The 54,516-nt window shown below is 72.5% G+C and carries 55 protein-coding genes and 1 pseudogene (2 of these 56 only partly in view); 30 read left to right on the forward strand and 26 right to left on the reverse strand.

The annotated features are described in order from the left end of the window. On the forward strand, window positions 1-699 hold the end of the coding sequence (locus ACZ4WQ_RS16710; protein WP_398370895.1) for a sensor histidine kinase. Its footprint begins 813 nt before the window's first position; 699 of the gene's 1,512 nt are visible here — the last part of the coding sequence; its start codon lies off the left edge, out of view; the stop codon is at window positions 697-699. Between the two features lie 113 nt (window positions 700-812). Here the strand turns inward: ACZ4WQ_RS16710 and ACZ4WQ_RS16715 are convergent, their stop codons facing one another. After that, window positions 813-1,292, reverse strand: coding sequence for an SUKH-3 domain-containing protein (locus ACZ4WQ_RS16715; protein ID WP_385351908.1), 480 nt, complete (start codon window positions 1,290-1,292; stop codon window positions 813-815). A gap of 29 nt (window positions 1,293-1,321) precedes the next feature. Further along, on the reverse strand, window positions 1,322-1,957 hold the full coding sequence (locus tag ACZ4WQ_RS16720; RefSeq protein WP_468022263.1) for a YwqJ-related putative deaminase: 636 nt from the start codon (window positions 1,955-1,957) through the stop codon (window positions 1,322-1,324). Window positions 1,958-2,340: 383 nt separating this feature from the next. On the opposite strand from ACZ4WQ_RS16720, the gene ACZ4WQ_RS16725 reads away from it, so the two are divergent. From ACZ4WQ_RS16725 to ACZ4WQ_RS16735, 3 genes are all read left to right on the forward strand, one after another. Beyond that, the gene (locus tag ACZ4WQ_RS16725) at window positions 2,341-3,318 is read left to right on the forward strand and encodes an SMI1/KNR4 family protein (RefSeq protein WP_385351902.1); all 978 of its coding nucleotides are present in this window, start codon (window positions 2,341-2,343) and stop codon (window positions 3,316-3,318) included. A gap of 5 nt (window positions 3,319-3,323) precedes the next feature. Further along, a complete protein-coding gene (locus ACZ4WQ_RS16730) occupies window positions 3,324-6,761 on the forward strand; it encodes an SUKH-4 family immunity protein (RefSeq protein WP_468022264.1) in 3,438 nt (1,145 codons plus the stop codon). A gap of 241 nt (window positions 6,762-7,002) precedes the next feature. Then, entirely contained in the window at window positions 7,003-7,920 is a 918-nt protein-coding gene (locus tag ACZ4WQ_RS16735) for a cellulose-binding protein (RefSeq protein ID WP_468022265.1), read from the forward strand. A 22-nt stretch (window positions 7,921-7,942) separates the two neighbouring features. Here the strand turns inward: ACZ4WQ_RS16735 and ACZ4WQ_RS16740 are convergent, their stop codons facing one another. Continuing rightward, window positions 7,943-9,589, reverse strand: coding sequence for an MFS transporter (locus tag ACZ4WQ_RS16740; RefSeq protein ID WP_468022266.1), 1,647 nt, complete (start codon window positions 9,587-9,589; stop codon window positions 7,943-7,945). Window positions 9,590-10,058: 469 nt separating this feature from the next. Between ACZ4WQ_RS16740 and ACZ4WQ_RS16745 the strand changes: the two genes are divergently transcribed. The 3 genes from ACZ4WQ_RS16745 to ACZ4WQ_RS16755 all read left to right on the forward strand — a co-directional run bounded on the left by ACZ4WQ_RS16745 (window position 10,059) and on the right by ACZ4WQ_RS16755 (window position 14,148). Then, window positions 10,059-10,847: an ABC transporter ATP-binding protein gene (locus ACZ4WQ_RS16745; protein ID WP_311726316.1), complete on the forward strand. Its 789-nt coding sequence runs from the start codon at window positions 10,059-10,061 to the stop codon at window positions 10,845-10,847. Continuing rightward, window positions 10,844-13,420, forward strand: coding sequence for an ABC transporter permease (locus tag ACZ4WQ_RS16750; protein WP_468022267.1), 2,577 nt, complete (start codon window positions 10,844-10,846; stop codon window positions 13,418-13,420). Before ACZ4WQ_RS16745 ends, ACZ4WQ_RS16750 begins: the two co-directional genes overlap by 4 nt. A 155-nt stretch (window positions 13,421-13,575) precedes the next feature. Next, window positions 13,576-14,148: a GNAT family N-acetyltransferase gene (locus ACZ4WQ_RS16755; protein ID WP_468022268.1), complete on the forward strand. Its 573-nt coding sequence runs from the start codon at window positions 13,576-13,578 to the stop codon at window positions 14,146-14,148. 12 nt (window positions 14,149-14,160) lie between these two features. Here the strand turns inward: ACZ4WQ_RS16755 and ACZ4WQ_RS16760 are convergent, their stop codons facing one another. Next, window positions 14,161-15,282 (reverse strand): DNA polymerase III subunit beta family protein, encoded by a 1,122-nt coding sequence (locus ACZ4WQ_RS16760; protein ID WP_468022269.1) that lies wholly within the window; start codon window positions 15,280-15,282, stop codon window positions 14,161-14,163. Between the two features lie 121 nt (window positions 15,283-15,403). On the opposite strand from ACZ4WQ_RS16760, the gene ACZ4WQ_RS16765 reads away from it, so the two are divergent. Beyond that, window positions 15,404-15,811 (forward strand): VOC family protein, encoded by a 408-nt coding sequence (locus tag ACZ4WQ_RS16765; RefSeq protein ID WP_385340637.1) that lies wholly within the window; start codon window positions 15,404-15,406, stop codon window positions 15,809-15,811. A gap of 1 nt (window position 15,812) precedes the next feature. Here ACZ4WQ_RS16765 and ACZ4WQ_RS16770 read toward each other — a convergent pair whose 3' ends face one another. The 9 genes from ACZ4WQ_RS16770 to ACZ4WQ_RS16810 form a co-directional block, all read right to left on the reverse strand. Next, on the reverse strand, window positions 15,813-16,094 hold the full coding sequence (locus ACZ4WQ_RS16770; RefSeq protein WP_468022270.1) for a gas vesicle protein K: 282 nt from the start codon (window positions 16,092-16,094) through the stop codon (window positions 15,813-15,815). Continuing rightward, the gene (locus ACZ4WQ_RS16775) at window positions 16,091-16,315 is read right to left on the reverse strand and encodes a gas vesicle protein (RefSeq protein WP_311726310.1); all 225 of its coding nucleotides are present in this window, start codon (window positions 16,313-16,315) and stop codon (window positions 16,091-16,093) included. The genes ACZ4WQ_RS16770 and ACZ4WQ_RS16775 overlap by 4 nt, the downstream gene beginning before the upstream one ends. Next, window positions 16,312-17,181: a GvpL/GvpF family gas vesicle protein gene (locus ACZ4WQ_RS16780; protein ID WP_398370909.1), complete on the reverse strand. Its 870-nt coding sequence runs from the start codon at window positions 17,179-17,181 to the stop codon at window positions 16,312-16,314. Before ACZ4WQ_RS16780 ends, ACZ4WQ_RS16775 begins: the two co-directional genes overlap by 4 nt. Further along, on the reverse strand, window positions 17,178-17,540 hold the full coding sequence (locus tag ACZ4WQ_RS16785; protein ID WP_311726308.1) for a gas vesicle protein: 363 nt from the start codon (window positions 17,538-17,540) through the stop codon (window positions 17,178-17,180). Before ACZ4WQ_RS16785 ends, ACZ4WQ_RS16780 begins: the two co-directional genes overlap by 4 nt. Before the next feature lie 7 nt (window positions 17,541-17,547). Further along, window positions 17,548-17,799, reverse strand: a complete 252-nt coding sequence (locus ACZ4WQ_RS16790; protein ID WP_311726307.1) for a gas vesicle protein GvpG — start codon at window positions 17,797-17,799, stop codon at window positions 17,548-17,550. A 1-nt stretch (window position 17,800) separates the two neighbouring features. After that, window positions 17,801-18,562 (reverse strand): GvpL/GvpF family gas vesicle protein, encoded by a 762-nt coding sequence (locus tag ACZ4WQ_RS16795; protein ID WP_385340631.1) that lies wholly within the window; start codon window positions 18,560-18,562, stop codon window positions 17,801-17,803. A 4-nt stretch (window positions 18,563-18,566) separates the two neighbouring features. Further along, window positions 18,567-19,070: a gas vesicle protein GvpJ gene (gvpJ, locus tag ACZ4WQ_RS16800; RefSeq protein ID WP_468022271.1), complete on the reverse strand. Its 504-nt coding sequence runs from the start codon at window positions 19,068-19,070 to the stop codon at window positions 18,567-18,569. Between the two features lie 67 nt (window positions 19,071-19,137). Then, window positions 19,138-19,449: a gas vesicle protein GvpO gene (locus ACZ4WQ_RS16805; RefSeq protein ID WP_311726304.1), complete on the reverse strand. Its 312-nt coding sequence runs from the start codon at window positions 19,447-19,449 to the stop codon at window positions 19,138-19,140. Window positions 19,450-19,534: 85 nt separating this feature from the next. Then, window positions 19,535-20,287: a FadR/GntR family transcriptional regulator gene (locus ACZ4WQ_RS16810; protein ID WP_398370916.1), complete on the reverse strand. Its 753-nt coding sequence runs from the start codon at window positions 20,285-20,287 to the stop codon at window positions 19,535-19,537. A gap of 227 nt (window positions 20,288-20,514) precedes the next feature. On the opposite strand from ACZ4WQ_RS16810, the gene ACZ4WQ_RS16815 reads away from it, so the two are divergent. The 6 genes from ACZ4WQ_RS16815 (at window position 20,515) to ACZ4WQ_RS16840 (ending at window position 26,670) form a co-directional block, all read left to right on the forward strand. Continuing rightward, window positions 20,515-21,897, forward strand: coding sequence for an MFS transporter (locus ACZ4WQ_RS16815; protein WP_385340626.1), 1,383 nt, complete (start codon window positions 20,515-20,517; stop codon window positions 21,895-21,897). 66 nt (window positions 21,898-21,963) lie between these two features. Continuing rightward, window positions 21,964-23,697 carry a dihydroxyacetone kinase family protein gene (locus ACZ4WQ_RS16820; protein WP_468022272.1) on the forward strand — a complete coding sequence of 578 codons (1,734 nt, stop codon included), beginning with the start codon at window positions 21,964-21,966 and terminating at the stop codon, window positions 23,695-23,697. A 22-nt stretch (window positions 23,698-23,719) separates the two neighbouring features. Beyond that, window positions 23,720-24,190: a ribose-5-phosphate isomerase gene (locus tag ACZ4WQ_RS16825; protein ID WP_361183216.1), complete on the forward strand. Its 471-nt coding sequence runs from the start codon at window positions 23,720-23,722 to the stop codon at window positions 24,188-24,190. Further along, complete coding sequence (locus ACZ4WQ_RS16830) at window positions 24,190-24,987, forward strand: triose-phosphate isomerase family protein (protein ID WP_358844954.1); 798 nt, start codon at window positions 24,190-24,192, stop codon at window positions 24,985-24,987. Before ACZ4WQ_RS16825 ends, ACZ4WQ_RS16830 begins: the two co-directional genes overlap by 1 nt. Window position 24,988: 1 nt before the next feature. After that, window positions 24,989-25,798 (forward strand): sugar phosphate isomerase/epimerase family protein, encoded by an 810-nt coding sequence (locus ACZ4WQ_RS16835; RefSeq protein WP_468022273.1) that lies wholly within the window; start codon window positions 24,989-24,991, stop codon window positions 25,796-25,798. Further along, window positions 25,795-26,670 carry a phosphogluconate dehydrogenase C-terminal domain-containing protein gene (locus ACZ4WQ_RS16840; RefSeq protein ID WP_385340620.1) on the forward strand — a complete coding sequence of 292 codons (876 nt, stop codon included), beginning with the start codon at window positions 25,795-25,797 and terminating at the stop codon, window positions 26,668-26,670. The genes ACZ4WQ_RS16835 and ACZ4WQ_RS16840 overlap by 4 nt, the downstream gene beginning before the upstream one ends. 60 nt (window positions 26,671-26,730) lie before the next feature. On the opposite strand, the gene ACZ4WQ_RS16845 is transcribed toward ACZ4WQ_RS16840, so the two are convergent. From ACZ4WQ_RS16845 to ACZ4WQ_RS16855, 3 genes are read right to left on the reverse strand one after another with little or no spacing between them, the layout of a single operon-like run. Continuing rightward, window positions 26,731-26,931: a DUF397 domain-containing protein gene (locus tag ACZ4WQ_RS16845; RefSeq protein ID WP_361182984.1), complete on the reverse strand. Its 201-nt coding sequence runs from the start codon at window positions 26,929-26,931 to the stop codon at window positions 26,731-26,733. 9 nt (window positions 26,932-26,940) lie between these two features. Beyond that, window positions 26,941-27,138 (reverse strand): DUF397 domain-containing protein, encoded by a 198-nt coding sequence (locus ACZ4WQ_RS16850; protein WP_311726296.1) that lies wholly within the window; start codon window positions 27,136-27,138, stop codon window positions 26,941-26,943. A gap of 13 nt (window positions 27,139-27,151) precedes the next feature. Beyond that, window positions 27,152-28,006 carry a helix-turn-helix domain-containing protein gene (locus ACZ4WQ_RS16855; RefSeq protein ID WP_311726295.1) on the reverse strand — a complete coding sequence of 285 codons (855 nt, stop codon included), beginning with the start codon at window positions 28,004-28,006 and terminating at the stop codon, window positions 27,152-27,154. A gap of 185 nt (window positions 28,007-28,191) precedes the next feature. Here ACZ4WQ_RS16855 and ACZ4WQ_RS16860 point away from each other — a divergent pair, with 185 nt between their 5' ends. Next, window positions 28,192-28,527, forward strand: coding sequence for a hypothetical protein (locus ACZ4WQ_RS16860; protein WP_398370925.1), 336 nt, complete (start codon window positions 28,192-28,194; stop codon window positions 28,525-28,527). Between the two features lie 58 nt (window positions 28,528-28,585). On the opposite strand, the gene ACZ4WQ_RS16865 is transcribed toward ACZ4WQ_RS16860, so the two are convergent. After that, a complete protein-coding gene (locus ACZ4WQ_RS16865) occupies window positions 28,586-28,771 on the reverse strand; it encodes a type II toxin-antitoxin system prevent-host-death family antitoxin (RefSeq protein WP_311726293.1) in 186 nt (61 codons plus the stop codon). Window positions 28,772-28,894: 123 nt separating this feature from the next. Here ACZ4WQ_RS16865 and ACZ4WQ_RS16870 point away from each other — a divergent pair, with 123 nt between their 5' ends. Next, window positions 28,895-29,254 carry a hypothetical protein gene (locus tag ACZ4WQ_RS16870; RefSeq protein ID WP_311726292.1) on the forward strand — a complete coding sequence of 120 codons (360 nt, stop codon included), beginning with the start codon at window positions 28,895-28,897 and terminating at the stop codon, window positions 29,252-29,254. Continuing rightward, a complete protein-coding gene (locus ACZ4WQ_RS16875) occupies window positions 29,247-29,510 on the forward strand; it encodes a hypothetical protein (protein ID WP_311726291.1) in 264 nt (87 codons plus the stop codon). The genes ACZ4WQ_RS16870 and ACZ4WQ_RS16875 overlap by 8 nt, the downstream gene beginning before the upstream one ends. A gap of 229 nt (window positions 29,511-29,739) precedes the next feature. On the opposite strand, the gene ACZ4WQ_RS16880 is transcribed toward ACZ4WQ_RS16875, so the two are convergent. Beyond that, window positions 29,740-30,162, reverse strand: coding sequence for a hypothetical protein (locus ACZ4WQ_RS16880; protein ID WP_398370928.1), 423 nt, complete (start codon window positions 30,160-30,162; stop codon window positions 29,740-29,742). Between the two features lie 197 nt (window positions 30,163-30,359). On the opposite strand from ACZ4WQ_RS16880, the gene mfd reads away from it, so the two are divergent. Beyond that, window positions 30,360-33,899: a transcription-repair coupling factor gene (gene mfd, locus ACZ4WQ_RS16885; protein ID WP_398370930.1), complete on the forward strand. Its 3,540-nt coding sequence runs from the start codon at window positions 30,360-30,362 to the stop codon at window positions 33,897-33,899. A gap of 83 nt (window positions 33,900-33,982) precedes the next feature. Here mfd and ACZ4WQ_RS16890 read toward each other — a convergent pair whose 3' ends face one another. The 4 genes from ACZ4WQ_RS16890 to ACZ4WQ_RS16905 form a co-directional block, all read right to left on the reverse strand. Next, on the reverse strand, window positions 33,983-35,326 hold the full coding sequence (locus ACZ4WQ_RS16890) for a nucleotidyl transferase AbiEii/AbiGii toxin family protein (RefSeq protein WP_398370932.1): 1,344 nt from the start codon (window positions 35,324-35,326) through the stop codon (window positions 33,983-33,985). Then, window positions 35,323-35,982, reverse strand: a complete 660-nt coding sequence (locus tag ACZ4WQ_RS16895) for a hypothetical protein (protein ID WP_385340606.1) — start codon at window positions 35,980-35,982, stop codon at window positions 35,323-35,325. The genes ACZ4WQ_RS16890 and ACZ4WQ_RS16895 overlap by 4 nt, the downstream gene beginning before the upstream one ends. Before the next feature lie 78 nt (window positions 35,983-36,060). Beyond that, complete coding sequence (locus ACZ4WQ_RS16900; RefSeq protein WP_398370934.1) at window positions 36,061-37,104, reverse strand: DUF4331 family protein; 1,044 nt, start codon at window positions 37,102-37,104, stop codon at window positions 36,061-36,063. A 127-nt stretch (window positions 37,105-37,231) separates the two neighbouring features. Further along, the gene (locus ACZ4WQ_RS16905) at window positions 37,232-38,788 is read right to left on the reverse strand and encodes a helix-turn-helix domain-containing protein (protein ID WP_398370936.1); all 1,557 of its coding nucleotides are present in this window, start codon (window positions 38,786-38,788) and stop codon (window positions 37,232-37,234) included. A 72-nt stretch (window positions 38,789-38,860) separates the two neighbouring features. Here ACZ4WQ_RS16905 and ACZ4WQ_RS16910 point away from each other — a divergent pair, with 72 nt between their 5' ends. Then, window positions 38,861-39,373, forward strand: a complete 513-nt coding sequence (locus ACZ4WQ_RS16910; protein ID WP_043486944.1) for a hypothetical protein — start codon at window positions 38,861-38,863, stop codon at window positions 39,371-39,373. Window positions 39,374-39,394: 21 nt separating this feature from the next. On the opposite strand, the gene ACZ4WQ_RS16915 is transcribed toward ACZ4WQ_RS16910, so the two are convergent. Continuing rightward, complete coding sequence (locus ACZ4WQ_RS16915; protein ID WP_398371804.1) at window positions 39,395-40,324, reverse strand: phosphorothioated DNA-binding restriction endonuclease; 930 nt, start codon at window positions 40,322-40,324, stop codon at window positions 39,395-39,397. Between the two features lie 301 nt (window positions 40,325-40,625). Here ACZ4WQ_RS16915 and ACZ4WQ_RS16920 point away from each other — a divergent pair. The 5 genes and pseudogenes from ACZ4WQ_RS16920 (at window position 40,626) to ACZ4WQ_RS16940 (ending at window position 46,076) form a co-directional block, all read left to right on the forward strand. Then, window positions 40,626-41,544, forward strand: a pseudogene (locus ACZ4WQ_RS16920) (RNA-guided endonuclease InsQ/TnpB family protein). Window positions 41,545-41,643: 99 nt separating this feature from the next. Continuing rightward, a complete protein-coding gene (locus ACZ4WQ_RS16925) occupies window positions 41,644-42,528 on the forward strand; it encodes an LLM class flavin-dependent oxidoreductase (RefSeq protein WP_398371806.1) in 885 nt (294 codons plus the stop codon). Window positions 42,529-42,657: 129 nt separating this feature from the next. Then, the gene (locus ACZ4WQ_RS16930; protein WP_398370940.1) at window positions 42,658-43,200 is read left to right on the forward strand and encodes a hypothetical protein; all 543 of its coding nucleotides are present in this window, start codon (window positions 42,658-42,660) and stop codon (window positions 43,198-43,200) included. A gap of 107 nt (window positions 43,201-43,307) precedes the next feature. Further along, entirely contained in the window at window positions 43,308-45,086 is a 1,779-nt protein-coding gene (locus ACZ4WQ_RS16935; RefSeq protein ID WP_398370942.1) for a S8 family serine peptidase, read from the forward strand. Between the two features lie 288 nt (window positions 45,087-45,374). Beyond that, on the forward strand, window positions 45,375-46,076 hold the full coding sequence (locus ACZ4WQ_RS16940) for an aldo/keto reductase (RefSeq protein ID WP_398370944.1): 702 nt from the start codon (window positions 45,375-45,377) through the stop codon (window positions 46,074-46,076). A 301-nt stretch (window positions 46,077-46,377) separates the two neighbouring features. On the opposite strand, the gene ACZ4WQ_RS16945 is transcribed toward ACZ4WQ_RS16940, so the two are convergent. Next, the gene (locus ACZ4WQ_RS16945; RefSeq protein WP_311726281.1) at window positions 46,378-47,517 is read right to left on the reverse strand and encodes a substrate-binding domain-containing protein; all 1,140 of its coding nucleotides are present in this window, start codon (window positions 47,515-47,517) and stop codon (window positions 46,378-46,380) included. Between the two features lie 395 nt (window positions 47,518-47,912). Between ACZ4WQ_RS16945 and ACZ4WQ_RS16950 the strand changes: the two genes are divergently transcribed. The 5 genes from ACZ4WQ_RS16950 to ACZ4WQ_RS16970 are packed head-to-tail and all read left to right on the forward strand — an operon-like array spanning window position 47,913 to window position 52,761. Further along, window positions 47,913-50,426 (forward strand): ATP-binding protein, encoded by a 2,514-nt coding sequence (locus tag ACZ4WQ_RS16950; protein ID WP_398371808.1) that lies wholly within the window; start codon window positions 47,913-47,915, stop codon window positions 50,424-50,426. Next, window positions 50,407-50,886, forward strand: coding sequence for a roadblock/LC7 domain-containing protein (locus ACZ4WQ_RS16955; RefSeq protein ID WP_311726279.1), 480 nt, complete (start codon window positions 50,407-50,409; stop codon window positions 50,884-50,886). The genes ACZ4WQ_RS16950 and ACZ4WQ_RS16955 overlap by 20 nt, the downstream gene beginning before the upstream one ends. Before the next feature lie 52 nt (window positions 50,887-50,938). After that, complete coding sequence (locus ACZ4WQ_RS16960) at window positions 50,939-51,382, forward strand: DUF742 domain-containing protein (protein WP_311726278.1); 444 nt, start codon at window positions 50,939-50,941, stop codon at window positions 51,380-51,382. Next, window positions 51,330-51,944, forward strand: coding sequence for a GTP-binding protein (locus tag ACZ4WQ_RS16965; RefSeq protein WP_311726277.1), 615 nt, complete (start codon window positions 51,330-51,332; stop codon window positions 51,942-51,944). The genes ACZ4WQ_RS16960 and ACZ4WQ_RS16965 overlap by 53 nt, the downstream gene beginning before the upstream one ends. 46 nt (window positions 51,945-51,990) lie before the next feature. After that, window positions 51,991-52,761 carry a class I SAM-dependent methyltransferase gene (locus ACZ4WQ_RS16970; RefSeq protein WP_311726276.1) on the forward strand — a complete coding sequence of 257 codons (771 nt, stop codon included), beginning with the start codon at window positions 51,991-51,993 and terminating at the stop codon, window positions 52,759-52,761. A gap of 1 nt (window position 52,762) precedes the next feature. On the opposite strand, the gene ACZ4WQ_RS16975 is transcribed toward ACZ4WQ_RS16970, so the two are convergent. After that, window positions 52,763-53,215, reverse strand: a complete 453-nt coding sequence (locus ACZ4WQ_RS16975) for a DNA-binding protein (RefSeq protein WP_311726275.1) — start codon at window positions 53,213-53,215, stop codon at window positions 52,763-52,765. A 79-nt stretch (window positions 53,216-53,294) separates the two neighbouring features. Between ACZ4WQ_RS16975 and ACZ4WQ_RS16980 the strand changes: the two genes are divergently transcribed. Next, the gene (locus tag ACZ4WQ_RS16980; protein ID WP_398370948.1) at window positions 53,295-54,413 is read left to right on the forward strand and encodes a hypothetical protein; all 1,119 of its coding nucleotides are present in this window, start codon (window positions 53,295-53,297) and stop codon (window positions 54,411-54,413) included. A gap of 13 nt (window positions 54,414-54,426) precedes the next feature. Here the strand turns inward: ACZ4WQ_RS16980 and ACZ4WQ_RS16985 are convergent, their stop codons facing one another. Continuing rightward, window positions 54,427-54,516, reverse strand: partial view of a haloacid dehalogenase type II gene (locus ACZ4WQ_RS16985; RefSeq protein ID WP_311726273.1) — the final stretch only. Its footprint extends 600 nt past the window's final position; only the last 90 of its 690 coding nucleotides appear in the window; its start codon lies beyond the right edge, outside the window; it ends in the stop codon at window positions 54,427-54,429.

The raw sequence follows: 54,516 nt of genomic DNA on the forward strand, positions 1-54,516 counted from the left end.
CTGCGGCAGATGCTCGGCGTGCTGCGCTCCCAGGACGTCGGCCAGCGGGCCCCGGCCTCGGCCGGCGCCCGCCGGGACGCGCAGCCGGTGCCGCTGGCGGCGGTGGCCGCCGCGGCGTCGGCCGCGGCGGAGGCGGCCGGGGCGTCGGCCGCGGAGGGCGCGGGGAGCGCGCGTGCGGCCGGGGGCGCGGGGCCGGCCGGGGCGCCCGCCGGCGTCGCGGGCGGGCCGCGGCTGGCGGAGCTGGAGACCCTGGTCGGGCAGTCGCGGGCGGCCGGGATGGTCGTCGAGCTGTCGGTCGAGGGGGAGGAGCGCGGCTACGCCCCCCGGGTCGAGCAGACCGCGTACCGCGTGGTGCAGGAGGCCCTGACCAACGTCCACAAGCACGCGCCGGGCGCGAAGGCGCGGGTCCGGCTCGCCCGCCGGCCCTCGGAGGTCGCGGTGCTGGTGGAGAACGGCCCCTCGGAGCGGGGCGCGGCGGACGCGGGGCTGCCGAGCGGCGGCAACGGCCTGCTGGGGATGAAGGAGCGGGTGACGACGCTCGGCGGCGGTTTTGTGTCGGGGGCCACGGAGTCGGGCGGCTTCCGGGTCTCGGCGGTCATCCCGGACCGTACGGCGGATGGCGCACCGGATCGTGCGGGCAACGGCCGGGTGGATCTCCCGGTGTGGGACCGGGACGCCGAGCGGGCGAAGAGCGCATAGGGCGGAGCGCATAGCGGGGCAGGGGTGAATGTGGGTTTTTTGCCCTATTCATCCCTGCTCGAAATTGGCTCGAAAGTGTGGGTGATTCCTCAGAGTCGCCGCCCGTCGAGCCGCTACCCGCGCGGCAGGCGCTGCGGCTGTACCCCCGTCACCAACGCCGTCAGCGCCGCGTCGATGTCCGGGCCCAGGAACCAGTCCCCGGTGTGGTCCAGGCTGTACACCCGGCCCTCCGCGTCGATGGTCAGCAACGCCTGTCCGTCGGCCTCCTCGCCCAGCGGGCAGAGCTCCGTGCCCAGTGCCCGCCCCAGGTCGCCCAGGGTCCGGGCCAGATGCAGACCGTGCAGCGGATCGAGGTGAAACGGCGTCGGCGCGATGTGCCGCCCGGCCCCGGGCGGGATGACCCGCAGGCCCCCGAACTCCGCCCACGCCTCGACGGCCGCCGGGAAGATGGCGTGCAGATGCCCGGCCGGGGAGGTGTGGGCGCGCAGGGTGTCCGCCCAGACCTCGGCCTGGTGGACGTTACGGCGTCCCGGCTGCCAGCCCGCCTCGCGCAGGGCGGCGTCGACGGGGACGGCGAAGCGGGTCGAGTCCATGCTTCGTACGCGTCTGGATGTGTCCAACGTCAGCCCCTCACCGGGCCCGCCGCGGCCCCGGCCCCGGGCTCGTGCCCCACGGTCCGTACGCCGAAGTGGGCCAGCAGCGGCACACAGGACCGGCACGGCGGGGCGTAGCCGCCGTGCCGTGGATCGCCGGCCTCGCGGATCCGGCGTGTGGTGATCTTGGCGTGTTTGAAGGCGCGGCGGGCCTCGCCGTGGGTGAGCGGCTTGCGGGCGGCGCGCTTGGAGCGGTTCGCCTCGACGCCGGTCAGATGGCGGGACAGCAGGATCGCCTCCGGGCAGCGGCCGGTGAACCGCTCGCGCTGCGCGCTGGTGAGCGTGTCCAGGAAGTCCTGGACCAGCGGGTGCAGCGGGGGCGGCTGGTCGCCCTTGCTCGCGGTCGAGGTGAGAGTCTGGCCGCGGACGGAGAGCGCGGCGGCGACGGTCGGCAGGATGCCGTCGCGGCGGTGCAGAAGCGGTGGCGGCCCGTCGGTGCCGTCGGTCTCGCTCCAGCTGAGCCGTGGGTCGCCGAGCGGCCCCGGGGAAGTGGGGGTGGGTTCCCGCGTCGTCTGGTGCGGTGGATCGCAAGGCGGAGGATCGTCCTCGTACTGGGCGCTGCGGTCGATATGCCGCTGACGCGGCGTGGCGGGCGACTCCGACAACGCAGCCGGGGGTACCCCCAGCGGTAGCTGGGGGCGCCGTGCCAGGCGGCGTGGGGGCCCGCCTCGACTTCCTCGGGGTCGCTCAGGCCCGGGCGCGGCGCCGTCGTGGCCGTTCGGAGTGGTGTGCATCTTCTGTGTTCCCTCCCCTTTCCTCCCTGCGCAATCCGCGCGCAATTCCCGCGCAATCCCCCCGGTTGCGAAGATCAGCCTGCCAAATGTGGCGCGTGGTGCGAAAGTCCGGGGAGACCGGTGCAGGTCGGGCCGGAGGTCGGCGGTCCGCCCGTTGGCCGGGGCCGGTCATGCGGTCCGGGCGCGACGGGGTCCGGGGTCGCGGTACCGCATAGTCTGTCCGTACCAGCCAGCAGCAGCAGGGGGCATCCGCCATGACGACAGGTCGGCTCGGGCAGCACGCCGCGCCACCGAACACGGCCTACGCCGGGCAGGTCGTGCACTTCCCGGACCCGGTGAGGGCCGCCCGGCACCCCAAGGGCGTGCGAGTGGACGAAAGCGGCTATCCGGACTTTACGCCCTATGCGCGCGCGGCGGTCGAAATAGCCGAGCCGCCCGAGGGGTTCGGCGTCGACGAACTGCGGCTGACCGACTTCGTGTCCGCCAACGCCGCACAGCACGCCGTCGGCCACGACCTGTGGGACGGCGCGTCGAGCGTGGCCACCCCGCACGGCTGGACCTGGCACCACGTCGTCGGCACCCGCCGCCTGGAGCTGATCCCGGTGGAGGTGAAGGCGCTGCTGCGGCACCACGCCGGGCTCGCCACGGCCGCCGTCGACCAGGACAAGCGCGGCACCCGGCCGCTCCAGGAGACCCGTCCGGTCCACTTCACGCTGCCCAAGCGCGGCCTGTCGGTCACCGAGGAGCAGGTGCTCGGCGTCGAGGAGGACCTCGGCTACCGGCTGCCCGGCGCGTACCGCGCCTTCCTGAAGGCGGCGGGCGGCTGCGCGCCCGTCGGCGCCGCGCTGGACCCGGAGCTCGGGCTCCTGGTCGACCAGCCGTTCTTCACGGTGCGCGACGAGGCCGCGGTCAACGACCTCGTCTACGTCAACAAGTGCCTGCGCGACCACTTCACCAAGGACTTCCTCGGAGTCGGCTTCGTCCAGGGCGGAGTGATCGCGGTGAAGGTGAAGGGCGACGCGGCCGGCTCGGCGTGGTTCTGCGCGTACGACGACGCGCGGGACCGCGACGGCTGGACGGTGCAGGAGCGGGTCGAGCACCTGATGCTCCCGTGCGGCGACGACTTCGACGCCTTCCTGCTGCGGCTCGCGGGGAACCCGCCGGAGCTGGAGACCGTGGCCAACCTGATGGTGGAGGGCGGCTTCGCGTACGCCGTCCCGGTGGAGGGGTGAGCGCGATGGTGACCTTCGCTCAGGCGCAGGAGCGCGCGGAGCTCTGGATCAACGGTGATGTGCCCGGCTACCAGCAGCGCGAGGTGCGGGTGCGGGAGTTCGACCTGGGCTTTGTGGCCTGGGCCGAGGACCGCGCGGACGGCCCCGTCTCGGACGCGCCCGCCGACGGCGCCCGGCTGGTCATCGCCCGCGACAGCGGGGACACGTCCCTGTGGCCCGCGCTGCCGGTGGGCGAGGTCATCCGCCGGTACGAGGAGGAGTACGGGGCCTCGGCCGGCCGCCAGGAGAACACGGGCGCGCGGCCCCAGCGCATCGACCTGAACGCGACGTCCTTCCTGCTGACCCCGCCCGACTGGCTTCAGGAGGCGGCGGACGCGAGGGGCATCCCCGATCAGCGGTCGAGCGGCGGCAGCGGCGCTTCCACGGCGGACTCCGGGACGGGGGCAGGGGCCGGGGCGGACTCCGGCACGGACGCGAGTGCGGCGGCCTCGGCGGGCGGCTCCGCGGACCGTGAGCCGGCAGCGGTGGACGACTGGCCGGGGTCGCAGGCCTCGGGCGGGCCCGCCGACCGCGAGCCGGGAACGGGAACGGACGACTGGCCGGGGTCGCAGGCGCCGGCGGCGTCGGCCTCGGCGGCATCTGGTTCGTACGGTGGTGGTTCGGCCGACCGCGGGGCGGACGACTGGCCGGGTTCTGGCGCGGCTGGTTCCAGCGCGGGGGCGGCTGCGGGTTCGGGCCCGGGTTCGGGTTCGTACGGTGGTGGTTCGGTCGGCGGCGGGGCGGATGACTGGCCGGGTTCTGGCGCGGCGGGCTCCGGAGCCGGAGCGTCCGCGGCGGGCGGCTCGGCCGGTCGTGACCCGGAGCCGGTCGACGACTGGCCGGGGTCGCAGGCGCCGGCGGCGTCGGCCTCGGCGGCATCTGCTTCGTACGGCGGTGGTTCGACCGACCGCGGGGTGGACGACTGGCCGGGGTCCGGTTCGAGCGTCCCCGGCGCCGGAGCGGGCGCGCGGCCCTCGGACGACGCTTCTCACGGTGGGCAGCCCGGCACCGGAAGCCCCTGGGCCACCCCCGCGGGCTCCGCGGCCCCCGGCGCCCCGGCGACACCGGCCGGCGGCACGCCGTGGGCGGGCGCCGACACCAACTCCCGGGGCGACGACAGCGACCGCTCGGTCGCCCCGCCCGTTACGGTCTTTGCCCCGCCGCTCGCGGGCTCGGACGACGAGGACACCCCGGCGCCGGGCGTGCGGCCGGACGCCAAGACCGAGTTGATGTCGGCGGGCAGCGCGCTGCCGCCCACCGCCCTCGCGCCGGCCCTCGACATGCCGCCCCCGACGGGCGCGCCGGCCGCGGGCCCGGGCGTCCCCGGGGCGCCCTCCGCGCCTCCCGGGGCGATGCCTGGCGGTCCGCCGCCCCCGCCGCCCGGTGCGCCGGGCGCTCCCGGCGCCGGTCCGGCCCCGGGGCCGCGGACCCCGACTCCGCCGCCGTCCGGCCCGGGTGCCCCGGGCGCGCCGGCCGGAGGGTACGTACCGACCCAACTGGTCTCGGCGCTCGACTCCGAGAGCCTCGCGATGCCGCCCGGCGCCCCTGGCGCCCCAGGTGCCCCGGGCGTTCCCGGTGCCCCGGGCGTTCCTGGTGCCCCTGGTGGCGCGCAGACGCCGCCTCCGCCGCTGGCCCCGGGCGCCCCGGGCGCGGGCGCGATGCCTCCGCCGAGCGCCCCGGGTGCTCCTGCTGCACCTGGTGCTCCTGGTGCTCCTGGTGGGGTGCATGCGGCGGCGACGATGCTGGCCGGTGGTCCTGGCGCGCCTGGCGTGCCCGGCGCGCCGGGGGCGGGCGGCCCGCAGCCGCCCGGCCCGCCCGGTGCTCCCGGCGTCCCGGGCCAGCCCGGTGTGTCGGGTCCGCAGCCGCCCGGTCCGCCGGGCGTGCCCGGAGCCGGGGGCGCACAGACGCCGCCTCCGCCCGGTCCCGCCGCCAACTTCCCCGGTCCGCCCGGTGCCCCGGGTGCGCCCGGCGCTCCTGGTGCCCCGGGGGCTCCTGGTGTGCCTGGTGCTCCTGGTGGGGTGCATGCGGCGGCGACGATGCTGGCCGGCAGCCCTGGCGCGCCCGGCGTCCCTGGCGCGCCGGGCCCCGGCGGCCCGCAGCCGCCCGGTCCGCCCGGTGCCCCGGGTGTCCCCGGTGCCCCGGGCCGGCCCGGCGTGCCCGGCCCCGGCGGTGCGCCGACGCCGCCCCCGCCGCCCCCGCCGCCCGGCCCCGGCTACCCCGGCGGCCCCGGCCCGGGTCCCGGCCCTGGCCCCGGTCAGCCCGGCGCTCCCGGTGGGGTGCACGCGGCCGCGACGATGCTCGCGGGCGGCACGCCCCCGCCCGGCATGCCCGGTCCGGGTACGCCCCCGCCCGGGATGCCCGGCCCCGGCGTGCCCCCGCCCGGTGGCGCGTACGCCTACCCCACGCCGCCGGCCGGTCAGCCGACCGTCGGCCCCGGCTACATGGCGGTGCTGCGCTACCGCGCGCAGGACGGCTCCGAGCAGCAGCTCATCCGCCGTTCCGCGCCGGGCACCCCGCACCCCGAGTGGCAGATCCTGCACGAGCTACGCGGGATGAACGTCCCGCCGCAGCAAGTGCTGGAGCTCCACACCGAGCTGGAGTCCTGCGATCTGCCCGGCGGCTACTGCGCGCGGATGATCAAGGAGACCTGGCCGCAGGTGCGGATCAGCCACACGGCGGCGTACGGGCGTGACCACGCGACCCGTCAGCAGGGCGTGCGCCACCTGATCGAGCATCAGGGCGAGTTGCACCAGGTGGCGGATGGCCCGGCTCGCCCGGCTCCCAACCGGGTGCCGCTGCCGCACCCCAGCCAGGTGCAGCGGGTGCCCCCGGTGCCGCCGGAGCTGCTCGCGCAGGAACTGCTCCAGTCGTTCGGCCCGCAGGGCATCTTCCGCTTCGACCAGCGGGCGGTGTCGCGGATGGGCGTGCCGGACGTGGTCGCGCAGACGCTGGTCTGGTCCGGGCTGCCGATGGACTTCGGGCCGTTCTTCTGGGCGCAGGCCCACCAGGGCCGCCCGGTGCCGACGCTGGCCGAGCTGGCCGCCGAGCGCGGGGTGCAGCCCGCGCCGGACTCGGGCTCGTACCTGGTCATGGGCAATGACTTCGGCCGTCAGCTCTGCGTGCAGTACGGCACCGCGCACATCGTGGCGGTGCCGGTGGAGGCGGGCCCCGGCGGCACGTCCGTGCCGCCGCAGTTCGTCAACTCCTCGCTGCCGGACTTCGTCCGCTGCCTGGCCCTGCTGGGCCGGATGTGGCGGCTGCGGTTCGGGCTGACGCCGGAGCAGGCCGGCCGCTGGACGGTCGACTTCCAGGCGCAGCTGGCCTGCCTGGACCCGGCGGCGCTGTCGTCGCCGGACACCTGGTGGTCGGTGCTGCTGGAGCAGATGTGGGACGGATTGCTCTGAGCGAACTCTGAGGCGAACAGCGCCAGAACATCAGGACCGAGGCGCCCGACCCCCGTGACGGGGGCGGGCGCCTCGTCGTTGTGTTGTCCGGGTCCGCTGGCGACGACATCGGGCGACATCTGGGGGACACGACATCTCCGACCGAAGGAGATGGGCGGAGTGTCGCGTTATGGGCGATTAGCCGCGATCTATAAAGATGTGCGCCGGAGCGGTTGCATGCCGGACAAAAGGGGTTCCAAGGATGGGCGCATCGGTGTCACGTCAAGGTTTCACCATCGGCGGACGGGGCCGCGGCTACCGCCCCGAGCAGGTTGACCGCGCTCTCGCGGAGCTGTCCGACGCGCGCGACGCGGCGTGGGAACGGGCCGCGCGGCTGACGGTCCTGGGCAATGAGCTGGCCGCCGACGCCGAGCGGCTGCGCGAGGCGGTCGTCCAGCTGGCCCCCCAGACGTATGAATCGCTGGGCGACCGCGCCCGGCTGATTCTGTTCGCCTCCGAGGAGGAGGCCGCGAGCCTGCGGGCGCGGGCCGAGGGCTCGGCCCAGGAGCTGTGGGACGCCGCGCGGGCCGCGGCCCGTACGGTCGAGGAGGCCGCCCGCGAGGAGGCCGGGCGGGTGCGGGCCGCCGCCGAGGCGTCCGCGCGCTCGACGCTGGAGGCGTGCCAGGCGGACGTGGACGAACTGCGCGCCGCCTCGCGGCAGGACGCCAAGGAGTGGCGGGCCGAGGCCCTGTCGGCGCTGAAGGAGACGCGGCAGCGCAGCGCCGCCGTACTGGCAGAGCTGGAGCGGGACCACGGCGATCGGTGGGAGGCGGCGGGCCGGGAGATCGCCGAGCGGGAGGCCGCGGTGGCCGCGGGCATCGACCGGTTGGAGGAGCGCGTGCAGCAGAAGCTCGCCGAGGCCAAGCGGGAGTACGCGATGGCCGAGCAGGCGGCGCGGCTACGGCAGGAGGACGCCCAGGGACAGGCGGCGGAGATCATCGCGCAGGCCCGGGCCCGGGAGGAGCGCCTGGAGCGGGAGACGGAGCGGACGCTGCGCGAGCACGTGGAGCGGCGTGAGGAGCTCAAGTCGCACCTGGAGCACGTACGGGGCAGCCTGGCGGCGCTGACGGGGCGGCCGGTCGCCGAGGACGCCGGCTCCACGCCGCTGCCGGAGGCCTGACCGGCTTTCCCGGCGGGGCTCCCTACCCGGCCGTCCGCGTCTGCTCGTCGGCTCCCTCAGCTCCCTCGGCCCCTCCGGTGCCCGCCGTGCCGTGTTCGCCGTCCGGCCCGGCGGCGGCCCGGCGCGGGGCGAGGAACAGCAGGACCAGTACGGCCAGTACGGCGGCCCCCGCCGAGCCGACGTACACATGGTCGACGGCGGTGTCGACCGCGCGCCGCAGATAGTCGGCGGCCTGGTCGGTGAGCGTGGCCGGGTGCTCCAGCGCGCGGGAGACCCCGTCGAGGTTGTCGGGCAGGCCGGGGCGGATCGCGGCGGGCGCCTCGTCGAGGCGGGCGGCCAGCGTGGAGTTGGCGACGGCGCCGAAGACGGCCGCTCCCACACTCTGGCCGACCAGTCGGCAGAAGAGGATGGAGGCGGTCGCGGTGCCGCGCTCCGCCCAGCGGACGGACGACTGGACCCAGATGATCAGCGGTAGCTGGAAGAGGCCGAGGGCCGCGCCGAGCAGCAGCATGATCAGCGCGGGCTGCCAGGCGGCGCCGGGATCCGCCCCCGGGTAGGGGAGGAGCGGGAAGGCGAACAGGGCCAGCGCGGCCAGCCCGATGCCGGTGATCGCACAGCGCCGGAAGCCGACCCGGTTGTAGACGCGGCTGCTCAGCGCGGCGGATATCGGCCAGCTGAGCGTCATGGCCGACAGCACGAACCCGGCCGCGATCGGGCCGAGCCCCAGGACCGACTGGCCGTAGGTGGGCAGAAAGACGGTCGGGGCGATCATCACCAGGCCCAGCGCGCCGAGCGCGAGATTGACCGCCGAGATCGTACGGCGCCGCCAGACCCAGCCCGGGATGATCGGTTCGGCGGCATGGCGCTCGATCCACACCGTCCCGGCCGCGCACACCGCGCTGCCCGCGAACAGCGCGAGCGACGGCGCGGACAGCCAGGCCCAGGCCACCCCGCCCTGCACGAGCGCGGTCAGCAGCAGCCCACCGGTCGCGAAGATCGCGAGCGCGCCCGCCCAGTCCACCCGGGATCCGCGCGCGACCTCCCGGGCCGGCTCGTGCAGATGACGGACGATCAGCAGCAGCGCCACCGCGCCGACCGGCAGGTTGATCAGGAAGATCCAGCGCCAGTCGGCGTATCCGGCCAGCAGACCGCCGATGACCGGGCCCGCCACGGAGGACAGGGCCCACACCGAGGAGAGCCTGGCCTGGATCTTCGGGCGCTCCTTGAGCGGGTAGAGATCGGCGGCGATGACCTGCACGGTGCCCTGGAGCGCGCCGCCGCCCAGGCCCTGGACGATACGGAAGGCGATCAGGGAGCCCATGTTCCAGGCGCCCGCGCACAGCAGCGAGCCCAGCAGGAAGAGCACGATCCCGAAGAGCAGGACGGGCTTGCGGCCGAAGGTGTCGGAGATCTTGCCGTACACCGGAAGGCTGACGGTGACGGCGAGCAGATAGCCGGAGAACAGCCAGGAGAAGACGGAGAAGCCGCCGAGGTCGCCCACGATCTGCGGGATCGCGGTCGAGATGATGGTGGAGTCGAGCGCGGCGAGCGCCATGCCGAGCATCAGCGCGGCGGCGACGGGGCGGCGGCGTACGGGGGGTGACGGCGTGGTTCCCGGGGTAGGGGGTCCGGTGTCCGGGTCCGTCCGCCGTCGTGCGGTGCCGCCCACCGTGCGCACTCCCTCCCCGGCCGAGCCGGCCGGCTGCCGTGCTGCGCTGCCCGTCACACTCGCTGCCCGCAAATACTGTTGTACTACCCACCATTTCATGCGGGATCGCGGGAGGGAAGCGGGCGTCCAGGCCGTGGAACAGCGGACTTGAACCTCCCGTGACGTGAGGGAACAGTCTTGACCCCGAGACGGGATCCGTCTCAGGTCTCACACCCCTAGGGGACATCCACCCCTTCCTCCTACCCGGGGTTCGTACCGCCGGAGGAGGTGTCCGACCTGGGACGCTTCTAGTGTTGCTCTGGCCGACCGGACCGAGGGGGTATGGCTAGCACCCCCATGGACAGGGAGCCAGGCACCATCGTGCCACCCCCCGCGCCTGGCTCATCCTTGAACTGGGCGGCCGGGAGAACCGGGCTCGTGGAAGAACCGTCTGAAGAGCCGAAGAAGAAGACGACTGAGGAGAGTCACCGTGACAACCGCTGTATCGATTCCCAAGACCGGGGGCAGTGGAGGACATACGGCTGTTGCCGCCCGCGCACGCCAGGTGGTCAAGTCCTATGGCTCCGGCGAGACCCGCGTGGTCGCGCTCGACCATGTGGATGTCGACATAGCCCGCGGCCAGTTCACCGCGATCATGGGCCCCTCGGGCTCCGGCAAGTCGACCCTGATGCACTGCCTCGCCGGTCTCGACACCGTGACCTCCGGCCAGATCTTCATCGACGAGACCGAGATCACGGGGCTCAAGGACAAGAAGCTCACCCAGCTGCGCCGCGACCGGATCGGCTTTATCTTCCAGGCGTTCAACCTCCTCCCGACGCTCAACGCGATCGAGAACATCACGCTGCCCATGGACATCGCGGGCCGTAAGCCGGACCGCGCCTGGCTGGACCGGGTGGTGGAGACCGTCGGCCTGGCCGAGCGGCTCAAGCACCGGCCGAACCAGCTCTCCGGCGGTCAGCAGCAGCGCGTCGCCGTGGCGCGCGCCCTCGCCGCCCGCCCCGAGATCATCTTCGGTGACGAGCCCACCGGAAACCTGGACTCCCGGGCCGGCGCCGAGGTGCTGGGCTTCCTGCGGCGCTCGGTGGAGGAGCTGGGCCAGACCATCGTGATGGTCACCCATGACCCGGTCGCCGCCGCGTACGCCAACCGGGTGCTGTATCTGGCGGACGGCCGGATCGTCGACGAGATGCACAACCCCACCGCCGAGCTGGTGCTGGAGCGGATGAAGAGCTTCGACGCGCGCGGGCGGGTGTCATGACCGTCGTCAAGACCTCGATGCGCAATTTCTTCGCGCACAAGGGACGCATGGCGCTGTCGGCCATCGCCGTCCTGCTGTCGGTGGCCTTCGTCTGCGGCACGCTGGTCTTCACCGACACCACCAACGCCACCTTCGACCAGCTCTTCGCGAGCACCAGCTCCGATGTCTCGGTCAAGGCCAAGGAGAAGAGCGCCAGTCACAACGGCCCGCAGAGCGGCAAGATCGAGACGGTCCCCGGGTCGCGGCTCGCCGAGCTGAAGAAGGTCCAGGGCGTCAAGTCCGTGGTCGGTGAGATCAGCACCGAGACCGTCACCGTCGTCGACAAGAACAACGACGACATCGGTCCGAAGTCCGGCGCCCCGACGGTCGCCACCAACTGGGACCCGACCGAGCTGCTCGCGGTGGACCTCACCTCCGGCCATGAGCCGCGCGGCCCCACCGAGGTGATGCTCGACGCGGACACGGCCAAGAACAAGCACCTGAAGATCGGTGACGAGCTGCGGCTCATCGCCGTGCCCGGCGACTTCAGCGCCAAGATCGTCGGCCTGACGACCTTCAAGGTGACCAACCCCGGCGCCACCATCGTCTACACGGACAACGAGACCGCGCAGCGCAAGCTGCTCGGCCGCTCCGACGCGTACACCAGCTTCGCCCTGACCGCCCAGCCCGGCGTCAGCAACGAGCAGCTGAAGAAGAACGTGGTCGCGGCCCTCGGCGACGGCTTCAAGGTGCAGACGAAGGCCGAGGCCGCCGAGGAGGGCAAGGACGACGTCGGCTCGTTCCTCGACATCATGAAGTACGCGATGCTCGGCTTCGCCGGGATCGCCGTGCTGGTCGGCATCTTCCTCATCGTCAACACCTTCTCGATGCTGGTCGCCCAGCGCACCCGCGAGATCGGCCTGATGCGGGCCATCGGCTCCAGCCGCCGGCAGATCAACCGCTCGGTGCTCATCGAGGCGCTGCTGCTCGGCGTCATCGGCTCGGTGCTCGGCGTGCTGGCCGGCGTGGGCCTCGCCATCGGGCTGATGAAGATCATGGGCAGCCAGGGCCTGAACATCAGCACCGACCAGCTGACGGTGAAGCCGGCCACACCCATCATCGGCCTCACCATCGGCATCGTCGTCACCCTCATCTCCGCGTACATCCCCGCCCGCCGCGCCGGGAAGATCTCCCCGATGGCGGCCCTGCGGGACGCGGGCACCCCGGCCGACGCCAAGGCCGGCCGGATCCGGGGCGTGATCGGCCTGGTGCTCACGGCGGCGGGCACGGCGGGCCTGGTCGCCGCGGCGAACGCGGACAAGGCCACCGAAGGGTCGATGTTCCTGGGCCTGGGCGTGGTGCTGACCCTGATCGGCTTCATCGTCATCGGCCCGCTGCTGGCCGGCCTGGTGGTCCGGGTGCTGGCCGCCGTCATCCTGCGGATCTTCGGCCCGGTCGGCCGCTTGGCCGAGCGGAACGCGCTGCGCAACCCCCGGCGCACCGGCGCCACCGGCGCCGCCCTGATGATCGGCCTCGCGCTGGTCGCCTGTCTGTCGGTGGTCGGCTCCTCGATGGTCGCCTCGGCCAGCGATGAGCTCGACAAGTCGGTCGGCGCGGACTTCATCGTCCAGTCCGACACGGGCAAGCCGATCACCGAGAAGGTCGTGAAGGCCGTACACGCGGCGAAGGGCCTGGACCACGTCACCGACGTCAAGAACCTCAACGACACCAAGATCACCACGCCCGACGGCAAGACCAGCACCGACAACCTGGTCGCCGCCGACCCGAAGTTCGCGGACGACCTGCGCACCCCCGTGGTCGACGGCACGCTCTCCGACGCCTACGGCAAGGACGCCATGTCGGTGAACGAGGGCTTCGCCGAGGACCACAAGGTGAAGATGGGCGACACCCTCACCGTCGCCTTCGCGGGCGGCAAGCCGGCCAAGCTCAAGGTCGCCGCCATCACCTCGGACGACACCTCGCTCAACAAGGGCGCCAAGTACGTCAACATCACCACCGCCGAGCGCTATATCCCGGCCGACAAGATGCCGGTGAACGCGATGATGCTCGCGGCCGCCAAGGACGGCCAGGAGAAGGCGGCCTACGCCTCCCTCCAGGCCCAGCTGGATGACTTCCCGCAGGTCAAGGTCCGGGACCAGACCGACTACAAGAAGATGATGAAGGATCAGATCGGGCAGCTGCTCAACCTGGTCTACGGCCTGCTGGCGCTCGCGATCATCGTCGCCGTCCTCGGTGTGGTGAACACCCTGGCGCTGTCGGTCGTCGAACGGACCCGGGAGATCGGCCTGATGCGCGCCATCGGCCTGTCGCGCCGTCAGCTGCGCCGCATGATCCGCCTGGAGTCGGTCGTGATCGCGCTGTTCGGCGCCCTGCTGGGCCTCGGCCTCGGCATGGGCTGGGGGGCGACGGCGCAGAAGCTGCTGGCGCTCGAGGGCCTGAAGACCCTTGAGATCCCGTGGCCGACGATCATCACCGTCTTCATCGGCTCGGCCGTGGTGGGCCTGGTCGCCGCCCTGCTCCCGGCGTTCCGGGCGGGCCGGATGAATGTGCTGAACGCCATCGCCAGCGAATAAATGGCTGCCGGAGAACAGCTGACAGTCGAATAATGAAGCCGCTGCCCCTTCGTGGGGGTGAGGGGCAGAGGGCCGGCCCGGCGCACTCCCAGCGAGCGCGCCGGGCCGGGCGTTTACGCCCCCGGACACACGACATCGAACGGGGGAGAGACGAGATGGGGACGCATTCACAGCGCGTGATCTGCTGGCGGGGCAGGAATGTCCGCTTCGCATATCTGGAGGCGGACGACGCGGAGCTGATCCACCGATGGCAGTCCGATCCGGTGATCGCCCATGAGGCCGGCTTCCTGCCGAGGGCCCTGTCCGCGTGCCGGGAGCGGATCCACAGGGACATCGACAACCAGTCCCGGGACGACTTCCTGGTGCTGCTGGAGGATGGCACGCCCATCGGCCATATCGCCCTCATCGAGCAGGAATTCGTCGACGGCTGGGGCGAGGTCTGCCTGGTGCTGGACCCGGCCTGGCGCGGTCAGGGGTACGGCACCGACGCCGTCGACGCACTGGTCGACTTTGCCCTCGGTGAGCTGCCGCTCTACCGCGTGGAGGCGTTCACGCACCTCACCAACGCCGCCGCTCTCGGCGCACTCGCCAAGTCGGGCTTCGTCCAGGAGGGGGTGCGGCGCGGTGCGTGCGCGCACCGGGGGAGCCGTCACGACCTCGCGGCTCTGTCCCTGCTCAGGCCCGAGTGGGAGGCCCTGACCCGGCCCCGGGCCTGGGACCACGGCTGAGGCCGACCGGCTTCAGCCGGCGGCGGGGGTGGTGCGCACCGGCATGACCAGGGTGGTGAAGCTCCCCTGGTCGGCGGAGCGGACGACGACGGGCTGCGCCGCGGACGCGATCTCCAGCAGCACATCGGGCCCGACGCTCGCGTCGAGCGCCGGGAGCAGTACGGCGGGGTCGAAGGCGATCCGCGGCGGCGGCCCGGTGCAGATGGCGCGCAGCGCGGTCGCGTCGGGCCCGCCGGGCCCGGGGCCCGAGATCAGGAGGTCGTCTCCGGCGGTGGTCAGGACGACCGCCCGGTGGCCGGCGTCCAGGCGGTCCGCGACGGCCCGCCGCAGTGCGGCGCGGTCGGTGAGCACCCGGTGCCGGGCGGCCCCGAGGCCGTCCAGCACCATCCGGTAGGCGGGGAACACCTCGTCGGAGCCCGGCAGTTCCCGGCACTCGCCGCCGCCCCGTAGCCGGGTGTGCCGCCCCTCGATCTCGACGGTGACCTCGGGCAGGCGCCGGGCCCAGGCGGCCACCTCGGCCAACTCGTCCATGTCCCAGAGCAGTTCGCACGGCTCGCCCGCGCTCGACAGCGGCCGGAGCGCTCGTACGGCCAGCCGGTAGCGGTCCGTGGCCACCAGCCGGAGTTCCTCGCCGTCGAGCTCGACCAGGACGCGGCCGAGCACCGGAAACTTCTCCCGGGCCGCGCCCGAGGCCACCGCCGAGCCCACCTGCCGCACCGCGCCCGCCAGTTCGGCCCCGCCGACGCGGGCCTCCGCGCGGCGCGTGCCCCCCGGCAGCTCGCGCAGGATCTCCTCGATCGCCGCGCGGGCGGCCGCGGCCGTCTCCCGGGTCCGGCCCAGATGCGCCCGCAGCACCTCGCGGGCCTCGTCATGCGGCCCGTCCAGGACGGCCGCCGCGTCGACCAGCGGCAGCTCGGCCTCCCGCAGCCGGCGCAGCAGCGCGGCGCGCGGCCGCTGGTCCGCGGCGTAGTAGCGGTAGCCGGTCGCCGTGTCCACGCGGGCGGGGCGCAGCACCGCGCAGTCGTCGTAGAACCGCAGCGCGCTCGGCGCCAGCCCCACCTGCCGGGCGAACGCTCCGATGCTCAGCAGGGCCTCGGTGCCGTCGGTGCTCCCGGTGGTGTCGTGGTCGTCCATGGGCGCGATTGTCGGGCTTCATCCGGCTTGAAGGTCAAGAAATCTCCTCGCGCGGGAGGCGATGAGTTTCGCCGGGCCCGGCGGTCCTACAAGCAGAACCGATTCCCCCAGGGAGAGCAGCATGACCGAGAGCAGCAAGGGCACCAAGGGCACCAAGGGCACCCGCATCACCGAGCTGGGCAGGGTGGCCGTCCCGGTCGCCGACCAGGACCGGGCGCTGGACTTCTACGTCGGCACGCTCGGCTTCGAGAAGCGCGCGGACATCCCCATGGGCGAAGGCCTCCGCTGGATCGAGGTGGCGCCGACCGGCGGCGCGGCCGCGATCTCGCTGATCCTGCCGATGGAGGGGCAGTCGCCGGGCGTCGAGACCGGCATCATCCTCACGAGCGAGGACATCGACGCCGACCACGCCGCGCTGCGGGACCGCGGCGTCGATGTGGACGCAGAGGTCAAGCGATGGGGCGACCCCGTGCCGCCCATGTTCGGCTTCCGCGACCCGGACGGCAACAAGTTCGTGATCGTGCAGTGATTCAGTCCCGGGGGAGCAGTGTGCCCAGCGGGCCGAGGTCCAGGTTGAGGTCTTCGGGGCGCAGGCCGTGCTGGGCGCACAGCTCCGCCATGCGCTGGTCCAGGAGCATCAGCGTGGTGCCGATGCGTTCGATCTGCTCGTCGCCGAGCCCGCCGGCGTCGATCCGGCGCAGCGCCTGGCGTTCCATCAGCTGCCGGAGGAGTTCGACGACGGTCAGGACGAGGGCGACCAGGTCGCGGCCCACCGTGTCGGTGTCGAGATCGAGCCTGCCGCCGTCGGTCACAGCGGGCCGCCGTCGGTCCAGGGGGCGGGGACGCGCTCGTTGACCGAGGAGAGCAGGGCGTGTAGGGAGAGGCGTACGAGGGGCACCTCGGCGATGGCGATGACCACGTCACCGCTGATGACGACACCGGTTGCCAGCACCCGGTCGAGCAGGTCCACAAGCGGCACACCGATCGGCCCGTGCGCTTCCGCCGGGGCGTTTCCCCAGGTGGCGACGGTCATCGGGGGACGCTCCCGCCGGACGCGTCGGCGAACGAGTACGGGGCCCACGGGCCCGAGAGCTCGATCTGGACGGCAGTCTCCTCGCGGCGCAGGGTCTCCAGCGCGGTGCGCAGTTCGCTCTCGCGGGCGCTGTCGATCAGATAGGCGGCGTTGAGCACGTGGGTGCGGTGCGCCCCGGTGACCTCGACCCCGTGCGGGCGCAGCCGCCGGGCGGCCACGGCGAGGCCCCGCACGACCGCGTCCACCCGCTCCGCGGCCTGGAGCGCCTCGTTCTGGCGCTGTTCGCGGCCTTGGTGGCGGCTGCGTACCCGGTCGAGATAGGCCCGGCCACTGCCCGTCGCGGCGCCCGTCGCGGCGCCGGGCCCGGCGCCGGGCCCGGCGCCGGGTGGCGGGGCGGGGGAGGAGGTCGGGGGCGCGGGGGCGGTGTAGACCTTCACCCCCCACTCCACGCGGCCGGTCAACCGGCCGAGGGCGGCGAGGAAGGACACCTCCTTCTCGCGCAGGGCGGCGCGGACCCGTGCGTCGCCGAGATAGAGCGTGGCGAAGGGCAGCGGCACGGTCGGGGTGACGGCCGACGCCGCCATGATCACCTCATGGTGGGCGCGGGCGCAGCGCTCCAGCTCGTCGCGGTCGGTGAGCCGTTGCCGCAGCGCGTCCTCAGCGAAGTCGACGGCGGAGACGTCCTGGACGACGGCGGTGAGCGGGCCCGCGGCGAGCGTGCGGACCGGGGCGGCGGCGTCGAGCCCGGGGAGCCCGACCAGGGCGGCGGGGTCGCACCGGCGGCAGACGGCGAAGACGTAGGTGACCGTGGGGAGCTGACCGGGCGTCTGCTCGGGGGACTGCTCGTTGAGCTGCTCGGACGTCATCCGTCCCTCCTCTCCTCGCCGCCGACGGGGCTCAGCTGACCCACGTCGCCGCCGGATTCCAGCGCCTCCAGACGCTTGCGCAACTGTGCGTTCTCCTCGGCGAGGGCGTCGCGCGCGGCGCGGGAGGAGAGCGCCGGATCGGTCTCCCACCAGTCGATTCCGGCTCTGCGGGCGGTGTCGACCGACGCCACGAACAACCGGAGTCGGATGGTGAGCAGTTCGATGTCGAGCAGGTCGATCTTGATGTCGCCCGCGATGACGATGCCCTTGTCGAGCACCCGTTCCAGGATCTCGGCGAGGTTGGCGGTGGGCGGGGCGGTGCCCAGCGGGGTCCTGCCCGTCAGCTCGGGATCGATCACGGCCGCCTCACCGGTGCCTCACGGGTAGGGACGGAACCGACCGCTCCAACATTTCGAGCAGCTGGTCCTCTTCTCGCTCGAACTCCTCGGGGCTGATCGCCCCCGCCTCCAGGTCCTCGTTCAGCGCGGCGAGCCTGGCGCGCAGGACCGCCGGGTCGTGCAGCTCGTGCTCCGCGGCGTCCACCAGGCAGTCCGCGATCCAGACCACCCCCCGGACGGGCGCCATGGGGAGGAGGACGAGCCCGCTCAGCAATCCCATGTCACGCTCCGCTCGCCACGCGATTCCCCCGGGGGGTGCCCGAGGTGGGGTCAGCGAAGCTGTAGCAGGGCAGCGGCCCGGTGAGGCGCAGCTCGACGTGGGTGTCGTGGGCCGCCGCGAAGCGCTCCACCACGGCCCGGAACCGGTCCTCCGCATCCCGGGCGAGGAGGAAGGAGACGTTGAGCACGCACCCCGGCACCTCAGGCCCCCGCACCTGCTCCACCGTCACCGCGGACAGTTCGGCGACCACCGCGGCCGACGCGGCGGCGGCCCGGCCGGCCAGCCCCCGCGCCACGGCCTCGCCCAGCCGCACGCTGGCCTCGTACCCCGGGGACCGGCGCGCGGCCGCGCGCGCCCTGGCCACCTCGGGGTTCTCCCGGATCAGCGCGGGCAGCCCGGCCTGGACCGGCATGGCCTTGAGGTTCATCTCGATCCGGCCGTCGAGACGGTCGAGCGCGGCGAGATACGCACGCTCGGAGGCGGCCAACTGGCCCCGCACCGACTCCTCGTTCGGGGCGATCATCCCGAAGCGCATGGGCAGCACCGGGCCGTCCGCCGCCAGCGCCAGTGCCAGGCCCTGGTGCGCGAGGAGGTCGCGCCGCTTGGCGCGCAGACCGGGCGGCGCGTCGCTGACCACGGCGGCCAGCTCCCCGGCGCGGAGCGTACGGACCGGGGCCGGGCCGGCGCCCACACCGGTGTGGCCGGGCGGCACCGGGTGGGCGGCGCGGACGACGCCGTAGACGTACACGCCCTGTGCGGCCACGGGGTCAGTCCTCCTCGTCCTCGGTACGGCGGTGGCGGGGGCGGGCGGGCGCACGCCCCCGCGGGGGGCGCTCCTCGTACCGGTCCTCGTCCCGGCCCTCCTCCATGCCCTCGTCCTCCGCGTCCTCGTCCTCCTCGTCACGGCCGGTCACGGCCTTCTTGACCTTGCCGCCCACCGTCTCCACCGCCTTCTTGGCCGTCTTCTTGGCCACCTTCTTGCCGAGGCCGGCCTTGCCCGCGCCCAGCAGTTCGGGCACGGTCGTGCTGCTGCGGTCGAATTCCAGGTCCAGGCGGTTGCAGGCCTCGGCGAAGCGGAGGTACGTGTCCACGCTCGCCACGACGATCCGGGCGTCGACCTTCAGGATCTCGATGCCGACCAGGGAGACCCGGAGGAAGACGTCGATCACCATGCCGCGGTCGAGGATGAGTTCGAGGACGTCGTAGAGGTTGCCCGAGCGGGAGATGCAGACGACGTCGTCGGTGTGGGTGGGGGCGTAGGTGGGGGCCATGATCGGAGCGTCCTTTCGATGGCTCGGCCTGGACTCCGGCCGGATGCGCCCGGCCTGCCCGGGCCGGTCAGCAGTCGTCGGCTGAGCCGCGCCGGTAGCGGCGGACCCTCCGGTACTCCCGGAGCTCACCTCGCTCGTCGATGTCCACCTCGTAGGTGGCCAGCAGGCTGGTGGTGTCGGGGATCCGGGCGACCTCCACGACGTCCACGCTGACGCGCCAGCCGTCCTCGACCCGGCACACGGCGCTGACGCCCTCGGCGGGGTGGGTTATCAGAGCGGCGAGCCGCTCGCAGGCGCGGCCGGCCGCCTCCGCCGCGCCGGTCCTGCGGGGTGCGTGGTCCGCCTTCGGGGGAGCGGTACGCCGCTCTCGCTCTGCCATGTGCCTCAGTCTGGTCACGTGGTGCGCCCGCCGCGCCTTGGGATGGGCCAATACGGTGGCTCAGCCCGAAGCGCCGCCCGGAGCGTTACCCCGAAGTGCCGCTCTCCTCCGTGCTCAGCGAGGACCACAGCCGCTCGCTCGCGCAGTGCATGTGCTCCGCCATGGCCCGCTCCGCCGCCTGCGGGTCGCGCTCGCGGATGGCCTGGAGGATCGCGCCGTGTTCCTTCAGCGTCCCGGCCACCGTGCCCTCGATGTCGCCCGCGCGCTCCATCCACACCTGAAGCAGCGAGCGGATGCTGTGGAGGATGTCGCTGAGGACGGTGTTCCGGGCGATGGAGGCGGTCTCCAGATGGAAGGCGATGTCGGCGTCGATGAACGCCGTGACGTCGCCGCCCGCCTCCCGCATCCGCTCCAGGTGCGCCTCGAGCCGTTCGACGTCCGCTTCCTCCGCGCGCTCGGCCGCCAGCCGGGCGGACATCGCCTCCATGAAGGTGCGCACCTCGACCAGGTCATGGGTGCGGCGCTGGCCGAGCATCAGGCCCCAGTTGATGGCCCGGGGCAGGAATTCCGAGGTCCCGGCGCGTACGTAGGAGCCGGAGCCGGGGCGGATCTCGATGATGCCGAGCACATCGAGCGCCGAGAGCGCACCCCGCACACTGGAACGGGCGACGTTGAGTGCCTCCGCCAGCTGGCGCTCGGCGGGCAGCCGGGTGCCGGGCTTCAGGTGGCCCTCGGAGAGGTGGTCCAGCAGCCGCTTGGCCACTTCGCTCACCGATGACTCCCGGACGACCGGGCGCAGCAGCGCGGTGAAGTTCGGCTGGTCGGGCTCGGCGCTCACGTGGCGTTTCCCCTCATGGACTCAGGTCCTCGGACATGGCTGCCCTAGTACATCACCAGGGCGGACGGCCCGGGGCGGCAGTGTTGCCGTAGGTGCTGGAGGTCCGCCCGTCAAGGGTTTCAAAAGCGACACACATCACTTTGGTTAATTGGTGACCAATTTTCGGAACGTGACCTAGCGTGTAGCCACCCCACAGGACAACGCCGTCCGCTCAGTCAGGAGCCGCCATGGGCACCGTCGCCCCAACCCCCGTCATCAGGGACGTAGAGAGATCGGCCGTGAAGAAGGTCTCGCGGCGTCTCGTCCCCTTCGTCGCCCTGATGTTCTTCGTGAACTTCCTGGACCGGACCGCGGTCTCCTTTGCCGAGCCCAACGGCATGGGTGACGCCCTCGGCCTCTCGGCGGCTCAGTTCGGACTCGCCTCCGGCATCTTCTTCATCGGCTACATCCTGCTGGAAGTACCCAGCAACATGGCCCTGCACCGGTTCGGCGCCCGCCGCTGGCTGGCCCGGATCATGGTCACCTGGGGGATCGTCTCCCTGCTGTTCACCTGGGTGCAGAGCACCGGGCAGCTGTACGGGCTGCGCTTTCTGCTCGGCGTCGCCGAGGCGGGCTTCTTCCCCGGGGCGATCCTCTACCTCAGCCAGTGGGTCCCGGCCCGCCACCGCACCAAGATCCTCGCGCTGTTCTACCTGGCCCAGCCGCTGACCACGGTGATCGGCGCCCCGCTGGCCGGGCTGCTGATCAACCAGCACGGGGTGCTCGGCCTGGACGGCTGGCGCTTCATGTTCCTCGGCGTATCCATCCCCGCGATCCTGCTCGGCGTCATCGCGTGGTTCTACCTGATCGACCGGCCGGCCGACGCGAAGTGGCTGACCCGGGAGGAGAAGGACTGGCTCACGGCCGAGCTGGCGCGCGAGAACGGCACGAAGACGGGCGGCGCGAAGGAAGCCTCCGGACACGGCGGGCGCGGCGCGCTCAAGGCCGCGTTCACCAACGGCCGGGTCTGGGTCCTCGCCCTCGTCTACTTCGGCTTCATCTACGGCCTCTACGCCCTGGCGTTCTTCCTCCCCACGATCATCAGCGGCTTCGAGGACCAGTACGGCACCCACTTCTCCGTGCTGGACAAGGGCCTGATCACCGCCATCCCGTACCTCCCGGCCGCCATCGCCCTCTTCTTCTGGTCCCGGCACGCCACCCGGCACGGCGTCCGCGCCTGGCATGTCGCGGGACCGGCGGCGCTCGGCGGGATCAGCATCCCGCTCGCCCTCTACATGGGGTCACCGAGCGCGACCATCGCGGTCATCACCGTCACCGCGTGCTCGATCTTCGCCGCGCTGCCCACCTTCTGGTCGCTGCCGTCCCAGTTCCTCACCGGAGCCGCCGCGGCCGCCGGCATCGCCCTGATCAACACCATGGGCAACGTCGCGGGCTTCGCCGCCAGCTACATCACCGGCTGGCTCAAGGACTTCAGCGGCTCCTACTACCTCCCGCTCTTCGTGGTCGGCGGCTTCATGCTCCTGTCGTCCGCCCTGATGCTCTGGCTCTCCACCCGGCCCCTCCCGCAGGCCGCGGACGCCGAACAGGAGCTGATCGCGACCGGGCACTGACCCACCGCCCGGCCTGCCGTCACCACCCCTCACCACCCCTCACCCGCGGCCCGGAGGCCGCCCGCCATGACTCGACTGTTCAACACCCCCGCCGCCTTCGCGGACGAGGCCCTGGAGGGCTTCGTCGCCGCCCACCGCAGATGGGTGCGGCGCGTCCCCGGCGGTGTCGTCCGCGCCACCCCCACGGCCCCGGGCCAGGTGGCGGTCGTCATCGGCGGCGGCTCCGGCCACTACCCCGCCTTCTCCGGCCTGGTCGGCCGGGGCCTGGCACACGGCGCGGCGGTCGGCAACGTCTTCGCCTCGCCCTCCGCCCAGCAGGTCCACCAGGTCGCCAAGGCCGCGCACAGCGGCGGCGGGGTGCTGCTGACCTTCGGCAATTACGCCGGTGACGTGCTGCACTTCGGCCAGGCCGAGGAGCGGCTGAACGCCGAGGGCATCGACTGCCGGACGGTCGTCGTCACCGACGACATCTCCAGCGCCGCCCCCGAGGAGTCCGCCAAGCGCCGCGGCGTCGCCGGGGACCTCGCGGTGTTCAAGACCGCCGCCGCGGCGGCCGAGGCGGGCCTGCCCCTGGACGAGGTGGTACGCCTCGCCCGGCTGGCCAACGCCCGCACCCGCTCGTTCGGCATCGCCTTCTCCGGCTGCACCCTGCCCGGCGCCGACGCCCCGCTGTTCACCGTCCCCGAGGGCCGGATGGCGGTGGGTCTGGGCATCCACGGCGAGCCCGGCCTGTCCGAGGCGGCGGTCCCGACCGCCGACGAGGCGGCCGAGCTGCTGGTCTCCACGCTGCTGGCCGAGCTGCCGGAGGGCGTGGACACCCCGCGCGGGCGGCGCGCGGGCGTGATCCTCAACGGCCTCGGCTCGGTCAAGTACGAAGAGCTGTTCGTGGTCTACCGCAGGGTCGCCCGGCTGCTCGACGAGGCGGGCGTGGAGGCCGTCGACCCGGAGGTCGGCGAGCTCGTCACCAGCTTCGACATGGCGGGCGTCTCCCTCACCCTCTTCTGGCTGGACGAGGAGCTGGAGCCGCTGTGGACGGCCCCGGCCGACGCCCCCGCGTACCGCAAGGGGGCACTGGAGCCGGCCAGTGTCAGCTCCGAGGGCTTTGCGGAGGAGCAGCCCGAGCAGACCACCGTCCCCGAGGCGAGCGAGGAGTCGCGCGCCGCGGCCCGTACGGCGCTGGACGCGCTGGCCGCGGTCGTACGGACCATCGACGCGCACGCCGACGAGCTCGGCCGCATCGACGCGGTCGCGGGCGACGGCGACCACGGCATCGGCATGCGGCGCGGCTCCGAGGCCGCGTACGAGGCCGGGCGCCGCGCCCAGGGCCTCGGCGCGGGCGCCGGCACCCTGCTGTGCCACGCCGCCGACGCCTGGGCCGACCGGGCCGGCGGCACCTCCGGCGCGCTGTGGGGCGTCATCCTGCGCCAGGTCGGCACCGCCCTCGGCGACACGGAACGGCCCGACGCGGCCGCCGTCAGCAGGGGCGTGACCGCCGCGGCCGACGGCGTCATGCGGCTCGGCAAGGCGGAAGTCGGCGACAAGACGATGGTCGACGTACTGGTCCCGCTGGCCGGCGCGCTCGGCGAGGCCGTGGCCGAGGGCCGGCCCCTCGCCGCCGCCTGGGACGCCGCGGCCACCGCCGCCGAGGCCGCCGCCAAGACCACCGCCGAACTCCTCCCGCGCCTGGGCCGCGCCCGCCCGCACGCGGAGAAGTCCCTGGGCACCCCGGACGCCGGTGCGGTGTCCCTGGCCCTGATCGCCCGCGCCGTGCACGGCGTACTCGCTGCGAAGAACGATTGAGATGGAAGCTGAGATGGCTCAGATGAACGACAAGCTCCGTATCGTCGTCGGCTCCGACGACGCCGGTTACGACTACAAGGAGATCCTGAAGGCGGACCTGGCGGCCAGCGAGCTGGTCGAGTCGGTCCAGGACGTGGGCGTGGACGCCGACGGCCACACCGCGTACCCCAAGGTCGCCATCGCCGCCGCCGAGCTGGTCGCGGCGGGCAAGGCGGACCGCGCGCTGCTGGTCTGCGGCACGGGCCTGGGCGTCGCCATCGCCGCCAACAAGGTCAAGGGCATCCGGGCGGTCACCGCCCACGACAGCTTCTCCGTCGAGCGCGCCATCCTCAGCAACAACGCCCAGGTCCTCACCTTCGGCCAGCGCGTGGTCGGCCTGGAGCTGGCCCGCCGCCTGGTGCGCGAGTGGCTCACCTACCGCTTCGACACCACCTCGGCGTCGGCCGCCAAGGTCGAGCTGATGTGCGCGTACGAAGAGGGCACGGCCGCCTGATGCCCCGACCCGCCTCCGTCACCATCGGCGTGAGTCTCAAGATGTACTTCGGCCACCACGAGACGCTCAACTGGTGCCGCCGCATCGCGGACATCGCCGACCGCCACCCGGCCGTCACCGGCGGCCTGGCCGAGGTCTTCGTCCTCCCCTCCTTCCCCACCCTCGTTCCGGCCGGCGGCCTGCTGGCCGGCACCGGGGTGCGGGTCGGCGCCCAGGACCTGTGCGCCCAGGACACCGGGGCGTACACCGGCGAGGTCAGCGGCGCCCAGCTCAAGGAGATCGGCTGCGGCTACGCCGAGGTGGGGCACGCCGAGCGGCGCCGCCTCTTCCACGAGGACGAGGCGGTCGTGGCTGCGAAGACCGCCGCCGCGCTGCGCAACGGGCTCACGCCCGTGCTGTGCGTCGGCGAGCCCGAGCGCACCGACGCCGAGCGGGCCGCCGCCCGCTGCGTCGCCGAGGTCGAGTCCGCTCTGGCTGACGCCGAGCGGGCGGGGGCGCTCGGCCCGCTGATCGTGGCGTACGAGCCCCAGTGGGCCATCGGCGCGCCCGAACCGGCCTCGCCCGAGCACATCCGCGCGGTGTGCGCGGCGTTGTCCGCATGGCTCGACGGGCGGGAGCCGCTGGCCGGCAGCCGCGTCGTGTACGGCGGCAGCGCGGGCCCGGGGCTCCTCACCCGGCTCGGCCGGGAGGTCGGCGGGCTCTTCCTGGGCCGCTTCGCGCACGACCCGGCGGCGTTCGAACAGATCCTGGACGAGGCGCTGGCCCTGCACGGGACGCCTGTGGCGGGGGGTGTGTGAGATGGCCCTCGGCCTGAGCACATACGCGTACTTCTGGCAGATCTCCAGCAAGGCGCCCAGGCGCCTGACGCTGCCGGACCTGCTGCACCGCACCCGGGAGCTGGGCGTCGGGGTCTTCCAGATCTGCGACTACCCGCTGATCGAGACGTTCGACGACGCGCAGCTCGCGGAGGTGCGCACCATGGCCGACGACCTCGGCATCCAGCTGGAACTCGGCACGCGCGGGGTCCGCCCGTCGCATCTGCTGAAGTACCTCGACCTGGCGGACAAGCTGGGCGCGACCTTCGTCCGCTCCATGCTCAACACCAACGACCACCGGCCGACCGTGGACGAGGCCGTCGCCCTGCTGCGCGAGGCGCTGCCCGCGTACGCCGAGCGCGGCGTGACTCTCGGGCTGGAAACGTACGAGCAGGTCTCCACGGACGACCTGCTGGCCGTTGTCACCGGGGTCGACAGCCCGCACCTCGGCGTCTGCCTGGACCCCGGCAACAGCGTGGCCCGCCTGGAGCGGCCCGCCGACGTCATCGACCGCACCGCCCCGTACGTGGTCAACATCCACGTCAAGGACTTCTCCTTCACCCGCCGCGACGGCTGGGTCGGCTTCACCTTCGCCGGCTGCCCCCTGGGTGAAGGCCTGCTCGACTACGGCCACATGGTCGGCGCGGTCCGCCCCGAGGAGCGGGGCGTCAACCAGATCGTGGAGCACTGGCTCCCGTGGCAGGGCGGTTTCGAGGAGACCGCCCGACTCGAAGACGCGTGGACCAAGCACAGCGTCACCACCCTGAACACCCTGATGAGGAGCGCCTCATGACCACCCCCACCGCCCACGAGCCCAAGACCGTCGCCGTCGTCGGCGCCGCCGGAAAGATGGGCCTGCGCGTCTCGGCGAACCTCGAGAAGAGCGACTTCCGCGTTCTGTTCAGCGAGAACTCCCCCAAGGGCCAGGAGATCCTGGCCGAGCTCGGCCGCGAGGTCGTCGACTCCGCCAAGGCCGCCGCCGAGGCGGACGTCGTCATCCTGGCCGTCCCCGACCGCGTCCTCGGCGCGGTGTCCGAGGCGCTGGTGCCGGTGATGAAGCCCGGTTCGGTCGTCCTCACCCTCGACCCGGCCGCCGCCTACGCCGGCCTGCTCGCCCGCCGCGATGACGTCTCCAACGCCTGCGCGCACCCCTGTCACCCCTCGGTCTTCCTGGAGCGCACCACCAAGGAGGAGTGGGCCGACACCTTCGGCGGCATCGCCGCGCCCCAGGAGGTCGTCGCCGCGTTCGAGTCCGACGACGAGGTGGCCCGCGAGCTGACCGAGACCGTCATCCGCACCATGTACGCGCCGGTCGTGGACGTCCACTGGGTCACCGTCAAGCAGCTGGCCGTGCTGGAGCCGACCCTCGTCGAGACCATCGCCTGCATGGTCGGCGCGCTGCTGACCGAGGCCCTCCACGAGACCGTCCACACGGTGGGCGTCCCGGAGTCCGCCGCCCGCGCGATGCTCCTGGGCCACACCCAGGTCGCCCTCGCCAACACCCTCAAGGGCGACAACCCGTTCTCGGACGCGTGCCTGATCGCGATGGACTACGGGCGTGAGTCGATCGTGCGCGACGACTGGAAGAAGGTCTTCCAGGACGACGAGCTCGACAAGGTCATCACGCGGATGCTGAAGATCAAGGAGATCCGCCGCGCGGCGTGAGTCTGTGCCCGCCCGGCAGGGACGGGAGGGGCGGCCAGCGGGCCCGGCGGGCTCGCTGGCTCAGCCCGACGCGAGCTGGTCGAAGGCGCCGGCCTTGACGGCGCGTATGAAGACGCCGAACGTGGCGGGGCGGGTGGTGAGTATGACGTCCGGCTCGTCGCTCTCCCGCAGCCGCACGGTGTGGCTTTCCCCTGTGGCCATGTAGACGCAGTTCCCCGCGTTCGGGCTGTACGACGACTTCCGCCAGTTGTCGGTGGGCATACCTGCTCCTTACGGGCTGAGATGCTCGAACTCGCCTGTCTTGGCCGCGCGTATGAAGGCACGGAAAGTGGCGGGGGCGACGGCGAGTTTGACGTCCGGTGCGTCGCTCTCGCGTATGTGGACCCAGCCGTTGCCATCGGCGCCGATGTTGACGCAGTTGCCCGCGTTGCCGCTGTAGGACGATTTCCGCCAGTTGTAGGTGGACACAGACGTTCCTTCGCTAGAGGCTCTGCGCGATGCGGCGAATCATGTCGCGTGACTGCGCGGGCTTCAACGCGAGGGCTTCCAGCCGGTCCAGCGTGCTGCGGTACCAGGTGAGTTGAGGTTGGGTGTCCAGGAACTCGGAGCCGTGGTCCGTATCAAGCTGCACAGTGTCCAGGCGCGTGACCTCTCCGCAGCAGTAGATGATTCCCTGCCCAGAGTTGGGGAAGGCGCCCGCCCCGAAGGGGATCACCAGCACGGTGATGTGTTCCCGCTCGCTCATCGTCAGCAGGTACTCAAGCTGTGCGCGGGCCACGCCAGGGCCACCGAATTCCATCCGCAGAGCAGCCTCGTGGATGGTCGCGGTCAGCGGGGTCGGCTGCTCGCCGTGCAACACCGCCTGCCGTTTGATCCGGTGGGAGATCCGGTGCTCCACCTCGTGTGGTGCGAGGGGCGGCTCGACCGCGCTGATGATCGCGTGAGCATGGTCCCTGGTCTGCAGGACACCCGGCATGTGGATGACGGATGCCACCCGCATGGCCTGGGCGTGATGCTCCAACTCGGCCATGTCGAGCATGCTCGGCGGGAGGATGTCGCGGTATTCGTCCCACCAGCCCCGGGTCCGGCCGCCGGTCATCTCCGCGAGCGCTTCGACCAGCGCCTGATCCGCGCAGCCGTACGCCCGCCCCATAGCGCGTACCCGGTCGGCGCTCACCGCGTAGCCCCCGGACTCGATACTGCTGACGCGCGACTGCGATGAACCGAGCAGTACGCCGGCCTGTGTGGCGTTGAGCTCTGCCTGTTCCCGTAGCCGACGCAGTTCGGCACCCAGCCGACGTTGCCGAATGGTCGGCGGAAGCTTGATCCGGGCCATCGTGCTTTCCCTCTCGCTCACGCGTGGTGCCGTTCACCCACACGAGGGGTGTTATGACGTATCCCATCGATTGAGTTCACTGGATCATAGCTCGTGGCTATGGTGTAACTCACACCCGGGGGCGGGGAATGGTCCCGTTAGTCGCGTACGCCCTGCCCAACTCCTCCTCGTGACGGGAGACTTCCATGGTCACCGTATCCCCCCAAAAACCCACCACCGCGTCGTTCGATTTCGACCAGGAGGTGTGCGCACTCGTGCTCGGCACCGCACCTCGTATGTTCGCCGTGGTCCAGGAGTATGACCTGGAGACGGAGCACGCGGACGGCCACGTCGCTGCCTGGGGCATGGCGTACGACGACGGCAGCGCGCACGTGATCGGTGTCGGCGGGGCGGTGACGATGTCGCTCGGCTCACCGGAGCGCGCGGTGTGGCACTGCGGGCGACGCAAGGGCGTCTCCGCCCGGCTGGTGTGGCTCGCACCGGGGGCGGGTGCCGCCTTCAATCGGGCCGAGGCCGCGTGACGGCATCGAACGGATCCGCCGCCTCCCGGTGCGAGATCTTCACACCGGGGGCGGCAGATCAGGTCTGTTCCAGCCCCAGTCGCCTGCGGACCTCTTCGTGCGGGATGCCTACGAACGTGCCGTTCGCCTGGCGGGCCCGGTAATCGGCCAACGCCAGAGCCTCCTCAGGCTCGGCCGGTTGTTGGAGGTCTGTTATCGCGGCGGTGGGTCGGCTGTGGTCGAGGGTCGGCGGCATATCGCTCATATGGTGAAACGTATACATCGAGTCTCTTGGGTCTGGCGGAATCGCGCCAAGGGCGCATCCGGCCCATCCGACACCCTCGCTTGTCGTACGGTGATCGGGGCACCCTTGGAGGGCGGAGGACACATGACCACGCAGCCGGTTCACGATGGTGGGGCGCTCATCCCCAGACCCGAGAAGACCTTCCCCGCACTGCGTGCCGCACTCGCGCAAGTCGCGCCCTCCCGTCTGGCGGAGATGACGTCCGAGCGGGACACGGTCTTCACGATGGCCACCCAGTCCAACAACTTCGGGCCCATCGCCATGTTTCAGCTCAAGTGGGCCACTGTGATCGAGGTCGAGCGGTTTCCCGACGTGGCACGGCGCCTGCACGCTGCCGAGCACGCCGCTCAGACGCTCGGCAAAGAGGACTCAAAGTGGCAGGCGGCCATGGATGAGATCCGGGAGATCATGCAGGCTGCACGCGCGCAGGTTGCCCATGGGTGACTGGGGCTGGGAGTACAACCCAGACGCCCACCATGTCATCGGCGAGACGCCGAATCTCGCCTTCGTCGCTCAGGTCGAAGCACGTGCGGATGAGCTGGTCCGCGCGGCAGCCGCTCTCTACCTGAACGGCACCGCCTACCAGGGGCAGTCGCCCGGTGTGCAGGAGGAAGTCCTGCCGGGAGGGATGTTCCAGTACCTGACGGTCGTAAGACAGGAGCGCTTGTACATCGTCCAGGTAACCCCCTGGCCTCTGTAAGGCCGGGCCCAGCAGCGGCGGCCAGTCGCAGGATCGGGATCCAAGGAGATGCCGGGACGTCTCAACGACCGGCCTGGGGTCGGTGCGCATGATGACCCAAGCGCGCTAGGGTTCCCGCGTGCCTGCTCGCCGAGGCTCTCCCAGCCCTTGGCCGAGGCCGCGTCCGCGAAGCGGACTTCCCAGTGGCCTTCCGGCGCCGGTGGTGCGGCCCGGTCTCCCCGACCCGCGCTCATTCGATGTCCCTCGGGTCCGGCACCGGGCCGTAGTCCTCGCCGTGGTCCCTGGTCAGGGCGGCCAGCAACTCCGGGTCGGAATGGACCTCGGCGGTGTGCTGCCATGCGATGAGCATCTGAGCCACGGGCGCACTGTCGCCGACCGAGTCGGCTGCCCGGATGGTGTCGGCCAGTTCGACGGTGAAGGCGTTGACGTCGGCCTCAGGCAGGAGATGGACCCAAGGGAAGGCGTCCGGCCGTGCAGCCGCTGCCGCATCGACAGAGCTGTGCGTCAACGTTGAGCGCGAGCGTTCTTCATGCGCGAGGGCGCGCAGCTGCTCCCAGCTCGCCCTCCGCACTTCGGGCCGCAACCCCTCGCCTTCCGCACTGGCGTCCTCCAGTGTGAACGGTCGGCTGCGCTGCGGGTGGTGAGTCGACATGGCGCCATCGTGCCGCAAGGGTGACCCGGCGTAGCTGTGAATGTGCGGATGGTTCGCCTGTGTGGTAGGGGTGGCGCCCGGGTCGTCGCCGGACCCGGCGGACGTTGTCGGCGGGGGGCCGTACTCTGGAAGACCCCCGGCCCGTGTGACGTGTCGGGCCATTCGCGTTGTTCGCCTCCGGGATGGAATAGCCCCTTATGAGCCTTACCGGTCTGCTCGACGCCGTCGTACGGGACCCCGCGCTCGCCGAGGCGGTCGAGGCCGCCGCGGGCGGCGGGCGGCACCATGTCGACCTGGTCGGCCCGCCCGCCGCCCGACCCTTCGCCGTCGCCGCGCTGGCGCGCTCCGCCGGGCGGCCGGTGCTGGCGGTGACGGCCACGGGGCGGGAAGCCGAGGATCTGGCGGCGGCGCTGCGGTCGCTGCTGCCGCCTGACAGGGTGGTGGAGTACCCGTCGTGGGAGACGCTGCCGCACGAGCGGCTGTCGCCGCGGTCCGACACGGTCGGCCGGCGGCTGGCGGTGCTGCGGCGGCTGGCGCACCCCAGCCAGGACGACCCGGCGGCAGGCCCCGTGTCGGTGGTGGTCGCGCCGGTGCGGTCCGTGTTGCAGCCGCAGGTCAAGGGGCTTGGCGACCTGGAGCCTGTGAGCCTGCGGTCGGGGCAGAGCGCCGATCTGGGGGAGATTGTCGACGGGCTGGCGGCCGCCGCGTACTCGCGGGTGGAGCTGGTCGAGAAGCGTGGCGAGTTCGCGGTGCGCGGCGGGATCCTGGATGTCTTCCCGCCGACCGAGGAGCATCCGCTCCGGATCGAGTTCTGGGGCGACGACGTCGAGGAGATCCGCTACTTCAAGGTCGCCGACCAGAGATCCCTGGAGGTCGCCGAGCACGGGCTGTGGGCCCCGCCCTGCCGTGAGCTGCTGCTGACCGAGGAGGTGCGGGAGCGGGCCGCTGCGCTCGCCGAGGACCACCCGGAGCTGGGCGAGCTGCTGGGCAAGATCGCCGAGGGGATCGCGGTCGAGGGCATGGAGTCGCTCGCGCCTGTGCTCGTGGACGACATGGAGCTGCTGCTGGACGTGCTGCCGGCGGGCAGCATGGCCGTGGTCTGCGACCCGGAGCGGGTGCGGACCAGAGCGGCGGATCTGGTGGCGACGAGCCAGGAGTTTCTCCAGGCGTCCTGGGCGGCCACCGCCGGTGGCGGCGAGGCGCCGATCGACGTGGGCGCCGCCTCGCTGTGGAGCATCGCCGACGTCCGCGACCGGGCCCGTGAGCTGGGCATGATGTGGTGGTCGGTGAGCCCCTTCGCGGCCACCGACGAGGACATCGAGGAAGACACCCTCAAGCTGGGCATGCGCGCCCCCGAGAGCTACCGGGGCGACACCGCCCGCGCGCTCGCCGACACCAAGGGGTGGCTGGCCGACGGCTGGCACACGGTGTACGTGACCGAGGCCCACGGCCCGGCCTCCCGCACCGTCGAGGTGCTGGGCGGCGAGGGGATCGCGGCGCGGCTGGACGGCGACCTCGCCGGGATCAAGCCGTCCGTGGTGCATGTGGCCTGCGGCTCGATCGAGTACGGCTTCATCGACCCCGCGCTCAAGCTGGCCGTGCTGACCGAGACCGATCTGTCCGGGCAGAAGGCGGCGGGCAAGGACGGGGCCCGGATGCCGGCCCGGCGCCGCAAGACCATCGACCCGCTGACCCTCCAGGCGGGCGACTTCATCGTCCATGAGCAGCACGGCGTCGGCCGCTATATCGAGATGGTGCAGCGCACCGTCCAGGGCGCAACCCGCGAGTACCTGGTCGTCGAGTACGCGCCCGCCAAGCGCGGCCAGCCCGGCGACCGGCTGTTCGTGCCGACGGACCAGCTGGAGCAGATCACCAAGTACGTGGGCGGCGAGGCCCCGAGCCTGCACCGCCTGGGCGGCGCCGACTGGACCAAGACCAAGGCGCGCGCGAAGAAGGCCGTGAAGGAGATCGCGGCCGATCTGATCAAGCTCTACTCGGCCCGCATGGCCGCGCCCGGCCACGCCTTCGGTGCCGACACCCCCTGGCAGCGTGAGCTGGAGGACGCCTTCCCGTATGCGGAGACCCCGGACCAGCTGACCACCATCGGCGAGGTCAAGGAGGACATGGAGAAGTCGGTCCCCATGGACCGGCTGATCTGCGGCGACGTCGGCTACGGCAAGACCGAGATCGCGGTGCGGGCGGCCTTCAAGGCGGTGCAGGACGGCAAGCAGGTCGCCGTGCTGGTGCCGACCACGCTGCTGGTGCAGCAGCACTTCGGCACCTTCAGCGAGCGGTACGGGCAGTTCCCGGTCGTCGTCAAGGCGCTGTCCCGGTTCCAGACCGACACCGAGGCGAAGGCGGTCCTGGAGGGCCTGCGGGACGGCTCGGTCGACATCGTCATCGGCACCCACCGCCTCTTCTCCTCCGAGACCAAGTTCAAGGACCTGGGCCTGGTCATCGTGGACGAGGAGCAGCGCTTCGGCGTCGAGCACAAGGAGCAGCTGAAGAAGCTCCGGGCCAATGTGGACGTGCTGACCATGTCCGCCACCCCCATCCCGCGCACCCTGGAGATGGCGGTCACCGGCATCCGCGAGATGTCCACGATCACCACCCCGCCGGAGGAGCGCCACCCGGTCCTCACCTTCGTGGGCCCGTACGAGCAGAAGCAGATCGGCGCGGCCATCCGGCGCGAGCTGCTGCGCGAGGGCCAGGTCTTCTACATCCACAACCGCGTCGAGTCCATCGACCGGGCGGCGGCGCGGCTGCGCGAGATCGTCCCCGAGGCGCGGATCGCCACCGCCCACGGCCAGATGGCGGAGAACGTGCTGGAGCAGGTCGTCGTCGACTTCTGGGAGAAGAAGTTCGACGTACTCGTCTCGACGACGATCGTCGAGTCCGGGATCGACATCTCCAACGCCAACACGCTGATCGTCGAGCGCGGCGACAACTTCGGCCTCTCCCAGCTGCACCAGCTGCGCGGCCGCGTCGGGCGCGGGCGCGAGCGCGGATACGCGTACTTCCTGTACCCGCCCGAGAAGCCCCTGACCGAGACCGCCCACGAGCGGCTGGCCACCATCGCCCAGCACACCGAGATGGGCGCGGGCATGTATGTGGCGATGAAGGACCTGGAGATCCGCGGCGCGGGCAATCTGCTCGGCGGCGAGCAGTCCGGCCATATCGCGGGCGTCGGCTTCGACCTTTACGTGCGCATGGTGGGCGAGGCCGTCGCCGACTACCGCGCCTCGCTGGAGGCGGGCGGCGGGGAGCCGGAGGAGGCCCCGCTCGAGGTCAAGATCGAGCTGCCGGTCGACGCGCATGTCCCGCACGACTACGCGCCGGGCGAGCGGCTGCGGCTCCAGGCCTACCGGGCCATCGCCTCTGCGTCGAACGAGGAGGACATCCGCCACGTCCGCGAGGAGCTGACCGACCGCTACGGCAAGCTGCCCGAGCCGGTGGAGAACCTCCTGCTGGTCGCGGGGTTGCGGCTGCTGGCGCGGGCCTGCGGGGTCGGCGACATCACGCTCCAGGGCTCCAACATCCGCTTCGGTCCGGTCGAGCTGCGCGAGTCGCAGGAGCTGCGGCTGGGGCGGCTCTATCCGCGGTCGGTGATCAAGTCCGCGACCAGGCAGGTGCTGGTGCCCCGGCCGGCGACGGCCAGGATCGGCGGGAAGCCGCTGGTCGGGCGGGAGCTGCTGGCGTGGACGGGGGAGTTCCTGACCACGATCCTGGGGGCGTAGCCGCCGGGCCCGCGTGTGTGGTGAGTATGAGACGGCGACACGCCGACACCACGGCGTGTCGCTGTCTCATACTCACCGCAACGTCACTGCGGGGGTGCCAGCTGCCGTGACGCCTCGACCGGGTCGCCGAGGGTCTCGCTCAGCTGGTGCGCCTTCCGGCTGAACGACCGGAAGGCGTACACGGCCTCGGCCGCGTCCACGATCTCGCAGTCGGCGCGGCCGAGCAGCTCGCGAGTGATCACGATGGCGTTCTTCGCGTGGATGTACCGATCGACCAGGCACTCCTGGAGCGCGTCCATGCCGGAGTCCGCCAGCAGCTTCCGGCAGTCCCGCGTCCACTGGGCCAGCCAGGCCGCCCGCTCCAGGTACTCGGCGGACTCACCGCTGTCGTCGTGGAGGGCGGCGAAGGTGGGGGCGAGGGCTTTGAGAAGGCGGGCTCGGTACTCGCCCTGGCGGCCCTTGATGTGCGGATAGTCCTTCTGAAGCTCGAACCAGTTCGCCTCGACGCTCCCGATCCACTCCAGGAGCACCGGATTCCGCTCGTAGTACCCGCCCTCCACGCCCTGGAACACATGGCGCAGCAGCGCGAAGTCCAACGCGGTGGACTCGGCCAGCAGGACCGCGTCGTACAGGTCCTTGCCCTCGGGGTGCATGTCCGTGATCAGCCAGAGGATCTTCCAGGCGAGGGAGAGCTCGGGCGTCGCCGCGTGGAGCCGGATCGGGGGCTCGGCGCCGGTGCAGTAGGGGATCGAGGTGAGGGCGGAGGGCGCGGGCAGCGGCTCGTTGAAGACGAAGTCGAGCTGGACCGTGCCCGGTGGCACCCCGTCCTCGCCGGGCGTCCACGGGATGACCAGGCGGCGGCCGGGGACGCGGTCGTACGTCCAGATCTCGTCGCTGACCGCGCCCCGGGAGTCGATGCGGACCGGCCCGGCCGCGCGCCGGGCGCGGAGGTCGGCGGCGCGCGCGATGCCGTCGAGCATCCGGTCCGTACGCTCGTCCTCCAGCTGCCACGAGTCGGGGACCACGACGAAGTCCAGGTCGCCGGGTTCGCGCGCGGCCTCGCCGTACCAGGCCTTGAGCAGCACGCTGCCGCGCAGCACCAGGTGCTCGGCCCACGGCGAGTCCGCGACAGCGGCGAGGACGAGGTCGGTGGCGCGGCGGCGGGCGGCGTACCAGCGGCGGCCGGCCTCCGCGTTCTCGAACTGCGGCTCGCCGGGCCGCATCGCCCGGGCGTGGTGGGCCATCGAGGGATCGAACACCGGGCGCTGAAGCACGCCTTCGCCGAGGACGGGCCGCAGCGACTTCGGCAGCCGCATCTGCTCGGCGGTCGCCTCGGTCAGCTCCTCCTGGGGGACGGTGCCGTCCTCCGGCCACGGGCCCCAGCCGAACGCGGTCCACGACGACGATGTCGGCTCTGTCTCTGTCATTGCGCTGCCGCCTCCTCGGGTATCCAGCCCGCGTCCAGGCCCTCGTCGCTGTCATACACGACGAATTCCCGTTCCATCGACACGATTTCGCGGCCGTCCGCGCGCAGGGCGGCGGCCAGCGCCTCAAGCCGGAGGCCCGCCGTGTCGCGGCCGACCAGGCGGCAGCGCTGGGTGACGAAACGCTCGGCGCGCCCGTCGGTTCGTATCCGGCGGGCGTTGCGGGAGAGGTGGGCCGTGTGCGCGGCGGCGAGCCGGGCGAGGGCGGGCGGTGCTCCGGCGGTGTCCAGGAGCAGCTTGATGTGGTGCTCGAAGTAGTAGCGCGGGCCGAGGGCCCGGCCGTCCTCGTCGGACACCGGCACCCCCTCCGCCCACGGCGCGGCCTCGACCTTCGTCCGTACGACCGGGAAGCCCGCGCCGGCCAGCCCGGCCGCCGCCGCGTCGGCGGCGGAGCGGGCCGCGGGCAGGGTGCCGTCGGCGCGCAGGGTCAGCATCGGCTGGGAGGGCACGCGGCCACGGTCGAGGACGATATGCGCGAACTTCCAGGCCCGCTCCGCCGCGTACCGCTCCAGCGCGCGGTACGCGACGGGGGAGTCCGCCCTCCCCGTGACAGGGCGGACCGTCAAATGGATCTCGAATTCGCCGGTGACCGTGCACACACCGGAGATGCTCTCAGGCGAGTGGTTCGAGTTTCGGGCCGGGCTGTCGCGGCTACCGCGGCGGCCGGGGCAGGGCGGTCAGTGCCGTGCCCCGGCCGCCGACAGGTAGGGGAAGACGTCGCCCGGCACCCCCGTGGCCGAGCTCGCGTCCAGCCCCAGCTTGACGGGCGCGCCGAGCACCAGTTCGAACATCACCTCCGGTACGCAGTCGGTCAGCCCGCGCCCGTTGCGCCGGTCGACCGCGAAGGCCGCCTCGCTGCCCACCTCGTAGCGCAGCACGTCGGGGAGGAACAGGTCCCGTACGCGGGCGGCGTGCGCCGCGGCGTCGGGCACCGCGCCCACGGCCGCCGCGGCCCGCTCGGCGGCCCGCAGGATCCCGGCTCCGTAGCGGCGCTGGTCCTCGGCGGGCTCGGTGGCGTTGAAGTCGATGTGCTGCTCGGCGTCTTCGAGGTCGAAGAGCGTGTTGAGCAGCGGGTTCGCACAGCGGTTGATCTGCCGCCAGCCGCCCGCGTCGGTGGCCAGCACGGTGGAGCCCCAGAAGCCGATGGCCGCTCCGGCGCCGCCGAGGGCTTCGTCCGGCACCTCCAGGACGATCGCCTGGACGTCGGTGCCCGCGAAGAGATTGGTGGCGTCGGCCGGGTCGAAGTCCGTCAGATCGGGCGCCGTGCCCTGCGCGATGGCGGTCTTCACGGCCGTGACGACCGTGCCCTCGATCCAGAACGGATCCCCGGCCGCGCCCGCCCACGCGCGCAGCCCGTCGGGCGTCCGCGCGGGCTCGCCGGTGGTGCCGGTGGTGCCGGTGGCGCCGGTGAGCAGCACGGGGCCGTCGGCGAAGCGGTCGCGGGCGGCCGGGCCGTCGAGGCGGCGCAGCTCCCAGCGCTGGCTGCCGTCGGCGGCCGGGGGCTGGAAGGTGAAGCGGTAGGTGATGTCCTCGACGGCGTCGCCGTCGGTGTCCATCTTGATCTCGTAGTGGCTCTCGTCGTCGTGGAAGCCGCCGCCGCCCGAGAGCGGGTTGACGTTGACGACGAAGACGGTGCCGGTGGTGCCGCGGAACAGGTAGGTGTCGCTGATGTCGAGCCGCGGGTCCTGGCGGGCGAGCTCGGAGTCGTGGTGATGGCTCATCAGCGGTCCTGTTCTGTGCATGAGGGGCTTGCCCAGGACATTAGGCGGGGGCGGCGGGCGCGGCGAGGAACACTGTGCACAGTCGTGGTGTGCGGCGGTTGCGCTTCGAACGGCGAACGGGCACAGGTCAGAGCGAGCCCGACGCCCGCAGCGCCAGCCACAGCTCGTACTTCGCGCTCGGCGCGCGCAACAGCGAGCGCTCCAGCACCTCTTCGGCCCTGGCCAGCCGCTTGCGCGCACCGGGCAGCGAGATACCGAGGGCGGTGGCCGCTGCGGGCAGCCGGGCGTCTGCGCGCAGCCAGGCCCGTACGGTTTCGGGCACGGCCGCGGGCCCGGCCTCGTCGAGGGGGCCGAACTGGGCACGGGCCCACAACTCGGCCGCGGGGGAGGACAGCAGGGCGTCGAGCGAAGCCGGGGCCGATGCCCGGGCCGGGGCGGGGAGCGCCGGCGTTTCGGCGGTGCTGGGCGGCACGCTGTGCAGCCGCAGCGCGAGCCAGGCCGTGGACTGGCCGGCCAGACTGCGGCCGATGTCCAGGCCGAGCAGGTCGCTGATGAGGCGGATGCGCGCGGCGAGCGTATTGCGGTGGATCTTGAGATGGCGGTTGGCGGCGCCGCCGAAACTGAGCCATGAACCGAGCGTGCCCAGCAACTCCTGCGGCCCCGGGTCGGCGCGGCGCGGCGGGACGTACCGCAGGCACGGCCCCAGCAACTCCTGCGCCCACAGCCGCCCCTCGGGGCTCACGAGCGCCGTGGTGTCGGTGTGTCTGCCGAAACCGGCGTACCGCAAGGGCGCGCCACGGGCCACGGCGAGGGCGTGGATCGCCTGCTCGTAGCCGGCCGCGGTGTCCCGCAGCGGGTGCTCGGCGCTCGTGCCGATCCGGCACTCGGGGACCCGCTGGACGATCAGCCGGGCGAGCCCGTCCGCGCGCTCCCTCTCCAGTTCCCCTTCCCCCGCCCCTTCCCCCTTCGGGCCTGGCGGTACGAGCGCGATGAGGTGGTTGGAGCGCACGGGGCAGGGCACGATCCACGCCCGGCCCCGTGCCGCCCGGTCGATTCGGGCCGCGATCTCCCGCCGCCGGCGGACCGGACACTCGATCACATATACGCGGGCGAGGGCGGGCAGGGCCGGGCCCAGCGCCCCGGCGATCCGTTGCGCGGCGGGCACGCTGCCGACCATGAGGAGATGCAGCGCCGCCTCGCGGCTGTGCGCCTCGGCCGATTCGACGCGCCGCCGGGCCCGCTCCGCCTCCTCCAGCCGCCAGCACAGCGCGAGGGTGCGGGCGGCGTCGGCGAGCAGCACCCCGCAGCGCGGGTCATCGGGCCCGATGACGGCGAGGTACGGCGGCTCGTCCCCGCCCGCGGCGTCGCCGTGGCCGAGCCGGACCAGGTGTACGGCGCGGCCACCCTCGCCGCCGAGCACCGCGGAGGGCGCGCCGCGGCGGCGCAGTTCGACGGCGGCAGAGGCGGCGGCCGAAACCGCGGTGACCAGCGTGTCCGGGCCCGGGTCCGGGTCCGGTGTGGCGAGGACCGTGCCCGTGGGGCCGATCAGCGCGGCGAGGCCGCCGGTGCGGCGGGTGAGCCAGGCGAGGATGGCGCGTACGGACTCCGGTTCCGCGGCGAGGCGGGCCAGGGCGAGCACGTCGTCGGCGCGGTCGGCCCGCGCTTCCGATGACGCTGGTCCCATGGGTGAAAACTGTAGTGCTGCGGCTTTCGGGTGGCGACGGTGGCGACGGCGATGTCGGCTAAGGTCGGCCGGGTGACCGCCGTCATAGCCGCGATGCTTACCGCCGTCGTCGGCGTTCTGGGCACGCTCTTCGCCCCCTTGCTCCAGCAACGCATGACCGCCCGGCAGCGCGCCGAAGAGGCGCGCGTCGAGGACCGGCGGCGCCACCTCGAGGAGCGCCGGACCGCCTACATCGCCATGAACCGCGCCTCCCGCCAGTTCCACACCCTGCTCAAGGACGCCCTGCACCGGATCAGGGACGGCGTCTACACGGAGGAGGACCGCACCGGGCTCGAGGAGGCCCGGCGCGAGTACCGGGACTGCTACGCCCAGGCGCAGATGACCGTCCCCGAGCGGGTCCTGGCGGCGTCCCGCGAGCTCAACACCGTGCTCGCCGGGATCGACGCTATGGCCAAGCGGATCGACCGCGGCCTGCCGGGCGAGGGGGAGACCGCCGCGGCGGCGCTGATCGAGCTCAAGGAGGCCGAGCCGAGGCTGTCGGCGATGCGCCGGGTGATGCGCGAGGACCTGGGCATCACGGATTGACGGGCGCCGCCCGTCGCCCGCTCACCCCTGCGCCGCCACCCGCGGCTCGCCGCGGAAGACCTGCGCCATGTGCCAGTCGATGTGCTCATCGGCGACCGGCGTGCTGCCCGCCCGCGGCCCGAGCACCGGCTGCCCGCCCAGCCGCAGCACATACGCGTGGGCGGCCTCGCTGCGGCCGGTGAACTGCCGCGACACCAGGATCCGTCGCTTCCCGTCGAGGCCCAGCACGCCCTTGTCGAACAGCTTGTGGTGGAGGGAGCACAGACACAGCCCGTTGGAGAGGTCGTCAGGTCCCGCGAAGGCCCACCACCGCACATGCGCGGCCTCCAGGCCCACCGGCGTACGACCGCCCGCCTCGCCGCGCGCCCGACCGCCCGTGCCCTCGATCGCCCCGTCGTAGCCGCAGAACGCACAGCGGCGTTCGTACGCCGTCAGCACCCGCTCCCGCATCTCGGCGGCCCCGTGGCGGATCCGGCGGCTGCCGCGCGCTCCGTCGTCGGCGGTCAGGTCGAGCCCGACGGCGTCGGCGAGGTCGGGGTGGAGGGAGGGCGCGAAGTGCTGGTCGAGGAGGAGTTGGGCGAGGCGGCCGAGCAGGGCGGGGTCGGTGGTCAGCGCGTCCCGCAGACCGGGGGCGAGCCGCCCGGCCGCCCCGCTGGCGCGCAGCGCGCCCAGCGCCGTGCCCGGGCTGCCCTCGCCCGTGTCGGTCCGCACCTCCCACACCCCGTCGTTCACCAGGTGGTGGAACGGATACGCGGCGCTGGTGGGGCGCCTGGGTCCGTACTCCGCCAACAGCCGTTTGAGATCCGCCTCGACCTCGGTGAACCGCAGCGCGTCGCCCGCGTCCTGCTGGAACCGGCCCAGTGCATACAGCATGAGCAGCGGCTTGTGCGGCGCCCGCTCCCCGTTCTGCGACCACTGCCGCAGCGTGCGTACGCGCTCGGCCCAGTCCATCCGTTCGATCCCCTCCATGCCGCCACGGTAGCGGGGGAGTTAGGGTGCGGCCGGCGCGGGTGCGGATCACGTTCCCCCGCTCCGCCCACGCCGCCTACCAGTGATCTTGGCCAGTGCCCCCGCCTTCAGACGGGGGGTTATGCAGGGCGTTGCTGGTTCTCGATGTACTGGCGTACGACGGCCGGCGGCGCCCCCACAGCTTCCAGCGAAGTACGAACGGGACCAGAAATGGCCGTGCGCGGTCTCTTCGCAGCGTTCCAGCATCTCGGGCGTGAACACTGTCGTGCACGACTGGTGGACGATGCTCCCCAAGGAGCGCCGGAACCTGGCCGCCGCAGACGCGGCGATCCGCCAGGGGCGTAAGGATCTTCCCTGGCTCGGCGTTCTCCCGGCCCAGGCGGCTCAGGCCGTGCTGAAGACGTATTTCCAGGCGTGGAAGAACTGCTGGGACGGCCGCGCTGACGCCCCGAACTTCAAGGGCCGCTTCCGGTCCCGCATGGCCGTCGACATCCCCCAGGGGCGCGATCTTCAGATCATGCGTCTGAACCGCCGGTGGGGTCGCATGTGGGCGCCGAAGATCGGGCACGTCCTGTTCCGCTGGAGCAAGGATCTTCCGGTCGGCAAGCGCGCTGACAAGGGGAACCGGGTCACCGGGGCCCGGCTCGTGAAGGAAGCCGACGGCTGGTATGTCGTCTTCCGTGTCCAGAGCGAGGTACCCGAGCCCGCACCCCCACCCCGGGCCCACCGTGGGTATGGACCGGGGCATCGCAAAGCCCCTCGCCCTCTCGGACGGCACCTTCCGCGACCATGCCCCGTGGCTGTCGAAGGGTGAGACCGAACGTCTGCGCCGCCTGGAGAAGTCCAAGGAGCGCAAGCGCCGCGCCCGCAAACCCGGCGAGGCCAACTCCAGGCGTCTGACCCGCACGTACGACCAGATCGCCCAGCTCCGCGCAACAGCCAAGCGCAGGGCCGTCGACTGGCAGCACAAGACCACCACCTCCCGACGATGCTCCGTCTGCGGATTCATCACTCCCGGCAGCCGGGAGAGTCAGGCCCGCTTCGTCTGCAAGAACCCCGACTGTGGGTACGAGACGAACGCGGACACCAACGCAGGACGCAACATCGATCACGCCGCCGGGCAGGCGGTGTCAGGACGTGGAGACTTCGGGGTTACCCGGTCGAAGAAGCGTCAACCACTCACTCAGCCGCACGCGGCCTGAGATGGGATTCCGCCCCGCTCACGGGGCGGAGGATGTCAAATTGGCCGGATGACCAACGACAACGACATGGTGACCAACGACCCCACGATCAGCGAGCCTTTGCCGCGCCCCCGCGTCGGCGTGATGTTCGACCGGGACGGCAAGCCGGAGGAACTGCCCGCGTTCGCGCGGGCGGTGGAGGAGTACGGGGCGGACGACCTGTGGGTCGTCGAGGACCTGGGCTGGACCGGGTCGATCGGCTCGGCGACGCTCGCGCTGGCGGCGACCGAGCGGCTGCGCGTCGGGATCGGGATCCTCCCGGCCCCGCTGCGCAACCCGGCGCTGCTGGCCATGGAGCTGGCCAACCTGGCCCGGGTGTTCCCGGGCCGGTTCATCGCGGGCGTCGGGCACGGCGTGCCGGAGTGGATGGCCCAGGTCGGCGCCGCGTCCCCGACCCCGCTCGCCCTGCTCGAAGAGACGATCACGGTGGTGCGCACCCTGCTGCGCGGTGAGACGGCCACGCTCGACGGCCGGACCGTGCACATCGACGGCGTACGGCTGGTCCACCCGCCCGCCGAGCCCCCGCGCATCGTCTCGGGCGTCGTACGCCCCCGCTCCCTGGAGCTGTCCGGCCGCGCGGCCGACGGCACGGTCATGGCCGAGGGCCAGGGGCCGGCCGCGATCGCCGCCGCGCTCGGCCATATCGCGAAGGGGCGCGCCGCCGCGGGCGCCGGCCGGCCGCATGAACTGATCGTCTTCACCCATCTGTGTGTGGCCGACGACCCCGAGCACGTGGCGACGGCCTCCGCGCCCGTACGCGACGAGTACTCCGAATGGCTCGGTATCCCGCGCGAGGAGGTGTTCCTCGCGGCGGGCGACGCCGCCACCGCGGCCGAGCGGGTCCGGGCCCTGTGGGACGCGGGCGCGGAGACGGTCGTGCTGCGCCCGGTGGGGGAGGACGCGCTGCCCCAGGTGCGCGCGGCGCTGGCCGCGTTGGAGCGCTGACCGCCGCTGACGGACCGTCTCCGATTGCGCACGCTCCGGACACCGACTTAGCGTAAATGTAACAAATAGGGCATGCGGGGCGTGTCGCCCCGGTGTCCTTCCTCGTCTATGTCGTCGTGTGGAGGATCCATGTCGGTGATGACTGGCGCCCAACCCCTGCAACAGACAGGGCCCCAGATGGGTCAGCAGCAGCTCGGCCAGATCGTGCAGCAGGCGATGCAGCAGGCATGCCAGCAGGCGAGTCAGCAGATCGCCCAGCGCATGCAGCACACCGTCCAGCAGCTCCAGCAGATGAACCAGCAGGGCATGGGGCAGCACGCGCACCCCTACATGGCCATGGCGCTGCACTACTCGCTGCGCAGCGGGATCCGGCAGGCGGTCGAGCAGGCCGTGCAGCAGGCTCTGCCGATCGCGGTCATGACGCTGATCCAGCAGCAGGGCATCGGCATGGGCCAGCAGGGCATGGGCCAGCAGGGCATGGGTCAGCAGGGCATGGGGATGCAGCCGGGCATGGGCCAGCCGGGGATGGGCATGGGCATGGGCCAGCCCGGGATGGGCCAACCGGGCATGGGCATGGGCATGCAGGGATTCGGCCAGCAGCCGTACCAGCAGTACCAGCAGCCCGGTTTCGGCTTCGGCCAGATGGGCCAGCAGCCGTACGGCATCGGCTGACGCAGCCCGGGTTGACGCGGTGCGGTGTGCCGGGAGCGGTTCCCGAGCACACCGCATCACCGTGGGGGCGCGGCCCCCGGTCGCCGGATCAGGAGCGCGAGGACGACGTGGGTGTGGTGAAGGTGGACGTGATGCTCAAGAACAGGTCCGAGAACGACAGCGACGGCGGATCCGGGAGCGCGAACCAGCCCGCCCGCGCGGGCAAGGAGGAGGGGCCGCGCAAGAAGAGCACGCGGCGCGCCGTCGCGGTGCGGCCGCGCCGCGAGCGGTACTTGGTGACGCCGCTGCCCCAGCACCTGCTCCCGCCCGGCGTGGCCGCGCTCGACATGGACACGGTGTGCGAGCGGCTGGGCCGGATGCCGGAGGTCGCGGTGGTGCGCCGGCTCCGGCCCTCGGGCAAGCCGGACCAGGCGGCGCCGCCCCTCTGCTGCCCGGAGATCGCGGTGGTCGAGGCGGCCGAGGAGCAGGTGCCGTCGATGCGGTCCGTGCACGTTCATGTGGAGCCCGACCTTCCGCTGAACGGCGCGGGCGCGGGGGCGGCCTCCGGTCCGGTGGCGGGGCTGATGCCGCTGGCCGACCCGGGGCTCATCGCCCCGCTGGACGCGCCCGTGGAGGTCACGCTGCGGGTCTGCGGCCCGGACGAGGAGCCGTTGGCCGGGGCCGGGGTGTTCCTCATCGGGGCGTCCTGGCCGGTCCAGGGCATCACCGGCGCCGACGGGACGGCGCGGCTGGCGCTGGCCACCGAGACCGCGCAGTCCCTCCAGGCCCTGTACGTCCGCCCCGCGAGCGGCTATGTCGACCGCTGGATCCACCGCCCCGACCTGTCCGCCACCCAGGAGAACCTGGTCACCCTCACCCCGCTGACCAAGGCATACCCGGGTCTTGAGGAGCGGCAGCAGTACGGCTGGGGCCAGCAGGCCATGCGGCTCGACCGACTGCCGCCCACGTTCCGCGGTTTCGGCGTGAAGGTCGCGGTCATCGGCTCCGGCGTGGCCGCCGAACACCCCGATCTGAAGGACCGGGTGCGCTCCGGGGTGGATCCGGTCGGCGGTACGGAACGGGGCTGGGCCCACGACGCCATCGGCACCGGCACCCACGCGGCGGGCGTGATCGCCGCCGCCGACACCGGCCCCGGCGTCATCGGCATCGCCGTCGACGCCCGCATCGAGGCCTGCCGGGTGCTGCCCGGCGGCCGCTTCAGCGACCTGATCGCCGCGCTCGACCACTGCATCGAGACCGAGGTCGACATCGCCCATATCGCGGTGGCCACCCCGTACTCCTCCGCGCTGGTCGCGCGCAAGCTCGCCGACGCCCACGCCGCGGGCGTCGCCTGCGTCGCCCCGGCGGGCGACTCCGGCGGGCCGGTCGCCTTCCCGGGCTCGCTGCCCACCGTGTTCACCGTCGGCGCGCTGGGCGCCTTCGGCTCGTACCCGCCCGACACCTCCCAGGCCACCCACGCGGGCCCGCCCCTGACCCCGGAGGGCCTGTTCGCGGCGCGGTTCAGCGCGTACGGCCCCGAGGTCGACGCCGCCGCGCCCGGTGTGGCGGTGCTGTCCTGCTCGGCGCGCGGCGACTACGCGGCGCTGGACGGCACCGGCCCGGCCTCGGCCCATGTCGCCGGGCTCGCGGCCCTCGTCCTGGCTCACCACGAGGATTTCCGGGGCCACTTGCCGCCCCGGGGACCGGGCCGGGTCCAGCGGCTGTTCGAGATCATCGCCGCGAGCTGCCGCCCGCTGGCGCTCCCCGGCACCTGGGAAGCGGCGCGCACCGGCCGCGGTCTGCCCGACGCGCTGGTCGCGCTGGGCCTGGCGCCCGGCGTGCAACTCGCCGCCACGGTCCCGTCCTACGCCTCGCCCATGGCCGGCTACGGCGCCACGCCCCAGTGACCTCGGCGGGTTCTGTCCCCTACCCGCCCCTTCCCTCAACTGGGGCTCCGCCCTCAGACCCCGGGAGTCCGGGGGGTGAGCACCCCCGCGGCGGAGCCGCACATCGGTGCCGTTCCCCACCCCGCCCCGCGGGGCTCCACTGCATGGCAGGGGCTTTGCCCCTGGACCCCCGGGGTCTGGGGCGGAGCCCCGGGGGAGCTGTACCCATGTGCGGCTCCGCCGCGGGGCAGCCGCAGGCGTCGAGATCCGCCGGACAGGGGCGGGGGGACGGGGTTGGACGCGGGGGACATGGTGCGACTGCGGCGTACCGGGCTGTCGGTGAGCCGCCTGGGGCTCGGGCTGGCCTCCATCGGCGGCCTCTTCGCCCCCGTACCCGCCGCGCAGGCCGCCGCCACCGTCGACCGCGCCTGGGAGCTCGGCGTACGGCTCTACGACACCGCTCCCGTCTACGGATACGGGCGCTCGGAAGCGCACGCCGGAGCTGCCCTCGCGCGGCGCCCGCGCGGGCAGTACGTCCTGTGCACCAAGGTGGGCCGGCTGATCGAGCCCGGCGGGCCCGACACCCAGCCCATCTGGGCCGACCCTCCGCCGGGCGTCGGGCCCCGCCTGGACCACACCTACCCGGCGGTGCTGCGCTCGGCGGCGGAGAGCCTGGACCGGCTCGGCCTCGACCGGGTCGACGTGCTCCACATTCACGACCCCGACGAGGACTACCCGACGGCCGTCACCGAGGCATACCGGGCCCTGGCCGAGCTGCGCCGCGACGGCGTCATCGGCGCGCTCTCGCTCGGGGTCAACCACGCCGACGTCGCGGCCCGCTTCCTGCGGGAGGCCCCGCCTCCGGGGCCCGACTGCGTGCTGCTCGCCGGCCGGTACACGCTGCTCGACCACTCGGGGCCGGCCGAGTTGCTGCCGCTGTGCGCCGAGCGCGGCGTCGCCGTCATGGCGGCCGGGGTCCACGGTGCGAAACGCCGTCGCATCACTCCGTAACGCATCTGATACGCTCAGTGCGTGGTCGGGGGCGACAGCCAAGTCCCCGACAACCCGAGCGAGTCCCGTACTTGCTCCGGCGGCCGGAAGGGCCGTCGTCGGACAGGCGTGACCTGTCAAACTCCCCGGAGCGATCCAGGGGAGAGTCTCCCGGATTCATCGGGGAGAGAACTTCAACAGTCCGGTCTGCTGGCCGACCGACCCCGGGGCGTCCATCATCGGGATCCCCGGGGTGGACCGGGCGGCGATGTTGACTGGTCGGCGCCTGCCTAGGCGCTGAACCGGGACACTCGCAGCGGGGTCAGCGGTCCCAGATCTTGCGGTACGCCTGGCGGTAGCCCTCGGAGTCCCAGGACAGCGCGCCACCGCTGTTGGCGGCGGTGGTGATGTGCACGGGGGCGACGTATCCGCTGGCCGGCTGGCCCGAGAAGGCGCGGTTGAACTCGTCGACGATCTGCCAGCCCTGCTCGGAGAGCGGCTCGGGCACCGTCGCGGCCTGGTACTGCTTGCGGTTCACGCGCTCGAAGGCCGACGGGTCGCCGTCACCCGCGCCGATGTTGAACGGGGCGCCGTCGCCGGCCTTCCCCGCGGCGCGCAGCGCGGGGGCGCCGTGGCGGAAGTACAGGTCGTTGATGGCGACGGAATAGGTCCACTGGTCCCCGAAGCGCTTGAGCAGCGCGGAGACCTCCTTGATGGAGCGGCTGTTGGCCTCGGGGATGGGGATGTTCCTGTAGTCAAGCAGCTTGACGTCGGAGCAGGTGGCCAGCTCCTTCTTGATCAGCTCGGACTTGTTCCTGGGGAAGTCGGACGTGGTGTCGGTGAACACGACCACGCCCGCGCGGCCGTTGGACCGGGCGATGATCCAGTCGGCGCTGATCTTCGCGACGTCCTCGACCCTGGACGTCACATTGCTGAAGAGTTCCGGATCCTTGCTGGGGCCGGGGGCGACGGTGGCGTGCCAGCCGATCACCGGGATGCCGGCCGCGTTGGCCCGCCGGACCTCCTTGGGGACGATCTCGGGGCCGAAGCCGCTGATGACGATGCCGTCCGCCTTGATCCGGAAGGCCTCCTCGAAGGCGGCCTTGACGCCGGCGGTGGTGCCCTTGCCGTTGATGGTCCGGGAGTGCCAGCCGACGACCTTGGCGGCCTCCTCGACGCCTTGGGCGACTCCGGCGGGGCCGGGGTTGGCCAGGGTGTGGGCGATGAAGACGATCGTCTTGCCGCGCACGGCCTTGGGTCCGGTGGTGGGTCCGGTCCAGGGGGCGTCCACGTCCTCGGCCTTCTCGACGGCCTTCTTGGCCTTGGCGAGCACGGTGGGGCAGCCGGGCTTGGAGGAGCCCGATCCGGACACACTGGTGTCGGAGTCCGGGTCGCAGCCGGCGGCGGTGGCCACGGCCAGGAGCGCGACGGCGGTCGCGACCGCCTTGCGGGTGGGGTGCACGGGTCTCCTCGCGGGCAAGAGGGGGCTACGACTTCGAGGTGGCGGAAAGCAGCGTATGGGTGGGGGGAAGACAGGTTACGGGTCACCCGCCCCCCGGGCGTCGGGACGTCCGGTGAAGGGTGTTCAAAGTGCCGTCAAGCGCGGCTTTTCGGTGGGCAAATGCCGCAGAAAGCCCATGTTTCCTGGTCTTAATCGCCTATGCCTTGCGCGCTTCCCTGCAAGCGGTAGTGTTCACCGCCGGTCGGACTGTGGCGCGATTCCATCGCTCGCACGCGGGCGTGTGCCGTCGTGCGCGCGCGTGAGCTGAGAGCGTCATGCTCCCCCGGACGTCGGCGGTCTGCACCAACCACACCTCGGTCACCGCTCAGAAGCCCTTGAAAGGAGGCCGGGTGTCTGTGGACACGGTGGACCCGTCGCCGGAAGCCGACTCGTCCGACTCGTCCGACAGCGCGCCGCCGACGCCGCGGTCCGGCCGGAGGGCCGGGGCCCTCCTCGACCGATGGCCGTTCCGGCGGAAGATCAACGCCCTGGTGATCGTGCCCGTCGCGGTCGTCGGCGTGCTGCTGGCCATCGGCGTCACCGGCCAGGTGAACGAGGCTCAGGACGCCGGGCGCCTTGCCGACCAGGTGCGTGACAGCGAGCGGGTCGCGGCGCTGATCAACGACGTCCAGGCCGAACACCGCCAGGCGCTGCTGCTGTCCGTGCAGCACGACGCCCTCCGGCCCGGCACCGCCCTGCCCTCGACCAACGCCTACCGCAAGGCGCAGCGCCGGACCGACGAGCAGGCCGCCGCCGTGCGTTCGGCGTTCGGGTCGGGCCTGCCGAAGGAGGAGGAGCAGGCGCTCGACTACGTCGGGGGCCTGTCCGTGCTGCGCGACAAGGTCGAGCGGGGCTCGCTCTCGGCCTCCAACATCAGCCCGGCGTACGCCTCCGCGGTCGACTACCTGATCGACGGCATCGGGCTCGACCACTCCTCCGCCGCCGCCTCGTCGTCCTCGGTCACCCGGCTGGTCGACGCGGCGCTGCGCGCCGACGCCGCCCACGCGGCCTTCGAGAGCGGGGTCTTCTCCGCGCAGACCCAGGACGCCAACGCCCTCACCGAGTACACCCGGGCGGTCGGTGCCCACGCGGAGTACGCGTACCAGGCGGAACGGTTCAGCAGGATCGCCACCCCGGCCCAGGTCCTGGCCCTGGGCGGCATCGAGCGCAACGCCGAGCAGAACGGCATCGCCGACCAGTTCGCGGAGCTCCAGATCGATCCGAGCTCCCTTCAGGGCCAGTCGCCCGAGCAGCTGCGCAAGGTGATGGCCACCGGAACCCGGCAGGCCGAGGCGCGTCTCGACATCACCCAGTCGCTCATCGGGCAGATCGCCGACCAGGCCGACAGCCTCTCCAAGAACGCCCTGGAGAAAGCGCTGGCCATGCTCGGGCTCGCCCTCCTCGGCTTCGTCGTCTGGCTGACCTTCGCCGTCCTGGTCCGCCGCTCGGTCGTACGCCCCCTGGAGCGGCTGACCGGCGCCGCGCGGGAGGTGGTCGACGTGGCGGGCGAGGAGCTCGCCCGGGTCGAGTACGACGAGTCGGCGGAGCGCGCCCCGCTGCGCCCGCACCCGATCCCCGTCCCGGTCCGCGACGAGATCGGCGACCTGGCCGAGGCCTTCAACCAGGTGCAGGTCACCGCCGCGGCGCTGCTGGAGCGGCAGGTTCTGAGTCGGCGCAACGTGGCCGAGATGTTCGGCAACGTCGGGCGCCGCGTCTCCAACCTGACCTCGCGCCAGCTCATGCTGATCGACTCCGTCGAGCGCGAGGAGACCGACCCCGAGGTCCTGGAGCGGCTCTACCGCATCGACCACATCGCCGTACGCCTCCAGCGCAACGCCGACAGCCTGATGCTGCTGGCCGGTATCCGGGAGGCCGACGTCGAGGCCCGGCCGACCACCCTCGCCAACGTCATCCGGGCCGGCCTCGGCCGGATCGAGGGATTCCAGCGGGTGTCCCTGCGGTCCGAGACGGAGATCACGGTCGCGCCCGACATCACCGGCGACCTGACGCTGATGCTCGCCGAACTGCTGGAGAACGCGGTCTCGTTCTCCCCGTCCCACACCCCCGTCGAGGTGGTCGTCCGGCCCGGTACCGACGTCACCTCGGCCGGCGGGGCGCTGATCGAGATCATCGACCACGGCCTCGGGATGAGCGCGGAGCGGCTCGCGGAGGAGAACGCCCGGCTGGTCCACCGGGAGCGGCTCGACCTCGTACCGAGCAAGGTGCTCGGCCTGTTCGTGGTCGGCACCCTGGCCCGGCGCTGGGGCGTACGGGTCGAGTTGAGCCGCACCCCCGGCGGCGGCGTCACCGGCACCGTCTGGATCCCGGCCCCGCTGCTGCTCACCGTCAGCCCGCTGGACCCGGCATTGCCCACGGACACGCCGGTGGTTGCGGGGAAGGCCGCGGGCGAGGGCGCGGGCAAGGACGCCGCCGCGGTCGGCACCGTGTGGGAACTCCCCGCCAGGCCGGACCCGCTGACCAAGCCCGTGCGGACCTCCGCCTCCGCCGCGCCGTCGGGGCCGGGCGGGCTGCCCCGGCGCATCCCGACCCGGAAGGCGACGGAACGGACCCCCGGGGCCGCCGCCGACGCCACACAGCCGACCTCCGCCGCACCTCTCTCCGCACCGTCCTCCCGGCCGCTGCGCAGGCGGGTGCGGGGAGCGACCCTCACCAAGACCACCCCGGCGGCCCAGGTCGTCCCGGCCGAGCTCCGGCCCGTCGACGCCGAGGCGGTCCGTACCGAACTCGACGAGTTCGAGGCCGCCGTACGCAAGGCCGAGCAGGACAGCGCCGCCACCCCGACGGAGCCGGCTCCGTCCCACCACCACAGCACCAGAAAGGAGTCGGGCAGTGACCACGCCGACAGATAACGGCAGTTCCGAGGAGCGGACGGAACCCACCGATCTGCGGGCCGCCGCGGCCGACTTCACCTGGCTGCTCGACCGGTTCGCCGGCGAGACCGCCGGTGTGGTGGACGCCATCGCGGTGTCCTCCGACGGGCTGCTGATCGCTGTCTCCCAACTGCGCGAGCAGGCCGACTCGGAGCGGCTCGCCGCGATCGTGTCCGGCATCACCAGCCTCGCCGCGGGCGCCTCCGGCAACTACGGCCTCGGCGGCCTCAACAAGGTCATCATCGACCTGGAGGGCGGCCATGTGCTGGTGTCGGCCATCGGCAGCGGCGCCGTGCTCGGCGTGGTGGCCTCGAAGGAGGCGAAGCTGGGCAATATCGCCTATGAGATGGCCCTGTTCGCCAACCGGGCCGGGGCCGCGCTCACTCCCCAGCTGGTGCTGGAGCTGAAGAAGAGCGCCGGCGCCACCCCGTCCGGCTGACCCGTCCCACCACACGGGGCACAGGGCACAGGCATGTCGGAAGGGGATCGTGATGGCCGCCGGTGAATCAGTACCGCACGAGTCAGCGGACGGCGCGTGGGACCGGCCGGAGTCGGCCGGGCGCCCCTCCGCGGTCCGGCCGTTCCTGCTGACCGCCGGCCGGGTGTCCGGGAGCGGCGCCGCGCCGTCGCTCCCGGTCGAGGCCCAGGTCGTGGCGACCTCGTCGGGGCTCTCCGCCCTGCACTCGCTCACCTTCGAACACCACGACCTCGTCGCCGCCTGCCGGCGCCCGCAGTCGGTGGCGGAACTGGCCGCCCGGCTGCGACTGCACCTCAACGTGGTCCGGGTGCTGGCGGGGGATCTGTGCACCGCCGGCCATCTGGCGGTCCATGTGCCGGACGCCAGGGCGACCCAGGACATCTCCGTACTGCGAAGGGTTATCGATGGGCTCCGTGCCGTCCCCGACTCCCGGGGCAAACTCCGCGACAGCAGCTGAACAGCCGCCGCTGCCGGTCAAGCTGGTCATCGCCGGCGGCTTCGGGGTCGGCAAGACCACGGCCGTGGGCTCGATCTCCGAGATCCGGCCGCTGACCACCGAGGCCGCGATCACGGAGGTCGCGGCGGGCGTGGACGATCTCACGCACACCCCCGGCAAGACCACCACCACGGTCGCCATGGACTTCGGCTGCATCACCATCGACCCCACGCTGAAGCTCTATCTGTTCGGCACCCCCGGCCAGGACCGCTTCGGCTTCATGTGGGACGACGTGGTCGAGGGCGCCCTGGGCGGCCTGGTGATCGTGGACACCCGCCGCCTGGACGACTGTTACGCGGCGGTGGACTACTTCGAGCACAAGGACATCCCCTTCGCCGTGGCCGTCAACGCCTTCGATGGCGAGGTGCAGCACGAGCTGGACGAGGTGCGGTGGGCGCTGGACGTCTCCGAGCACGTGCCGCTGATCGTCTTCGACGCCCGGGAGCGGGGCTCGGTCCGGGACGCGCTGCTGGTCGTCCTCGACATCGCCCTGTCGCGGGCGGAGAGCGCTGCCGCGAGCTGACGCCGGGCGTCGCGTCGGTGTGGTGGTGGGGGAGGAGGATGGACGGATGACCGCCGACTCGCGTGCCCATTCGTTCAACGCCGCCGCCGCCCAGTACGCCGCGAACCGCCCCTCCTACCCGCCCGCGCTCCTGGACACCGTCGAGCGGCTCATGGACCGCCCCCTCGCGGGCGCCCGCGTCGCCGACGTCGGCGCGGGCACCGGCATCGCGACGGTCCTGCTGCGCGAGCGCGGCGCGGAGGTGATCGCCGTCGAGCCCGGCGACGGCATGGCGGCCCAGTTCCGCCGCACGCTGCCCGACGTCCCGATCGTCCGGGGCGACGGCAACGCCCTGCCGCTCGCCGACGCGTCCCGCGACCTGATCACCTACGCGCAGTCCTGGCACTGGACCGACACCGGCCGCTCCGTCCCGGAGGCGCTGCGCGTGCTGCGTCCTGGCGGCACGCTCGCGCTCTGGTGGAACACCTCGGCCCTCGACGTGCCGTGGATCGCGGCGCAGCACGAGCGCGTCGCGCGCCACTGCGGGGTGAAGCCCCCCGCCTCCTCGCCCGGGGAGCGCCCCGACGACAGCCGCGCCATCGAACTCGCCGGCCTCGCAGGCCTTGCCGTCGTGCGCCGCCACCTGCGCTGGAGCCGCGTCGTCCCGCTCGACACGCACCTCGCCAACATCTCCAGCCACTCGGCATTCCTCGTCCTCGGCGAGAGCGGCACCCGCGCCTTCCTCACCGAGGAGCGCACCCGCCTGCGGGAGCTGTTCCCCGACGAGACGGTGGAGGAGACCTATGTGGTCGACCTCCTGGTGGCCACCCGTCCCTGAGCTACTCCGAGGCTTCCGTATCGGCGGTGGCGCGGCCGGCCAGCCGCTCGTAGCGCTGCCTGGCGGCCTGCGGGGTGCCGAGCCCGAGCCCAAAGGCGATCTCCTGCCAGGTCATGCCGCGGCCCCGCGCCATCTGGAGGAGCCCGGTCTCCAGCTCGTCCATCTCCCCGCGCACCAGCGGCACCAGGCTCAACGCGGCGGTGATATCGGCCTGATCCACCTCCGGCTCCCCGTCAACCGGCCGCGCGGCCCCGGAGAGCAGGAACGACACCAGCCGGACGGCCTCGTGCGGCCCGATGACCGAGGGATGGACCTGCCGGCGGCGTTGCTCGTCGGTCGCGGCGTGCCGCTCGGCGATGCGCAGCAGGGACGCGTACACACGGTGGGCTCGCGCCTGCTCGGGCCGCGGGGGCGTGAAGGGGTCGTCGGTGTGCTGATCAGGGGTCGCTGACATGAGATCAGGATGGGGTGACGCACAGGTTGATGTCAACTATCTGTTTTAAACGAATCGTTTATAGTGAGAGGGTGTTGTCATGGGCAACGCAACAGCACACACCCTCCGCGAATTCGCGGAAACCCTGGTCCGGCTCGGTATAGCGACGGAGGAACAGGCCGCGACCGGCCTGGCGGAGGCCGAGGCGATCGGCATGGACCTCGACGAGGAGTTCGAGGACACCGACGAGCTGACGTTCCTGGTCGGCGAGTGCGGCCTCGGCTTCCAGACGCCCGAAAAGGTCTCGGGCTACCTCGAGGACGGCTACGCGGAGCTGCTGTTCGACGCGGCCGCGTGCGCCGGCGGCTCGGTGGTCGTCGACGACGTCGCACTGGTGAAGGACGAGGACGGAGAGGAGTACCTGCACTTCCGCCGCAACGGCCGGTCGATATGGCACCCGACGGAACACCTCTCCGACAGCACCCGCTACATGGACTGGAACGCGGCCTTCGACGCCATAGGCGACCTTGTGCCCGGCAACGACGACCCGCGGAGCTTCCACCAGCTGGACGAGGACTCCTACGACGCATGGTGGCTCCTGCTGACCCCCGGACAGGCCAAGGGTCTGGAGGAGTTCGGCCTCCCGATGCCCGTGGAGCTCGGCCGCTGGGTGCGCGACGGGATGCCCGCGGCGGAACCCGAGACGCCCGCCTGGTACATGGAGGACGACCGCCTCCACGCGAGCGAGGAGTCCCGCCGGTGCCTCGACGCCTGGCTGGCCCCCATGGACGCCGCACTGGACCGCTGGCGAACGGCCTACCTGCCCGACGACTTCCCCTTCGACTACTCCCTGGACTCGCTCTCGGCGCTGGAACGGCTCGTACTCGCCCGCTTCGACGGCCCCGCCGCGCTGGAGGCGGCGGTCGGAGACGAGTTCTTCGCGGGCGCGGTCAGATACGTCGGAGAGACCGCGCTGCGGCTCTGGCCGTGCCGCTGGACGTACCAGCACTCCGACGACCCCTACTCGGTCTCGGCCAACGAACCGATGATCCGTTCCAACGCCCCGGACGGTTTCGCGGGGGAGTTCTCACCCGACTACGTACTGCGGACCCTTGTGAAGGAGCGCACATCCCATGACATGCGAGAGCGCATGAGCTGCGTCGGCGAAGCGGTCGACGACTACCACAAGGTGCTCCGCGCCCGCGCCCACGGCGGCTGACCGGGGGGCAGCTTTAGATCGTGTCCAGTTGGTCGGCCAGATCGGCCAGGTCGTCGGCGTACAGGTCGAACCGGTCCGAGGAGGTGGGCGGGTCTCCGACGGG

The sequence above is a fragment of the Streptomyces sp. NPDC028305 genome, from assembly GCF_055569495.1.

Excerpts from the sequence above, each read along its gene's own strand:
- ACZ4WQ_RS16815 (WP_385340626.1), top strand. The coding sequence starts at position 20,515 with ATGGGCACCGTCGCCCCAACCCCCGTCATCAGGGACGTAGAGAGATCG.
- ACZ4WQ_RS16755 (WP_468022268.1), top strand. The coding sequence starts at position 13,576 with ATGGGGACGCATTCACAGCGCGTGATCTGCTGGCGGGGCAGGAATGTC.
- ACZ4WQ_RS16840 (WP_385340620.1), top strand. The coding sequence starts at position 25,795 with ATGACCACCCCCACCGCCCACGAGCCCAAGACCGTCGCCGTCGTCGGC.
- ACZ4WQ_RS16845 (WP_361182984.1), bottom strand. The coding sequence starts at position 26,931 with ATGCCCACCGACAACTGGCGGAAGTCGTCGTACAGCCCGAACGCGGGG.
- ACZ4WQ_RS16915 (WP_398371804.1), bottom strand. The coding sequence starts at position 40,324 with ATGGACTGGGCCGAGCGCGTACGCACGCTGCGGCAGTGGTCGCAGAAC.
- ACZ4WQ_RS16830 (WP_358844954.1), top strand. The coding sequence starts at position 24,190 with ATGCCCCGACCCGCCTCCGTCACCATCGGCGTGAGTCTCAAGATGTAC.
- ACZ4WQ_RS16765 (WP_385340637.1), top strand. The coding sequence starts at position 15,404 with ATGACCGAGAGCAGCAAGGGCACCAAGGGCACCAAGGGCACCCGCATC.
- ACZ4WQ_RS16820 (WP_468022272.1), top strand. The coding sequence starts at position 21,964 with ATGACTCGACTGTTCAACACCCCCGCCGCCTTCGCGGACGAGGCCCTG.
- ACZ4WQ_RS16715 (WP_385351908.1), bottom strand. The coding sequence starts at position 1,292 with ATGGACTCGACCCGCTTCGCCGTCCCCGTCGACGCCGCCCTGCGCGAG.
- ACZ4WQ_RS16940 (WP_398370944.1), top strand. The coding sequence starts at position 45,375 with ATGGTGCGACTGCGGCGTACCGGGCTGTCGGTGAGCCGCCTGGGGCTC.
- gvpJ (WP_468022271.1), bottom strand. The coding sequence starts at position 19,070 with ATGGCCCCCACCTACGCCCCCACCCACACCGACGACGTCGTCTGCATC.
- ACZ4WQ_RS16805 (WP_311726304.1), bottom strand. The coding sequence starts at position 19,449 with ATGGCAGAGCGAGAGCGGCGTACCGCTCCCCCGAAGGCGGACCACGCA.
- ACZ4WQ_RS16905 (WP_398370936.1), bottom strand. The coding sequence starts at position 38,788 with ATGGGACCAGCGTCATCGGAAGCGCGGGCCGACCGCGCCGACGACGTG.
- ACZ4WQ_RS16890 (WP_398370932.1), bottom strand. The coding sequence starts at position 35,326 with ATGACAGAGACAGAGCCGACATCGTCGTCGTGGACCGCGTTCGGCTGG.
- ACZ4WQ_RS16790 (WP_311726307.1), bottom strand. The coding sequence starts at position 17,799 with ATGGGATTGCTGAGCGGGCTCGTCCTCCTCCCCATGGCGCCCGTCCGG.
- ACZ4WQ_RS16860 (WP_398370925.1), top strand. The coding sequence starts at position 28,192 with ATGGTCACCGTATCCCCCCAAAAACCCACCACCGCGTCGTTCGATTTC.
- ACZ4WQ_RS16760 (WP_468022269.1), bottom strand. The coding sequence starts at position 15,282 with ATGGACGACCACGACACCACCGGGAGCACCGACGGCACCGAGGCCCTG.
- mfd (WP_398370930.1), top strand. The coding sequence starts at position 30,360 with ATGAGCCTTACCGGTCTGCTCGACGCCGTCGTACGGGACCCCGCGCTC.
- ACZ4WQ_RS16960 (WP_311726278.1), top strand. The coding sequence starts at position 50,939 with ATGGCCGCCGGTGAATCAGTACCGCACGAGTCAGCGGACGGCGCGTGG.
- ACZ4WQ_RS16735 (WP_468022265.1), top strand. The coding sequence starts at position 7,003 with ATGGGCGCATCGGTGTCACGTCAAGGTTTCACCATCGGCGGACGGGGC.
- ACZ4WQ_RS16930 (WP_398370940.1), top strand. The coding sequence starts at position 42,658 with ATGTCGGTGATGACTGGCGCCCAACCCCTGCAACAGACAGGGCCCCAG.
- ACZ4WQ_RS16875 (WP_311726291.1), top strand. The coding sequence starts at position 29,247 with ATGGGTGACTGGGGCTGGGAGTACAACCCAGACGCCCACCATGTCATC.
- ACZ4WQ_RS16970 (WP_311726276.1), top strand. The coding sequence starts at position 51,991 with ATGACCGCCGACTCGCGTGCCCATTCGTTCAACGCCGCCGCCGCCCAG.
- ACZ4WQ_RS16865 (WP_311726293.1), bottom strand. The coding sequence starts at position 28,771 with ATGAGCGATATGCCGCCGACCCTCGACCACAGCCGACCCACCGCCGCG.
- ACZ4WQ_RS16880 (WP_398370928.1), bottom strand. The coding sequence starts at position 30,162 with ATGTCGACTCACCACCCGCAGCGCAGCCGACCGTTCACACTGGAGGAC.
- ACZ4WQ_RS16835 (WP_468022273.1), top strand. The coding sequence starts at position 24,989 with ATGGCCCTCGGCCTGAGCACATACGCGTACTTCTGGCAGATCTCCAGC.
- ACZ4WQ_RS16855 (WP_311726295.1), bottom strand. The coding sequence starts at position 28,006 with ATGGCCCGGATCAAGCTTCCGCCGACCATTCGGCAACGTCGGCTGGGT.
- ACZ4WQ_RS16750 (WP_468022267.1), top strand. The coding sequence starts at position 10,844 with ATGACCGTCGTCAAGACCTCGATGCGCAATTTCTTCGCGCACAAGGGA.
- ACZ4WQ_RS16980 (WP_398370948.1), top strand. The coding sequence starts at position 53,295 with ATGGGCAACGCAACAGCACACACCCTCCGCGAATTCGCGGAAACCCTG.
- ACZ4WQ_RS16730 (WP_468022264.1), top strand. The coding sequence starts at position 3,324 with ATGGTGACCTTCGCTCAGGCGCAGGAGCGCGCGGAGCTCTGGATCAAC.
- ACZ4WQ_RS16975 (WP_311726275.1), bottom strand. The coding sequence starts at position 53,215 with ATGTCAGCGACCCCTGATCAGCACACCGACGACCCCTTCACGCCCCCG.
- ACZ4WQ_RS16825 (WP_361183216.1), top strand. The coding sequence starts at position 23,720 with ATGAACGACAAGCTCCGTATCGTCGTCGGCTCCGACGACGCCGGTTAC.
- ACZ4WQ_RS16725 (WP_385351902.1), top strand. The coding sequence starts at position 2,341 with ATGACGACAGGTCGGCTCGGGCAGCACGCCGCGCCACCGAACACGGCC.
- ACZ4WQ_RS16775 (WP_311726310.1), bottom strand. The coding sequence starts at position 16,315 with ATGACCGTCGCCACCTGGGGAAACGCCCCGGCGGAAGCGCACGGGCCG.
- ACZ4WQ_RS16965 (WP_311726277.1), top strand. The coding sequence starts at position 51,330 with ATGGGCTCCGTGCCGTCCCCGACTCCCGGGGCAAACTCCGCGACAGCA.
- ACZ4WQ_RS16900 (WP_398370934.1), bottom strand. The coding sequence starts at position 37,104 with ATGAGCCATCACCACGACTCCGAGCTCGCCCGCCAGGACCCGCGGCTC.
- ACZ4WQ_RS16780 (WP_398370909.1), bottom strand. The coding sequence starts at position 17,181 with ATGACGTCCGAGCAGCTCAACGAGCAGTCCCCCGAGCAGACGCCCGGT.
- ACZ4WQ_RS16870 (WP_311726292.1), top strand. The coding sequence starts at position 28,895 with ATGACCACGCAGCCGGTTCACGATGGTGGGGCGCTCATCCCCAGACCC.